The sequence below is a fragment of the Paenibacillus allorhizosphaerae genome, from assembly GCF_042659105.1.
Classification (GTDB): domain Bacteria; phylum Bacillota; class Bacilli; order Paenibacillales; family NBRC-103111; genus Paenibacillus_G; species Paenibacillus_G allorhizosphaerae.
This window is the reverse complement of the sequence record NZ_JBHSRV010000001.1, coordinates 1,614,151-1,671,821: the sequence shown is the minus strand read 5'-3', so window position 1 is coordinate 1,671,821 and position 57,671 is coordinate 1,614,151. Positions and strand designations below refer to the sequence as shown.

Annotated in this window: 44 protein-coding genes (2 of these 44 only partly in view); 28 read left to right on the top strand and 16 right to left on the bottom strand. The window is 54.5% G+C overall.

All coding sequences use genetic code 11. From position 1 onward, the window contains the following. Positions 1 to 473, bottom strand: the start of a protein-coding gene (locus ACFQI7_RS07320; protein WP_218098608.1) for a nitric oxide synthase oxygenase. It extends 616 nt beyond the left edge of the window; the window shows 473 of its 1,089 coding nt (coding positions 1–473); the start codon lies at positions 471 to 473; its stop codon lies off the left edge, out of view. Positions 474 to 776: 303 nt separating this feature from the next. Between ACFQI7_RS07320 and ACFQI7_RS07315 the strand changes: the two genes are divergently transcribed. Further along, complete coding sequence (locus ACFQI7_RS07315) at positions 777 to 2,540, top strand: methyl-accepting chemotaxis protein (protein ID WP_218098607.1); 1,764 nt, start codon at positions 777 to 779, stop codon at positions 2,538 to 2,540. Between the two features lie 70 nt (positions 2,541 to 2,610). Here the strand turns inward: ACFQI7_RS07315 and ACFQI7_RS07310 are convergent, their stop codons facing one another. After that, positions 2,611 to 3,459: an aldo/keto reductase gene (locus ACFQI7_RS07310; protein ID WP_218098606.1), complete on the bottom strand. Its 849-nt coding sequence runs from the start codon at positions 3,457 to 3,459 to the stop codon at positions 2,611 to 2,613. Positions 3,460 to 3,514: 55 nt separating this feature from the next. Beyond that, complete coding sequence (locus ACFQI7_RS07305) at positions 3,515 to 4,750, bottom strand: MFS transporter (RefSeq protein ID WP_218098605.1); 1,236 nt, start codon at positions 4,748 to 4,750, stop codon at positions 3,515 to 3,517. A gap of 151 nt (positions 4,751 to 4,901) precedes the next feature. Between ACFQI7_RS07305 and ACFQI7_RS07300 the strand changes: the two genes are divergently transcribed. Next, positions 4,902 to 5,267 carry a winged helix-turn-helix transcriptional regulator gene (locus ACFQI7_RS07300; protein ID WP_218098604.1) on the top strand — a complete coding sequence of 122 codons (366 nt, stop codon included), beginning with the start codon at positions 4,902 to 4,904 and terminating at the stop codon, positions 5,265 to 5,267. A 131-nt stretch (positions 5,268 to 5,398) separates the two neighbouring features. Here the strand turns inward: ACFQI7_RS07300 and ACFQI7_RS07295 are convergent, their stop codons facing one another. From ACFQI7_RS07295 to ACFQI7_RS07285, 3 genes are all read right to left on the bottom strand, one after another. Beyond that, positions 5,399 to 6,601 carry an MFS transporter gene (locus ACFQI7_RS07295; RefSeq protein ID WP_218098603.1) on the bottom strand — a complete coding sequence of 401 codons (1,203 nt, stop codon included), beginning with the start codon at positions 6,599 to 6,601 and terminating at the stop codon, positions 5,399 to 5,401. Between the two features lie 245 nt (positions 6,602 to 6,846). Next, positions 6,847 to 7,524, bottom strand: coding sequence for a class I SAM-dependent methyltransferase (locus ACFQI7_RS07290; RefSeq protein ID WP_218098602.1), 678 nt, complete (start codon positions 7,522 to 7,524; stop codon positions 6,847 to 6,849). A 179-nt stretch (positions 7,525 to 7,703) separates the two neighbouring features. Beyond that, the gene (locus ACFQI7_RS07285) at positions 7,704 to 9,803 is read right to left on the bottom strand and encodes a multicopper oxidase family protein (protein WP_230414861.1); all 2,100 of its coding nucleotides are present in this window, start codon (positions 9,801 to 9,803) and stop codon (positions 7,704 to 7,706) included. Positions 9,804 to 10,027: 224 nt separating this feature from the next. Between ACFQI7_RS07285 and ACFQI7_RS07280 the strand changes: the two genes are divergently transcribed. The 7 genes from ACFQI7_RS07280 to ACFQI7_RS07250 all read left to right on the top strand — a co-directional run bounded on the left by ACFQI7_RS07280 (position 10,028) and on the right by ACFQI7_RS07250 (position 19,113). Continuing rightward, positions 10,028 to 12,316, top strand: coding sequence for a helix-turn-helix domain-containing protein (locus ACFQI7_RS07280; RefSeq protein ID WP_218098601.1), 2,289 nt, complete (start codon positions 10,028 to 10,030; stop codon positions 12,314 to 12,316). Positions 12,317 to 12,569: 253 nt separating this feature from the next. Continuing rightward, a complete protein-coding gene (locus tag ACFQI7_RS07275) occupies positions 12,570 to 13,583 on the top strand; it encodes a tripartite tricarboxylate transporter substrate binding protein (RefSeq protein WP_218098600.1) in 1,014 nt (337 codons plus the stop codon). Positions 13,584 to 13,633: 50 nt separating this feature from the next. Continuing rightward, positions 13,634 to 14,095, top strand: coding sequence for a tripartite tricarboxylate transporter TctB family protein (locus tag ACFQI7_RS07270; RefSeq protein WP_218098599.1), 462 nt, complete (start codon positions 13,634 to 13,636; stop codon positions 14,093 to 14,095). A 9-nt stretch (positions 14,096 to 14,104) separates the two neighbouring features. Continuing rightward, the gene (locus ACFQI7_RS07265; protein ID WP_218098598.1) at positions 14,105 to 15,610 is read left to right on the top strand and encodes a tripartite tricarboxylate transporter permease; all 1,506 of its coding nucleotides are present in this window, start codon (positions 14,105 to 14,107) and stop codon (positions 15,608 to 15,610) included. 209 nt (positions 15,611 to 15,819) lie between these two features. Next, positions 15,820 to 16,887: an HD-GYP domain-containing protein gene (locus tag ACFQI7_RS07260; RefSeq protein ID WP_218098597.1), complete on the top strand. Its 1,068-nt coding sequence runs from the start codon at positions 15,820 to 15,822 to the stop codon at positions 16,885 to 16,887. 115 nt (positions 16,888 to 17,002) lie between these two features. Next, a complete protein-coding gene (locus tag ACFQI7_RS07255; RefSeq protein ID WP_377516733.1) occupies positions 17,003 to 18,724 on the top strand; it encodes an ATP-binding response regulator in 1,722 nt (573 codons plus the stop codon). A 20-nt stretch (positions 18,725 to 18,744) separates the two neighbouring features. Then, a complete protein-coding gene (locus tag ACFQI7_RS07250; RefSeq protein WP_218098595.1) occupies positions 18,745 to 19,113 on the top strand; it encodes a response regulator in 369 nt (122 codons plus the stop codon). Between the two features lie 100 nt (positions 19,114 to 19,213). Here the strand turns inward: ACFQI7_RS07250 and ACFQI7_RS07245 are convergent, their stop codons facing one another. Continuing rightward, complete coding sequence (locus tag ACFQI7_RS07245; protein ID WP_218098594.1) at positions 19,214 to 20,908, bottom strand: MFS transporter; 1,695 nt, start codon at positions 20,906 to 20,908, stop codon at positions 19,214 to 19,216. Positions 20,909 to 21,047: 139 nt separating this feature from the next. Here ACFQI7_RS07245 and ACFQI7_RS07240 point away from each other — a divergent pair, with 139 nt between their 5' ends. Together ACFQI7_RS07240 and ACFQI7_RS07235 are read left to right on the top strand one after the other, a co-directional pair. Further along, the gene (locus tag ACFQI7_RS07240; protein WP_230414858.1) at positions 21,048 to 21,665 is read left to right on the top strand and encodes a TetR/AcrR family transcriptional regulator; all 618 of its coding nucleotides are present in this window, start codon (positions 21,048 to 21,050) and stop codon (positions 21,663 to 21,665) included. A 91-nt stretch (positions 21,666 to 21,756) separates the two neighbouring features. Next, positions 21,757 to 22,920 (top strand): iron-containing alcohol dehydrogenase, encoded by a 1,164-nt coding sequence (locus tag ACFQI7_RS07235; RefSeq protein ID WP_218098593.1) that lies wholly within the window; start codon positions 21,757 to 21,759, stop codon positions 22,918 to 22,920. A 16-nt stretch (positions 22,921 to 22,936) separates the two neighbouring features. Here ACFQI7_RS07235 and ACFQI7_RS07230 read toward each other — a convergent pair whose 3' ends face one another. After that, on the bottom strand, positions 22,937 to 24,334 hold the full coding sequence (locus ACFQI7_RS07230) for an amidase (RefSeq protein ID WP_218098592.1): 1,398 nt from the start codon (positions 24,332 to 24,334) through the stop codon (positions 22,937 to 22,939). A 235-nt stretch (positions 24,335 to 24,569) separates the two neighbouring features. Between ACFQI7_RS07230 and hisA the strand changes: the two genes are divergently transcribed. Beyond that, a complete protein-coding gene (hisA, locus tag ACFQI7_RS07225) occupies positions 24,570 to 25,349 on the top strand; it encodes a phosphoribosylformimino-5-aminoimidazole carboxamide ribotide isomerase (RefSeq protein ID WP_218098591.1) in 780 nt (259 codons plus the stop codon). Positions 25,350 to 25,413: 64 nt separating this feature from the next. On the opposite strand, the gene ACFQI7_RS07220 is transcribed toward hisA, so the two are convergent. Further along, positions 25,414 to 26,076, bottom strand: coding sequence for an NAD(P)H-dependent oxidoreductase (locus tag ACFQI7_RS07220; RefSeq protein ID WP_218098590.1), 663 nt, complete (start codon positions 26,074 to 26,076; stop codon positions 25,414 to 25,416). A 246-nt stretch (positions 26,077 to 26,322) separates the two neighbouring features. Then, a complete protein-coding gene (locus ACFQI7_RS07215) occupies positions 26,323 to 27,417 on the bottom strand; it encodes an iron-containing alcohol dehydrogenase family protein (RefSeq protein WP_218098589.1) in 1,095 nt (364 codons plus the stop codon). A 148-nt stretch (positions 27,418 to 27,565) separates the two neighbouring features. On the opposite strand from ACFQI7_RS07215, the gene ACFQI7_RS07210 reads away from it, so the two are divergent. Continuing rightward, entirely contained in the window at positions 27,566 to 28,141 is a 576-nt protein-coding gene (locus ACFQI7_RS07210; RefSeq protein ID WP_218098588.1) for a GNAT family N-acetyltransferase, read from the top strand. Continuing rightward, positions 28,125 to 28,490 (top strand): winged helix-turn-helix transcriptional regulator, encoded by a 366-nt coding sequence (locus tag ACFQI7_RS07205; RefSeq protein ID WP_218098713.1) that lies wholly within the window; start codon positions 28,125 to 28,127, stop codon positions 28,488 to 28,490. The genes ACFQI7_RS07210 and ACFQI7_RS07205 overlap by 17 nt, the downstream gene beginning before the upstream one ends. Before the next feature lie 152 nt (positions 28,491 to 28,642). On the opposite strand, the gene ACFQI7_RS07200 is transcribed toward ACFQI7_RS07205, so the two are convergent. The 3 genes from ACFQI7_RS07200 to ACFQI7_RS07190 all read right to left on the bottom strand — a co-directional run bounded on the left by ACFQI7_RS07200 (position 28,643) and on the right by ACFQI7_RS07190 (position 31,410). Further along, entirely contained in the window at positions 28,643 to 29,932 is a 1,290-nt protein-coding gene (locus tag ACFQI7_RS07200) for a histidine--tRNA ligase (RefSeq protein WP_218098587.1), read from the bottom strand. Positions 29,933 to 30,181: 249 nt separating this feature from the next. Then, positions 30,182 to 30,742 (bottom strand): GNAT family N-acetyltransferase, encoded by a 561-nt coding sequence (locus ACFQI7_RS07195; protein ID WP_218098586.1) that lies wholly within the window; start codon positions 30,740 to 30,742, stop codon positions 30,182 to 30,184. Positions 30,743 to 30,786: 44 nt separating this feature from the next. Beyond that, positions 30,787 to 31,410 (bottom strand): DUF3298 and DUF4163 domain-containing protein, encoded by a 624-nt coding sequence (locus ACFQI7_RS07190; RefSeq protein WP_218098585.1) that lies wholly within the window; start codon positions 31,408 to 31,410, stop codon positions 30,787 to 30,789. Positions 31,411 to 31,904: 494 nt separating this feature from the next. Between ACFQI7_RS07190 and ACFQI7_RS07185 the strand changes: the two genes are divergently transcribed. Next, the gene (locus ACFQI7_RS07185) at positions 31,905 to 32,123 is read left to right on the top strand and encodes a hypothetical protein (RefSeq protein WP_218098584.1); all 219 of its coding nucleotides are present in this window, start codon (positions 31,905 to 31,907) and stop codon (positions 32,121 to 32,123) included. Positions 32,124 to 32,252: 129 nt separating this feature from the next. Here ACFQI7_RS07185 and ACFQI7_RS07180 read toward each other — a convergent pair whose 3' ends face one another. Then, entirely contained in the window at positions 32,253 to 34,133 is a 1,881-nt protein-coding gene (locus ACFQI7_RS07180; protein WP_218098583.1) for a heparinase II/III domain-containing protein, read from the bottom strand. A 233-nt stretch (positions 34,134 to 34,366) separates the two neighbouring features. Continuing rightward, positions 34,367 to 35,590, bottom strand: coding sequence for an ROK family transcriptional regulator (locus tag ACFQI7_RS07175; protein ID WP_218098582.1), 1,224 nt, complete (start codon positions 35,588 to 35,590; stop codon positions 34,367 to 34,369). 358 nt (positions 35,591 to 35,948) lie between these two features. Between ACFQI7_RS07175 and hepB (ACFQI7_RS07170) the strand changes: the two genes are divergently transcribed. The 12 genes from hepB (ACFQI7_RS07170) (at position 35,949) to ACFQI7_RS07115 (ending at position 56,224) form a co-directional block, all read left to right on the top strand. Continuing rightward, entirely contained in the window at positions 35,949 to 38,351 is a 2,403-nt protein-coding gene (gene hepB / locus ACFQI7_RS07170) for a heparin/heparin-sulfate lyase HepB (RefSeq protein WP_218098581.1), read from the top strand. After that, positions 38,338 to 39,822 (top strand): sulfatase family protein, encoded by a 1,485-nt coding sequence (locus ACFQI7_RS07165; protein WP_218098580.1) that lies wholly within the window; start codon positions 38,338 to 38,340, stop codon positions 39,820 to 39,822. The genes hepB (ACFQI7_RS07170) and ACFQI7_RS07165 overlap by 14 nt, the downstream gene beginning before the upstream one ends. A 16-nt stretch (positions 39,823 to 39,838) precedes the next feature. Continuing rightward, entirely contained in the window at positions 39,839 to 40,975 is a 1,137-nt protein-coding gene (locus ACFQI7_RS07160; protein WP_218098579.1) for a glycoside hydrolase family 88 protein, read from the top strand. 27 nt (positions 40,976 to 41,002) lie between these two features. Beyond that, entirely contained in the window at positions 41,003 to 43,033 is a 2,031-nt protein-coding gene (locus tag ACFQI7_RS07155) for a heparinase II/III domain-containing protein (RefSeq protein WP_218098578.1), read from the top strand. Positions 43,034 to 43,146: 113 nt separating this feature from the next. After that, positions 43,147 to 44,460 carry an ABC transporter substrate-binding protein gene (locus ACFQI7_RS07150; RefSeq protein WP_218098577.1) on the top strand — a complete coding sequence of 438 codons (1,314 nt, stop codon included), beginning with the start codon at positions 43,147 to 43,149 and terminating at the stop codon, positions 44,458 to 44,460. Positions 44,461 to 44,513: 53 nt separating this feature from the next. Continuing rightward, positions 44,514 to 46,775, top strand: a complete 2,262-nt coding sequence (gene hepB / locus ACFQI7_RS07145) for a heparin/heparin-sulfate lyase HepB (protein WP_218098576.1) — start codon at positions 44,514 to 44,516, stop codon at positions 46,773 to 46,775. A 5-nt stretch (positions 46,776 to 46,780) separates the two neighbouring features. Next, positions 46,781 to 48,679, top strand: a complete 1,899-nt coding sequence (locus ACFQI7_RS07140; protein ID WP_218098575.1) for a heparinase II/III domain-containing protein — start codon at positions 46,781 to 46,783, stop codon at positions 48,677 to 48,679. Between the two features lie 97 nt (positions 48,680 to 48,776). Continuing rightward, complete coding sequence (locus ACFQI7_RS07135; RefSeq protein WP_218098574.1) at positions 48,777 to 50,282, top strand: DUF3604 domain-containing protein; 1,506 nt, start codon at positions 48,777 to 48,779, stop codon at positions 50,280 to 50,282. A gap of 28 nt (positions 50,283 to 50,310) precedes the next feature. Beyond that, positions 50,311 to 51,714, top strand: coding sequence for a sulfatase family protein (locus tag ACFQI7_RS07130; protein WP_218098573.1), 1,404 nt, complete (start codon positions 50,311 to 50,313; stop codon positions 51,712 to 51,714). Positions 51,715 to 51,874: 160 nt separating this feature from the next. Then, positions 51,875 to 53,197 carry an ABC transporter substrate-binding protein gene (locus ACFQI7_RS07125; RefSeq protein WP_218098572.1) on the top strand — a complete coding sequence of 441 codons (1,323 nt, stop codon included), beginning with the start codon at positions 51,875 to 51,877 and terminating at the stop codon, positions 53,195 to 53,197. 338 nt (positions 53,198 to 53,535) lie between these two features. After that, positions 53,536 to 54,261 (top strand): endonuclease/exonuclease/phosphatase family protein, encoded by a 726-nt coding sequence (locus tag ACFQI7_RS07120; RefSeq protein WP_218098571.1) that lies wholly within the window; start codon positions 53,536 to 53,538, stop codon positions 54,259 to 54,261. 223 nt (positions 54,262 to 54,484) lie between these two features. Further along, complete coding sequence (locus tag ACFQI7_RS07115) at positions 54,485 to 56,224, top strand: polysaccharide lyase 6 family protein (protein ID WP_218098570.1); 1,740 nt, start codon at positions 54,485 to 54,487, stop codon at positions 56,222 to 56,224. 249 nt (positions 56,225 to 56,473) lie between these two features. Here ACFQI7_RS07115 and ACFQI7_RS07110 read toward each other — a convergent pair whose 3' ends face one another. Next, positions 56,474 to 56,884, bottom strand: a complete 411-nt coding sequence (locus ACFQI7_RS07110) for a VOC family protein (protein ID WP_218098569.1) — start codon at positions 56,882 to 56,884, stop codon at positions 56,474 to 56,476. Positions 56,885 to 57,087: 203 nt separating this feature from the next. Here ACFQI7_RS07110 and ACFQI7_RS07105 point away from each other — a divergent pair, with 203 nt between their 5' ends. Then, on the top strand, positions 57,088 to 57,671 hold the 5' portion of the coding sequence (locus tag ACFQI7_RS07105) for a transporter substrate-binding domain-containing protein (RefSeq protein ID WP_230414856.1). It continues 193 nt past the right edge of the window; the window shows 584 of its 777 coding nt (coding positions 1–584); it begins with the start codon at positions 57,088 to 57,090; the stop codon falls past the right edge of the window.

Genomic DNA, 57,671 nt, shown 5'->3' with positions numbered 1-57,671 from the left:
AGTTTCTCGCAAAATGTAGTGAAGGAGAGCGAGGCCGGATCTCCGATGATTAGTCCAGATGTGTCGTATCCTGCGTAACGAATAAGTTGATGATTCCATATGCGGATCTGCTGCGCTCCGTTTCTTTTGGGTTTGAACACGGTGATCATCGGTTTGATTTTGCTGCCATTGCAGGCCGTTTGAATATGGTTCAAAAGTGCTGCATAAATCTCATCTTCCTTCTCCAGATGGCGGGCATCCACAACTTCAAGTGTTTGCCAAAACAATCTTCCGATGCAGCGGTTGCTGTTTCGCCAAGCCAATTTGGCGCCATGAGACAGTTCTTCCGCCGTATGTTCGTAATACCCGTACCGGTCGATGTCCGTGGTAATTTGGATTAACCGTTCACTGATAGCGTCTTCTTTGCCAAGTTCCAGGTAGCAAGTTTCAATAAATGGTTTCGCTTTCTGGAAAAGCTCGTTTTTATAGTCCATAATACCCCTCTTCGGCGAGTTGGTTTCACTCGATTCATATCGATCATGCCCGGCTTCTATCATTTCATCATACCCAAAGTTCACTTGCCCTTGAGCCATATTCCGGAATTGTCGAAAAAAGTTCTAATGATTTTGACAGATTTGCTGAAAAAGCCAAAAGCACTAATTATTAAGAAAACTTTATGAAAATTTCAGGTAATTTTGGAATCTCATTTCGCAAATGGGAAGGGAATTAGAAAATAATGTCGAAAAGTATCGAATGTTAAAAAAAGGAACGAGAAAAGAAGGGGCTTGATTGCAGTTATGAGTTGGTTCGCTACGATAAAGAAACGATTGGCGCTGCGCATCGCCGCCGTCGTTATGGTGGTCATCCTGCTGTTGTCGGCAGGCTACATATGGCTGCAAACCAGCAATGCGAAAACGGCGGCCGCCGAAGTGATTACGAGCTACGGGACGCGCATGGCCGACAGCTACTCCAAGCAGTTGGACACTTCGCGGCTGGAACAATTTTTGAAAAATCCGCAAGAAAACGACTTGTATTGGTCGCTTCGTCAGGAGATGGACCGGTACCGCACGCAAATTGGAGCTCTTTACGTATATTTTGTCCGGATCGACGAAAGCAAACGTCCGCTTATTATGATTGACGGACAGCCGAAGGATTCGGATTCCGCTTCGCCGATCAATGAAGTGACCGATATTCCTCCGGATGCGGTCGAGTCGCTGCTGGCCGGGAAAACGGCGAGCTCGGAGCTGATCGACAATCCGCAATACGGCAAATATATTTCTTCCTACGCGCCTATCAAACGTTCGGACGGCACAGTGCTTGGGGTCATCGGCATCGACACGGAAGCGGGAGTCATTGGCAGCATTGCAAGCAGCGTCATTCGTGAAAGTGTTCCGTATTACGTTCTGATGATTATAATGACGCTGCTGGGGCTTGGTTTGATCGTTTGGGTGCTGCTCCGTGCCTTCGAACCGCTGCGGCGTATCGTGTCCGGTGCGGAGCTTATTGCGGTCGGCGAGTTCGCAGAAGCGAACAAAATTCTTATGGAACGCCCGGTGAAGTCGGAAGACGAGATCGGGGCGATGTATCAAGCGATCGTCCAAATGTCGGTCAGCCTCAATGCGATTGTCGGACGCATGGTGTCTAATATCGCTCAAATGTCCGATCAATTGGTCGTTTCCTCCGATCGCTTTGCGACCGATGCAGGACATTTGCTCGAGATGAACACTCGAGTCAATAAGGCTGCCAATGAGGTTGCAGACGGGGCGCGTACGCAGCGGACGAGCTCCGAAGAAAGCGCTCGTTCGATGGAGGAAATTACGGTCACGATTCAGCGCATATCCGAAGCCTCGTTAACCGTTTCCGACGCTTCCTTGAACGCGCTGGAAAACGCGGAAGCGGGTCAAAGAACAATTGAGCGGATGGACCGCCAAATTCAAACGATTTCGTCGGCTACGGAGGAAGCTGTCAAACGCGTCTCTACGCTGCGCGAGTATTCGCGCGAGATTGAAGGCGCATTGGCAGCCGTATCCGAGATTGCGAACCAGACGAAGCTGCTGGCGCTGAACGCTTCCATCGAAGCGGCGCGCGCCGGCGAACATGGCGCCGGGTTTGCCGTCGTTGCGGGCGAAGTCAGGAAGCTGGCGGAAGACGCCTTCGGCTCGACGCGGCAAATTGCCGCATTGCTGCATAACGTGCAGAGCGAATCGCTTCGAATCAGCGAGGCGATGGAGGTCGGGGCCGAAGAAGTCCGAACGGGAGCAAGCTTATCCGGCGAAGCACAGGCGTCGTTCGCGAATGTAGTGGAGATGTTCCGGTTAGTCACCGAACAGATTCAGGATATTTCCGCCGCGACGGAGCAAATGACAGCCGGCTCGGAGGAAGTGTCCGCTACGGTAATCGAAATTTCGGACATCGCCAAGGCTACCTCGGACCAAACGCTGCACATCGGGGAGCTTACCGACAAACAGCTCGATATCGTGCGATATTTCGCCGATTCCGCCGCGCAGCTCAGCGGGATGACCCACCAGCTGCGCGAGTCGGTACAACAGATTAAAGTGTAAGTGAGTGTAAACGAAAGACGCCGTTCCTTTCTCTACGGAAAGTGACGGCGTCTTTTTTGGGGCGTGCTCATCAGAAATCGAAGTTGTCCGGATCCGGGCCGACCCGCTCATTCCGGTTCAAAGCGTCGATACGTTCCATATCCTCGGTTGATAATTGGAAATCGAACACCGATGCATTTTCAATGATGCGCTGCGCTTTCGTTGATTTGGGAATCGTGATGACGCCATGCTGCAGATCCCAACGCAGGATGATTTGCGCTGCGGATTTTCCGTAGTTGGACGCGATTTCGCCGATCACCGGGTTATCGAGCAGCTGCCCTTGCATTAACGGCGACCAAGCTTCAAGCTGGATACCCTGCTCGTTGCAGAAGCGGCGAAGCTCCTGCTGGGTAAGGCGCGGATGGAACTCCACCTGGTTAATCAACGGTTTGATTTCCGCTTCCTGCATCAAGTCTTCCAGATGATGAATTTGAAAATTGCTCACGCCGATCGCTCTGACCCGGCCATCGCGATACAAGCGTTCCAGCGCGCGCCAAGCTTCTTTATATTTGCCTTTTACCGGCCAATGGATCAAATACAAGTCGAGGTAGTCCAGACCCAAATTTTGCAGACTGGCTTCATAGGCGGCGAGCGTCGCTTCATACCCCAAGTCGGCATTCCAAACTTTTGAAGTTACGAACAGCTCTTCCCTTGCTATAGGATTCTCAAGTAAAGCTTGCCGGATTCCTTCTCCGACGCTTTTCTCGTTTGCATAAATTGCGGCCGTATCGATGCTTCGGTACCCGTGCCGAACGGCGGATTTCACGGCGTCTACCAGCTCGGAGCCTTCTTCGACTTTAAATACGCCAAGCCCCAACCAAGGCATGGCCACGCCATTGTGCAGTGTGATCTTGTCTTGTACATGTTGTGCGGTATTCATCGTTGAATGTACCTCCAATATATTAGTTGATGAAACATGATTTATGCTGCTGTGTTTAACCGATCTTTGCGGTGCGGACAGGGGGATCGGGTAATGCCGAATGCAAGCTCGCTGCTTCTTTCTTCTCCAGAGCGCGGCTCCACCCGGTCAGGATGACGGCTCCCATAACCATCAATGCGCCGACCCATGTCGTATGAATGAGTCCGATGGAATCGGCCACGACGCCGCCGAAGTAAGCTCCGAGGGCTATGCCGAGGTTAAACGCGGCGATATTGACGGCGGAAGCGACGTCGACCGCTTTCGGGGCAAAACGTTCCGCCAACATGACCACGTACACTTGCAGGCCGGGTACGTTCATAAAGGCCAGGAGCCCCATGAAGAAGATCGTGATGAGGCCTGCTATTTTGAACGGGGCGGTAAACGTGAATAGAATAAGGACGACGGCTTGCGCGATGAACATATAGAATAAGGCTCGAACGGGCCGGCGGTTGGCAGCTTTTCCGCCGATTACATTACCGATGGCAATGGCAATCCCGTAAACGAGCAGGATGGCGGCTACGGTCTTTTCCTCAAATCCGCTTATGTCGTGAAGTAAAGGGGATAAATAAGTAAAGACGACAAACGTGCCGCCGTATCCCAAGGCGGTAATGGCGAATACAAGCAGCAACCGCCCGTTCGTCAGCAGCTTGACCTGATCGCGCAGCATGATTTTGGCGCCTTCGCGCAGGTGGGAAGGTACCAGCACAAGATTGGCGACGAGCGCTGCGATACCGACCGCGACGATTGCGATAAAGGCGACGCGCCAGCCCCATTGCTGGCCGACGTAGGTGCCAATGGGCACCCCGGTAACGGTAGCGATCGTGAGACCGGAGAACATGATCGATATCGCGCTTGCTCTGCGATGTTCGGGCACGAGATCGGCTGCGATCGTAGAACCGATCGACATGAAGAGGCCGTGCGAAAAGGCGGAGATGACGCGCGCCGCCAGCAGTACGCCGATGCTGCTCGCGGCGGCGGCCAAGCTGTTGCCCGCAATAAAGACGATCATGATCCACAGAAGCAACGTTTTCCTAGAAATCTTTGCGGTTAGGGACGTGAGGAGCGGGGCTCCGATCGTTACCCCAAGCGCGTATAAAGTAACGGTTAAACCGGATGTTGTAACGGATATATGCAGGTCTTCAGCGATCAGCGGGAGCAGCCCTACGCTGATGAACTCGGTTGTTCCAATCGCAAAGGCGCTTACGGCGAGCGCCAGAAGCGCGAGCGTACTTCTATTTTGATCTAGTGACATGCGTTCCACTCCTATTGTGGTATTGCCGGCCGGCAAATGCTATTATGGGTCAATGAGAATGAAATGAACAGTACGTACTTTGTAGTGCTATAGGTACTCAGAAGTACTGTAGATACTTAAAAGTGCCTATCTTATACGGGAGGGACAGGCTGTGGCCGAGAAGAAATACAACATCTCTGTAGAAGCGACCCTGGAGGTCATCGGAGGGAAATGGAAGTGCGTGATCCTTTGTTATTTGACGCATGGGAAAAAACGGACAAGTGATCTAAAGCGCGGCATGCCCGGAATTACCCAGAAAATGCTGACTCAGCAGCTAAGAGAATTGGAGCAGGACGGGATCGTCAACCGGATCAGCTATAATCAAGTTCCGCCGAAAGTGGAGTACGAACTGACGGAATACGGTTGGAGCCTAAAGCCGGCATTGGATGCGCTATGCGCTTGGGGAGAGAAGCATATTATTAAAGAATACGGCGATAAATTCGCCGTATTGGAAGATAATGTGCTGAATCAGACGTGAATGCAAAATGGATGGAAACAACAGCAGCTTATGCGATAACAAATAGACCCGGTTTGCTTGAGCGAGTTACAAGCGAATCGGGCCTTTTTGCGTTAGACGAGAGCGGTGCGAACCGGACATGCAGGCACGGTTCAGCCGGAAACTTTTTCGGTTTGGCGTCTGGTTTGCAGCAGCGGAAGCAAGAGCAGCGCGCCGAGCAACAGCAGAACGCCGCTTGCCGCGTATACGGGCAACAAAGATAAAGCATCTTTCAGATAGCCGGCCAGCGACATGCCGATCACCATCATCCCCATAAAGACCGGCGTAATGGCGCCGCCGACCCTGCCTACAAACGCGCCTTTGGTATGATTCAATAGAAGCGTTTGAATGCCGATGTGTACGCAAGGGTAAAATAGGCCGTTCAAAATTTGCAGCAGAAACGTAAGCGGTATGCTCGTCGACCATCCGACCCCGAGGGTGCTAAGTGAACTGACAACTAAGCCCATGGCAAGCAGCGTTTGCGGCTTTAACTTCCTCGCGATCGCCATGATGAGGCCCCCGCCGACGAGCATGGCAGCGCCGTTTGCCATGAGCAGCCACTGCAGGAATGCTTTGTCCTGGCCCAAATTCTCCATGACAATAAACACTGCCAGCGGCTGAACCAAGCCGGCCGCAAGCCCGGCTACGGAAAAGACGATGCCGAGCGTTCGAAGTGCGCTGCTGTTCCACACATAACGCAGCCCCGCTGTCAACTCCTTTGTAAAGTCCGGCGTTTCCTTCGAATTCGCTTCCTCCGCATCGCGTGGGAGGGACATTAGGATCAGTGCAGAGCCGAAAAAAACGATTCCCGTCACGATAAGCGAAACCTCAATTCCATATTGTTGATACACGAATGTGCCTATGACCGGGCCGATGACCATGAAGATGGCCATGAGCGACTGGGACATCGCCATGACACGCTGCAGCTGCTCCGCGGATACATGCCGCTTATACAATTTCATCGCCGAAGGCTGCGAGAATTGGGATAATACTGCGGAAACAAACGTGCCTGCAAGCAAGAAATACCAAGATCCAAACGCAAGAACGCCGAGGACGACAAATACGGATAAAGCTGATAACAAATCGCACCAGACCATCGTTCGTTTGGGCTGCCACCGGTCGGCGAACGTTCCTCCGATAATGGCAAAAATAAAAATAGGCGCGAATTCCGCAATGGAAATAAGCGAAACATAATTGGGATCATTATGGGTCAAGTCGGTCACATACAACAAAATAGCAAAATTTCTGACCCAAATTCCAAGCTGCAAGAGTACGCGCGATAACAAAATAGTACGAACATAACGATTGTTTAACATCTGTGTGGCATCCTTTCAATGTAGTAGGTTAATAAACAGATATATATTGATATTGTCTATTAATACTTAGACATAATAAAACAACATCTAAGTTTTATCAAGATATTTTTCAAACAAAAAGCGAAAACGTTTGGAAAACGGCGCGAGATAGGCGCAAAAAAACCTGCATCCAAGAACGCGTCTTAAGCGTTCCTTGATGCAGGTTTCGTACTGTCGTTTTCTATAAGCTTTATTTGAAATTAATTTTATTTCTTTCTGCCATAAAAGACGGCGAAATCCAAATACTTATACATGCAGTCCACCTCATCAAATCCGGCTTGCTCCATCCAAGCGATTTGATCCGAGACTTTGGCGTTGATGTCGAGCTTTCTTCTCTCGATCGATGCGTCGATTGCTTCCTTCGCGAGCCCGCTGTCGTGAATAGACGTCAGCCAGCGCTGTCTATAGTACCGATCCGTGTGCGGATGGTTGCCTTCGACCTGGTCGGCATTGACGAATACGCCGCCTTCGATCAGAAGCCGATATACCGCGGCGAACAGCTGCCGTTTGGCCGGATGAGTCAAGTGGTGGATCGATAACGATGAGATGACGATATCGTACTTCTCGGCGAACGGATACTCGGAATAATCACCGACGATATACCGGATGCTGTCGTTTTGAGCAAACCGCCGGCGCGCCCCCTCCAGCATTTGATCGCTCACATCCATAAGCGTCAGCTTGGCGTTCGGGTATTTTTGCAGAACCATGCCGGAGAACAGCCCGGTGCCTGCGCCTAAATCTAGGATACGCGGGGCCGTGTTATCGGTCTCGACCAGCGACAACGCCATGCCGTAAAAATCGTCAAAGCAAGGGATCAACTGTTTTCGCTGCCGGTCGTACTCGCCGGCAATGGCGTCGAATAGCTTTTTGACGGATTGGTTCATCGATCTTGCCTCCCATTCGAATGTTAGTTCCATTGTAATGGTATGGCGCTTATCCATGAAATATATAAATTGTATTAACTTTATACATATGTCCTATAGACATACGTGCCGGCACATGGTTTACTAGCTTATTAGCTGTCATTTTCCATCAGATGTCCGAATCTCGCGAACGTGTCGCTTTACTCCGGATGATTGCGGGTATCGCTGCCGACAGCGTACGGCGTACTTACCCCTTCGTACGTCAGATGCATTGTCATGCCTACCGCCGCGTGGGTCAGATTATGGCAATGATCCATCCAAATGCCGGGATTGTCCGCGCGGAACGCCACTTCATAGGAATCCCCCGGCAGCACATCGAGCGTATCCGACCACCATGTTCCTTGAACCGGCTTGCCGTTGCGGGACAGGACCAGCATATGGTGGCCGTGCAAATGCATCGGGTGATCGACCGCGCCCCGGTTCACGATTGTCGTCTTCACCAGCTCTCCTTCGCGAACCATAAACATCGGCGTATTCGGGAACACTTCGCCGTTAATCGTGTACAAGGTTTCAAATGTCCCGTTGAAAAATCCCAATTTGTTATCTAAAATCATCGTAAACTGCCGGTCGAATTTGCTGTCGGCATCGAACGGCGTCGCCATTTGTCCGCCGTAAGCCGCCGGGTCGAAGGATGCCAAGGCAGTCGGGATTTCAGGGATACTCCCCGCGCCGTCGGAGCTCATGAACAGGCCGATTTTGCTTTTCGCGCCGACGCCGAGATAAACGGGCGTGCTTGGCATGACGAACGTGATATCGTAACGTCCGCCTGTCGTCAGTTCGAGACGCGTGTTCTGCAGCGTGCCGGGCTGATGCAATTCCGTCCCGTCGATCGCCGCGACCTGGAACGGCGCGCCGATCAGCGTATATTGCTGCCGCGACCAATCGTCCGTATTGATGAGCCTCAGCCGCACGGGGGTTCCCGGCGCGATGTTCATCCGCTCGATTTTATCGGAAGAGCCGATGGCTAACGTATCGTTCCAGCGGTGCGTAATGATCGTCACGTCCATCACCTTCGGATCGGCGCCGACCAGCGGCTCGACGACCAGCGGTCCGAACAGTCCTTTTTGCACGGCTTCTTTCGACTGCTGATGCGAGTGATACCAGAACGTGCCGGTCTGCTCCGCGATGAAACGGTACGTATGCGATTCCCCCGGCATGACGGCGTCCTGCGTGGCTCCGGCTACGCCGTCTTCGGCGTTCGGCACATCGAGGCCATGCCAGTGAATGGTTGCGCCTTGGTCCACATCTTTATTGATCAGCGTCACTTCGACGAGATCGCCCTCCTTCATGCGAAGCTCGGGGCCGGGGATTTGACCGTTGAACGTCCAGGCGTCAACCGTCTTGCCCGAGCTGAGCTGCACCGTTTTCTTCTCCGCCGTCAAAGTGAATTTCTTATCCGGAATGCCCGTACGGGGCCCGGTCAATTGCGTGACGGATACCGATGCGGCGGCCGTGCTTCCGCTGCCGGAAGTTTGGTGATGGCTGTGATCGTGGGACAGCGCGGTGCCGCCGCCGTAATCGACGGTCCCGGACATCATATCCATCCGGGCGGGCAGAACGCTGTTTTGCCTCGCCCAGTCAAACAAACCGATGCCAGCGGCAACGATGATGCCCAGCACGACAACGCTGCCCAGTAGCGACAGCCAAGGACGCAAGCGCACTTCCTTATCGGCGCGGCTGACTTGCCGCTTGCGCAGCGTATGCCGGATCCAAAGCGCGATAACCGCCAGCAGGAACGCGGCGACCGGAATCAAATGGATCCACAGGAATGGAAAGGGCGGTGCGAAAGCAAAATAAAAGGAAACGAGGGCGCCCAAGGCCGTCGCCTGAAACGGAACGATCAGCCCCGGATCCGCGGCCAGTCCCCGCACGGCCGGCGCAAGCGGTGCTTCCGGCGCTTCCGGCGCTTGCTTTGTTTCCTTGCGCAGCCGCAGGAGCTTCGGCACCGCGAGGAACAGGACAAGCAATACGGGAATGACGATCAGCGGCGCATGCACATATGCGCGGTCGTACCAGAACACCGCGTCCAGCGTATAAACCATACGGCCGATGACCGTTGCGATCCCCGCCGCGACCACGGTAAGCCAAACGGCCCATAGCGCCTGTTTGCCCGCTTTGCGGTGCAGCTTTGCTCCTTGGGCGTTGTAAACAAGACGCGAAGCTTTCATTCCTGCGATGCAGGCTAAAAGAAACAAAAGAAGCAAGCATCCGAGCTCGGTCATCATCAATATCGAATACACAATGAAATTCCCCCTGGTTATTGAACTTTACGTTAACCAGTGTAGCTTTCGGACCGCTGCGGCAACACCGTCCCGGGAACGGATTGCATCTGGACCTGAGACGGGGAACATCGCTCGACCCTCGGTGTAATCAGGCCGGGTGGCGGCGCTTCGACTTACATTCACGGCTTTTTTTGTGGTATTCTATATTGCGGATTATAAGTCAGCATAGACCGGGTGACAGGATGAACAAGCTGTTTTGGGTGAAAGCCAAATTATTATTTTCGGACAAGCAGACGAAATTGATTGTCTACGTGACATTATTCGTCTCGGCGTTTATAACGTCCGTCGGATTATTTTTATACGACAATTACAAGGACATATTGGACAACGAGCTGAACCAGCCGCACAATGAGCTTCTGCAAATTAATCTGGACGTAACGAACCGGGCTTTCCGCGAAGCGGACGAGCATGCCGTGAAAGTATCGTTCCATACGAACACGCTCCGCTACATTCGGGCGAATCCGCAGATGAAGCAGGAAAGCGCCGCGCTGCTTTCATCCTATTTGAATACGATTGCATTCGATGAGGACGTCCATTCCGTTTACGTGCTGGATGTGCGAAACAAGCAGCTTGTTTCGAGCGGCACGGCGGGCAGTCTTGATTGGGCCAACTTTCCCGATCAATCGTGGCAGCCTTGGGTGGAACCGATGCGAACGAAGCCGCTGCTGATCAAAAGACGGACGCTCGGGACGGAGGACAATACCGTACCGACGGAGCTGATTTCCTTGCTGCGGCCGATTATTGCGGATGGGGAATTTCTCGGCATCGTCATGGTGAATGTGGATTACGACCGGTTTTTTTCCAAAATATATACCCAATTGAAAACGCCGCAATATATTTTCAGTCTGGAAGGCGATCTCATTTATCCGAAGCTGAAAACGGAAGTGCCTCTGGAAGAGCTGTATAAGGCAATCGATTGGTTGGGCGTCCGTCCGTTCGGCGAAGTCAAACTTGAGGGTCAGTCTTACCTCGGAAACCAGGCTTTTTCAGATATGACGGGGTGGCGCTGGGTTTCGTTCATTCCGCTCGAACAATTGCTGAAAAACGTTAAGATGATTCGCGATATTATCTTTTTGCTGTCGCTCGCCTCCATTATTGTAGGGACTGCAGCTATTTTCATCTATAATTTTGCCGCCTTTAAGCCGATCAAACGGATCCGTCAGCTGATTGCAGCCAAGGCCCCTGCATCGTCAGGCTCCGATCTTCATGACTTGGAAGCGGTCGTGCAGAAGCTGTTGAAAGAATTCGACTCTCGCTCCTCCGTCGCCGAACGGAGCTTGCCCGAGCTGCGCTCCAAATATGTGCAAGACGTGCTTGAAGGCCGGATCGGTTCCAAAGAGCTTCAGGAGAAATGGGAGGCGTACTTTGCGCAGTGGTCGCACGAACCGATCGTTGCCGCGGCCGTATCCATCAATCGTTATTTGGAATGGTCGGAAACGTACAATGAAGAAGACCAGCTGCTGCTGCAATACGCGCTTATGAATGTTATGTCGGAGCTGATGGAGCCGAAGTGGCGCGTCCATTGCGTGCCGCTGGATAAGGAAAACCTGATGCTGGCCATTCAATCAAAGGAAGTCGGCTTGCCGGGGCTGGAATCGTCGGTTCAGGAAGATTTGAATGCGATGACGCAGACGGTCATGAAATATTTGCGAATGAGCCTTTCCGTCGGCATCGGGCAAGCGGTCGAATCGGTATCGGGCCTGGCGTCCTCGTTCGAAGAGGCGAAGATCGCTTTGGCAAACCGGCTGTACGAAGGCTACGACAAGACGATTCGATACGGCGAAGTGAAAGAGAGAGACCGTCTTCGCGATGCGGATGCCGAAGTCTGGAAGAGCGAAATCATCGGAAGCCTGGATAGCGCCGACATCACCTTGTGCAGGCAAGTATTGGAGCGATGGGCCCAATGGATACGCGAGCATCCGGCGGCGCCCGATTCGGTGTATACCTTCGTCGACGGAATCATCGAAGACGGTACCCGCATCATGATGGCCCGAGGTATCAGGAAACCGGCCGAACTGGACAATTACACCGAGCATCGGCTGAAAATGATGGACTTGGACGACGTGCAAGAGCTGCTGATCTACACGGCCGAAGCTGTCGTAAGTGGAACACAAATTCATAAAAGCACGAAGGAATATCAGCTCGCCAGACGCATCATCGGCTTCATCGAGGAGCATTTGCACGAGCCGATCGGCTTGCAGGATATCGCCGAATTCGTAAATCTCAGCACTTCGTCCGTCAGCAGCTTGTTCAAAATGGAGACCGGCTTTACGATATACGAATATTTGACCAAAACGAGAATCGACCACGCCTGCAAACTGCTATCGACGACGGATTTGAAAATCGCGGACATTGCCGTTCAAGTCGGCTATCAGAACGAGAACAGTTTCATTCGCAGCTTCCGCAAGCTCAAGTCGGTTACGCCCGGAAAATACAGAGAAGCGAACAAACAAGGAGAATTTCCCAGTTAAGGGGGAATTCTCTTTTTTGGCTATCGTCCAATCGTCCAAATCGTATGCAGATCGGCCAAAAGTGCTGTAATTTGTCGGATCTGCGTATCGTTTAGCGGAACGAATGATTGTCTGCGATGCACGGGCAACCTATACTTGGGAAGCCAACAGGCAAACGGCATGAACAAAAGCTTTCGTCTCGAAGGTATTCGAAGAAGATGCATTCTTGTCTTGTCTGAATTCTTATACAAAAATTGAAATGGGGAGTATCACTATGAAACATCAAAAATGGCGTACATTACTCGCTGCTTCCATGGTACTTAGCGTAGCCGCTCTAACGGCCTGCGGGGCAAAAACCGATTCGGCAGCAGGCGGGGCGCAAAGCAAAAAAGCCGACTTTCCTAAGAAAGCGGTTACGTTGATCGTTCCATATGCGGCCGGAGGCGGCACCGACGCAACGGCTCGGGCGCTTGCAAAAGCCGCGGAGAAGCATCTGGGACAACCGATCACGGTCGTCAACAAAACGGGCGGAGGCGGTGCCGTCGGTATGACGGAAGGCGCCAACGCCAAAGCCGACGGTTACACTGTAACGATGGCTACCGTGGAATTGACGACGCTGCCGCATATGGGCTTGTCCCCGGTAACGTACGAAAATTTCAAGCCGGTTGCGCTCATCAACTACGATCCGGCCGCAATTACCGTACGGGCGGACAGCCAGTGGAAGACGATGAAGGAATTTCTCGATTACGCAAAGGCGCACCCGGGCGAGCTGAAGCTGGGCAACTCCGGTACGGGAGCGATCTGGCATCTGGGAGCCGTCACGTTGGAGAAAGGCGCAGGCGTCAAGTTTAACCACATTCCATTTGAAGGCGCGGGTCCTGCCATTACGGCATTGCTTGGAGGACATGTGGACGCCGTTCCGGTCAGTCCGGCGGAAGTGAAAGCACAAGTCGATTCCGGCAAACTGCGAACGCTGGCCATTAACGATACGAAGCCTTCCGATGCGCTTCCAGGCGTCAAGACGCTGAAAGAGGAGACCGGCTTGACCGTCACTGTCGCCGGTACATGGAGAGGTATCGCCGTACCGAAGGATACGCCGGACGACATTGTAAAAGTGTTGACGGACGCGTTCACCAAAGGCGCGGGAGAAGCGGATTTCAAAGATTATATGAAGAAAAACGGGCTGGGCATCGAAATTAAAGATTCCAAAGCGTTCGGCCAGCATTTGAAAGAAAACAACGAGCTGTTCGGCAAGCTCATTCCGGAGCTAGGCCTCGGCAAAAAATAGCGGCAATTGGGCTGAGTGTTCAGCCCTTTTTTCTAACGGGGAGGATTCGTATGTTTAACAAGGTAGGCGTAGGGTTGGGCGGCTTTCTGCTGCTCGTGTCGGGCGTCATCTTCTGGCAATCGTTCTCATTCGAGTATTACAGCGACCTCGGCCCGGGCCCCGGCTTGTTTCCGCGCTGGCTAAGCGCCTCGCTTATCGTGCTTTCGGCGCTTTATATCATCGGTTCGCTTCGCAGCGAGCCGGTCAAATGGAGCGAAGTGCTGCCCAAAGGCAAAGATTTGCGTAACGTACTGATGGTTCTCGTATCGGTCATTGTTTTTATGCTGCTGCTGGACCCGGCGGGTTTCATCGCAGCGGGCTCCGTTATGTTAATGCAGCTGTTGATGCGTACGTATGCGTGGTACAAAGCGGCGGCCATCTCTGTGGGAACATGTGTATTGTTGTATGTGGCATTCAGTTTAGGACTCGATGTTCCGCTGCCGACCGGCGATTTATGGGATTGGATGGGGTGATGACAGCATATGCCGGCCTTTGATGTAATTGCACAAGGATTTGCTACCGCTTTTACTTGGTATAACTTATTGTATTGTTTGCTCGGCGTAACGATCGGTATGCTTGTCGGCGTGTTGCCCGGACTCGGTCCGACGACAGGGGTGGCGGTTTTGCTGCCGATTACGTTCGGGATGGAGCCGGTTTCGGCCATCATCATGCTGTGCGGTATTTATTACGGCGCCATGTACGGCGGCACGATTACTTCCGTGCTGATTAACACGCCGGGAGAGGCGGCGTCCGTCATTACATGTCTCGACGGCAGTCCGATGGCCAAGCAGGGAAGGGCCGGGGCCGCGCTGGGCATTTCGGGGCTCGGCTCCTTCATTGGCGGGACGGTCTCGATCCTCGGCTTGATTTTTGTCGGGCCGCCGCTCGCGCAATGGGCGTTGCGGTTCGGACCTCCGGAATTTTTTGCCTTGATGGTGCTCGGCTTGTCGACCGTCATCGGGCTGATGGGCAAATCGGTCATTCGGGGACTCGTATCCGCGTTTCTGGGACTAAATTTGGCGATGGTCGGCATGGACCCGGTGTCCGGTTCCGTCCGATTTACGTTCGGCCAAATGAATTTGATGAACGGGATCGATTTTGTCATCGTAGCGATGGGTTTGTTCGGATTGTCGGAAATATTGCTCGGCATTGAGAACATGGCCACCGCGGAAAAGCCGCCTAAAGTCAAGGGCATGCTGCCGCGAAAAGAAGAATGGTCGCCCAGCATGAAAGCGATCGGGCGGGGGACGGTGCTCGGTTTTTTGATCGGACTTATTCCGGGCACGAACTCGGTCATTCCGGCGATGCTTTCCTACTCGGTGGAGAAAAAAATGGCCAAAGACCCGTCGCGCTTCGGCAAGGGAGCCATCGAGGGCGTTGCCGGCCCGGAGACGGCCAACAATGCGTATTGCGGCGGAGCGCTGATCCCGCTCTTCACGCTGGGGATTCCCAGCTCGCCTACGATTGCGATCATTCTCGGCGCCTTCATGATGCACGGCTTGACGCCGGGACCGATGCTGTTCGAGCAGAACCCGGTATTCGTCTGGGGCGTCATTGCCAGCATGTTCATCGGCAACTTCATGCTCCTGATCATGAATTTGCCGCTTGCTGGCTGGTGGGCGAAAATTGCGATGGTGCCTCCCAAGCTGCTGTATCCTGTCATTCTGATCATCTCGGCACTCGGCGCGTACACGGCCAACAACAATCTGTTCGACGTCGGGATCATGTTCGCGTTCGGCGTGCTCGGCTACTTGATGAAGAAGGCGGACATTCCGATGGCGCCGATCGTGCTGACGTTCGTGCTCGGCAAGATGCTGGAAAGCTCCTTGCTGCAATCGCTTAAACTGCTCGACGGATCGTTCCTGGGACTGTTCCAGCGGCCGATTTCGGGCACGTTGCTCAGCCTGGCGCTGATCATCATCGTGTTCGGATTAATTTCGGGGCTTCGCAAAAAACGCAGCGGGTTTGCCGCTGATGTAGAAATGTAAGCGACGATTCAAGCGCTTGGCTGCAGTTGATTCATATGGGGATAAGGGCCTCTGTGCTCCTTATCCTTTTTTTTGCTTTGGCTCGACAAATAGCGAGTTTTTTCCAAAACATAAATTGACAATAAAGATATCGAGTCGGTACAATCTGATTATGATCGAGATAGGACTAATGGTACACGCGTACGTTACGATGGGATGAGGCAGACACTATGGACGAGCAATGGATCAAAAGCGCAAAATTTCTGATCGTAGACGACCAGGAGTTCAATATTTCGCTGCTGGAGCGAATTTTGCGGCGCGCGGGTTTTACCGAGCTTCACAGTACGACGGATCCGGCGCGGCTGGCTGTTCTTTATAACGAAATTCAGCCGGATATTATTTTATTGGACCTGCATATGCCGGAGATGGACGGTTTCGCCGCATTGAAGCTTTTGCGGGAATGGAAGCAGGAAGACGATTACTTGCCCATCCTTGTGCTAACGGCGGATGTGACGCCGGAATCGAAGCAGAAAGCGCTTCACGAAGGCGCCAACGATTTTCTTACGAAACCGTTTGATCGAACCGAGGTCGTTTTACGAATTCATAATTTATTAAAGACGAGATTTCTCCATCTGCAGCTCCACAACCAAAACCATCAGCTGGAGGAACGCATCCTCGAGCGTACGAAAGAGCTGGAGCAGGCGAAATTCGAAATTTTGGAGCTGCTTGGGCGCACTTCCGAGTATCGCGACGACGAAACGGGGCAGCACACGCAGCGGGTAGGCAAAATTGCCGGGAAAATCGCATTGGCGTTAGGGCTGCCCGAACACGAAGCGGAGCTTATTCAGCTCGCTACGCCGCTGCACGATATCGGCAAAATCGGGATCCCTGACGGCATCCTGCTGAAGCCGGGCCGGTTCACCCCCGAAGAGTTCGAACAAATGAAATTACATACGAGCATCGGGGCGAACATCCTCGTGGGCAGTCAGTTTCCGGTACTGCAATTGGCGGGAACCATTGCCGGCACTCATCATGAAAAATGGAACGGAACCGGGTATCCGCAAGGATTGAAACAGGAAGAAATCCCGCTCGCCGGGCGCATTGTCGCCATTGCCGACTTTTTTGACGCGTTGACGCATGAACGGCCGTATAAGAAAGCTTGGACACAGGAAGAAGCGCTTGCGGAAATCAGAAAACAGCGGGGTGAGCATTTTGATCCCACGGTGGTAGACGTGTTTCTGGCGATTATCGAGAACGGCGATCATTCATCAGAAAAGAGAGAGAAGGAGCCGGTATGAAAGCGATCGTTAACGGCTGCATCGAGCATTACGGCGAAGACATCGACTTAAAGCGGGACCATATGCCGGGTGGATCGTCGGCCCGATTTATATTGACGGAGCGGCGGTGAAAGGATTGGATGAGCTCGAAGTACTGCGCGGACAGCTTGAGCGAGAAAAAAAGGCGCGCCAAGCCGCGGAGCAAATCGCCGAACAGAAAACGCGCGAATACTTATACGCCAACCGGGAGCTTCGGGATTTGAACGATCAATTGGAACAATTGGTGAAAGCGCGCACGCAGGAGCTTTCCCAGGCGCACGATGAAGCCGTGAAAGCGAATCAAATCAAAAGCCAGTTTTTGGCCAATATGAGCCACGAACTGCGCACCCCGCTGAATGCGATTATCGGATACAGCGAAATGCTGAAAGAGGAAGTCGAGGAAATCGGCGAACAAGGTTTTGCCGACGATCTGGAGAAGATCAATTCGGCGGGGAAGCATCTGCTGTCGCTGATTAACGATATTCTCGATCTGTCCAAGATTGAAGCGGGCAAAATGGATCTATATCTGGAAACATGCATTATTCCGAATACGATTAACGACATCTTGACTACGTTGAATCCGCTAATTGAAGCGGGCGGCAACACGATGGAAGTCGACGTTCCGGAAGGCGCCATGCGTACGGACGTAACCAAGCTCAGACAAATTTTGTTCAATTTGCTCAGCAACGCCTGCAAATTCACCAAAAAAGGGACGATACGGCTATCGGCCGCCTACGAATTGAACGGGGGAACGCGCGGCATCCGGTTTACCGTCGCCGACACGGGGATCGGCATGACCGCAGAACAAATGGAGCATTTGTTCGAGGCGTTCAAGCAGGCCGATTCTTCGACCACGCGAAAATTCGGCGGCACCGGTCTGGGACTGACAATCAGTCAGAAGCTGTGCCGAATGATGGGCGGGGATATTTCCGTCGACAGCGAATATGGCCAAGGCACGATGTTCACGGTGTGGCTGCCGGCCATGACGGATGAGGCAGCGGCTCCGGAGCCGGCAGCGGATCATGCCGCCGTGTACTTGAAGGGAACGCCGACCGTCCTTGTCATTGACGACGATGCGGCGGCGCTGCAGCTTATGCAGCGTATTCTCGGCAAGGAAGAATGGACGGTGGCACTTGCGAGGAGCGGCCAGGAAGGCATTCGCCTCGCTAGGGAGCTGCATCCCGCGGTGATCTGCCTCGACGTGCTGATGCCGGGCATGGACGGTTGGGCTGTGCTGACGGCGCTGAAGAACGATCCGGAGCTCACGGACATTCCGGTCGTGATGATTTCCATGATGGATGATAAAAGCTTAGGCTACGCGCTGGGCGCATCCGAGTTTTTGACCAAACCCGTGTACCGGGACCGTCTGCTCTCCATTTTGGATAAATATTTGCCCGAACCTGATTCCAATTCCGTGCTCGTCATCGAGGATGACGTGACGACGAGTCAAATGATGACGAAAATGCTGGAGAAAGACGGCTACCGGGTTACCCGGGCCGGCAACGGGCGCATCGCGCTACAGTGCGTGGCGCAATCGGTTCCGCATCTGATCCTGCTTGATTTGATGATGCCGCAGATGGACGGGTTCGAATTCGTCACGGAGCTTCGCAAGCGCGAGGAATGGCGCAGCATTCCGATCGTGGTCATGACGGCCAAGCATATTACGGATGAGGATCGGCTGCGGCTGAATGGCTACGTAAAAAATATCGTGCAAAAAGGAAGCTTCCAGCGTGAAGCGCTGCTGAATGAAATTCGCTGCCTGATCGCCGGGTTGAACCAGGGAGATACGGGGGCGACGAAAGACGAATCGACCACTTAAGGGAGAGGGGAGTGCGGAGAATGTATAAAATATTGTTAGTCGAAGACAACGAAATGAATCGGGATATGCTGTCTCGCCGGTTAATGCGCAAAGGCTATCAAGTCGTTATAGCCGTAGACGGGCAGCAGGGCATCGATATGGCTAGGTGCGAGTCTCCCGATCTGATTCTGATGGATTTGAGCTTGCCGGTGATCGACGGCTGGGACGCGACGCGCCAGCTGAAGCAGTCCCCCGAGACGAAATCCATACCGGTCATTGCGCTGACCGCCCATGCGATGACAAGCGACCGGGAGAAAGCGCTGGATGCCGGATGCGACGATTTCGATACGAAGCCGATCGAATGGAACCGTTTGCTCGAGAAAATACAACAATTTTTGAAAGAAAGCTGAGCGAAAGCATGAATGATGCAGCAGGGAACCCGAAAAGGGAACCCTGCTTTTCTTCGTTTCCCATTGCTGATGGGCGGCAATGTTGCTGTTCCCCGGCTACTCAAGAGCCCGGGACGGATGGCGCCGCAGGGCTGCGCTTCCTTCCAAGCGCCAGCACGGGAGGGAACATGACGGCGGCGAGCGCGGCAAGGATGAAGAGGCAGAGCAAATACGAATCCGCATAATTTTGCGCCGTTGCTTGACGGACGCCGTCCGCGTACAAATGGCTCGCCGGCGAAGCGTCGGCGGCAGCGATGCTGCAGTCGGCCGGTACGGCGGACGAATCGCTGCTTCGCGCAAGCAACGGGTAGCATGCACGGAGCGTCTCGAGCACAGCGCCCCTCTGTTCGGCGGACATTGACGCATACGCCGGCATGCGCTGCTGGAGCTGCTGCGCTACTTGTTTGCCGACGCTGTCGGCGTGATGGCCTGTCGCATTCAGCCAAACGATGCCGATCAGCCCCGTTCCGATCGCAAATGCCACCTGCATCCCGGTCGTCAGTATGCCGGAAGCCGAACCGATATGGCTGCTCCGGACTTTGGAGAGCACGATGTTCGTAAGCGGAGCGGCGATGAAGCCTTGACCGAGGCCGAGTACGGCCAATGCGGGAACCCATACGGAGCCGCCGGGCAATATCCCCGTCGCATGAACCGAGAGCGCCAGCGCAAGGAAGCCGGCGACCGTAAGCGTCGTTCCGAGCGTCAACACGTGCGGGCCGAGCCGGGCGGAGGCTCTGGATGAAAGCAGCGACGCGGCAAAATAGCCGAGGCCCATCGGCAGGATGACAAAGCCCGCTTGCAGTGCCGTCAAGCCGAGCCCGCTCTGCAAAAAGTAGGCGGTGACGAGGAAAAAAGCCGCTTGCGAGCACATGAGCAGGAAGACGATCATCATGCCTACCGTGAACATCCGTTGGCCGAACAGCTCCACGTTCATAAATGGGATATGACCGTGGCGAAGCAGGCGCTTCTCATACCAGGCGAATGCGGCGAGCATGGGAACCGAGAGGATAAGGCTTGCGATCAAGCCGATCGGCCAGCCTTCCTTTTGCCCTTGGACCAGTGGATATACGAGCATGAGCAGTCCGATAGCTACGAGCAGCGCGCCGGCCCAGTCCAGCTTGGCGCTTTCGTCTGCTTTGGATTCGCGAATGGAAGGAATCATGAACAGGAGCACAATGCCGACCGGCACGTTAAAGAAAAAGACGGTTCTCCAATCCAACCCCCCCGGATTGAGCTGGAGCAGCAGCCCGCCGATCACTTGGCCCGTCGACGCCGCGATCCCTTGAGCTGCGCCGTACATCCCGAAGATGGCCCCGCGTTTGTCCGGGGGATAGTTGACCTGGATGAGCGACAGCACCTGCGGCGAGATCAATGCGGCGCTCAAGCCTTGAATGATCCGGGCGACGATCAGCATCGTTACGCCGGAGGATATCCCGCACAGTACCGACGATACGGTGAATCCGGCTACGCCGAGCAGCAGCATTCGTTTGCGCCCGAACCGGTCGCCGAGGCGCCCGCCGATAATAAGCGAGATGGCAAAGGCGAGCGTGTAGCTCGCAATAACGAATTGGACGTCGGAAAACCCGGCGTGCAGCCCGCGTTGAATCGAAGGGGTCGCTACGTTGACGATGAAAATATTGGCTACCGACATGAACACGGACAGCAGCATGACCGCGAGCATCAAACGAGGCTTTCGGCCCGCATCCTCCGATACGGCGGGCTCATGAAGCACTGCGGACTTGGCATATGTGGACATCGTGCATTCTCCTTTGCACCCCGATAATATGTTCTGTAATCCGCTCCGGAACCGATTGACAGAGTGACGGGACGTTTTATAAAATTAGAGAGACCGTTCTGTCTCATTTCCAGAATTATGATACAGACAGATCTGTCTCGTGTCAATACGCATTTTCAAAAATATGGAATGGGTTGATGAGATGGTGGAAGGCGTAAAGAAGGAATCGGCCAAAGAACGCATTTTGCGCGTAGCGGCGGATTTATTTTACCGGGAAGGCATACGGGCCGTAGGCATTGACCGGATCATAATGGAGTCCGGCGTGGCCAAGGCCAGCTTTTACCGCAACTTTGCAACGAAAGATGAGCTGATCGTCGCCTATTTGGAATACCGCCATTCGCTTAGCATAGCTAACGTGGAGCATGCGAAGCGCAAGCATCCGGATTCGCCGATAGATCAATTGAACGCGCTGGTCGAAGGCTTGGCGGAACGTATGGGGAAATATGAGAACCGGGGCTGTCCGTTTCTAAATACGGCGGTCGAATTTCCCGATACGGATCATCCGGGTTACAAGAAAGCGGTAGCGTGCCGTGAGGAACTGTGGAACATTATTGAGGCGATTGCACAGCAGGCCGGAGCGCGAGATCCGGTGGAGCTTGTCGCGCATATACGCATGCTGAGCAGCGGCGCGATTATGATCTCTTATATGAACCGAACGAGCCAATCGGAATCGTTTCTCGGCGCAGCGCGGCTGTTGATCGAGAGGCAGTTCGCTTAAATCGGCTTTTTGGTTCATACATGGATCGCCACAAAAAGGGAATCCTGTTAATTATGCCCGTCAAATCAATCGGATCGCACGGAGGGAATTCATGAACACGTTTGCCTATTACAATCCGACCCGGCTTTTTTTCGGAAAAGACACACTGGATCATCTTCTCACGCATATCCCTTCCTACGGCAAGAAAGTGCTGCTTGTCTATGGGGGAGGCAGCATTAAGCGAAATGGAATTTATGATCGTGTCATCAGCCTGCTCACTCGTCAGAACGCCGAAGTGCACGAATTAAGCGGCGTCGAACCGAACCCGCGCCTTTCAACGGTGCATAAGGGAGTTCAGCTTTGTCAAAAACAGGGCATACAGTTTATTCTCGCCGTTGGCGGAGGAAGCGTCATCGACTGCGTGAAGGCGATCGCCATCGGAGCGAAATATGACGGCGATGTGTGGGATATTATTACTCGCAAGGCGACGGCTCAGGATGCGCTGCCGTTTGGAACGGTGCTTACTTTGGCGGCTACCGGATCGGAGATGAACTCCGGCTCCGTCATTACGAACTGGGAGACGCAGGAGAAGTATGGCTGGGGAAGTCCGCTCGTTTTTCCGAAGTTCTCCATTCTGAATCCGGAATTCACGTTCTCGGTTCCGAAAGACCAGACGGTATACGGTATGGTCGATATTATGTCGCATGTGTTCGAGCAATATTTTCACCATACCGGCAACTCGCCCGTACAGGACGGATTTTGCGAAACGATCTTGCGCGTCGTCATCGCCACCGCACCGAAACTGGTCGACAACCTCGAACAATTCGAGGCACGCGAAACCATTCTGTACAGCGGCACGATGGCCTTGAACGGAACACTGGCGATGGGCGTCCGCGGCGACTGGGCGACGCATAATATTGAGCACGCGGTGAGCGCCGTTTACGACATTCCCCATGGCGGCGGGTTGGCGATTTTGTTCCCTAACTGGATGGAGCATGTGCTGGATTCCGGCGTGTCCCGGTTTAAACAGTTCGCGATTAACGTCTTCGGCATCGATCCTGCCGGAAAAAGCGACCGGGAGACGGCGCTGGAAGGAATTCGGGCACTGAGGTCTTTCTGGTCTTCCATCGGCGCTCCAAGCCGCCTTGCGGACTATGGGATCGGCGACGATAAGCTGGAGCTTATGGCTGACAAGGCGATGGTGTACGGGCCTTTCGGGAACTTCAAGTCGCTTCAACGCGAAGACGTGCTCGCTATATACCGTAAGTCGCTTTAATGGGTGAAAGATAATGCTATTCAAAGCCGGGCGGCGGCAGCACGGGAAACGCTTGCTCCAGAACACGCGCGTACTGCAGCAGTTTGGCTTCTTGCAAGGGGGCGGCGATCAGCTGAATGCCGATAGGCAGCCCGCCGCTCGAGAGGCCGCATGGAACGGAAAGGGCAGGGAAGCCGACAAGGTTGAAAATATTCGTAAAGCGATTGAAATTGCCGTGTCTGGGGACGGACTTGCTGCCTGCGCTCATATTCGATTGACCGAGAAGCGGCGTCGTTACCGGCATCGTCGGCGTGATCATCACATCGATGTGCTCAAACGTTTGCTCCATCGAGCGCCGAAGTCGTTTGCGAACTTGATCCGACGATACGTAATCGAGGCCGGAGTATTTGCGTCCGCTTTCCATCCGCCGCCGCACGTCCTCGCTGTACGGCGATTGACTGTCATTCAGCCACTTGTCATGAAAAAGCAGCGATTCCGACTTCGCGATGACATTCATCGCATACGAACCTTCCTGCAGCTCCGGAATCGGACCGCACTCGCGTAGGGCTGCGCCGGATTGTTGGAGCACATCTACCGCTTGCAACAGCCGGGCTATGATTTCCGGTTCGGTATCCCGTAAAAAGGAATCTGGTCCGATGGCAATCGAGCCGCCGTTCACAGGCTCGTCCAGGCATCTCATATAATCCTGAGCATTCGTCTGTACACTGTTCGGATCGCGCGGGTCGTAGCCGCTCAGCACATTCATCATCAGCGCAAGGTCGCGGACGGATCGTGCCATCGGACCTACGTGGTCCAGCGTAGGCGCCATTGGGAGAACGCCGTACATGCTCACCACGCCGTATGTCGGTTTTAACCCGTACACGCCGCAGCATGCGGAAGGAACCCGAACCGAACCCCCGGTATCGGAGCCAACCGTAACCGGCGTTAAGTCCGCGGCTACGGCGGCCGCGCATCCTCCGCTCGAGCCTCCCGCGGACCGCGTGACGTCCCAAGGGTTCAGGCATGCGCCATAGTGCGGGTTTTCCGATGTGGCGCCCCACCCGAATTCGTACATATTGAGCTTGCCTAGCAGCAGAGCGCCTGCCTGTTCGAGCCGCTGCCACAAGGCTGCGTGTTCGTCCGGGACGAACCCTTCCAAAATTTTGGAGCCGGCGGTTGCCCGGGTTCCGGCGGTACAGATGAGGTCTTTGATCGCTATCGGAATTCCGTGCAACATACCGGGCTCGTGGCCACGGGTCCATTGCCCGTCGGCTTTGCGGGCCGCCTCCCGTGCAGTTTCTTCGCAAACTGTTATAAAAGAGCGGAGCGTTGGGTCAAGGGCTCGGATGCGTTGCAAATATGATTCGAGCAATTCTGTACAAGACAATTCGCGGCGTCTCAATCGGCCGATCAACTCCGTAGCATCAATACGCATGTTTTTAGAAAGCCCCCATCCACTTTTTTTAATCATTGTAATATGGTAATAGATGGGGATCAAAACAATTAATAGATCAAACCGATCTGAACTTACGATTCATATATTCCATTATTTTCCAAGAGAATGATTACCTATACGGTATAAATTATTCAAAACAAACATTTGCTTTAAAGCGGCTATGCCCTATACTGAGTACATACGAAATTTTACTAAAGTAAAGGGATGGGGAACGTTGAAATTCAGACCTTGTATCGATCTGCACCAGGGGAAAGTGAAACAAATCGTCGGGGAGACGCTGAGCGACAACGACCAGGCCGTCGTCGAGAATTTTGTATCGGAACACAGTCCTGCTTATTATGCGTCTACGTTCAAGCGGGACGGGCTGTTAGGCGGGCATGTCATTATGCTGGGAGGCGGCAACGAGGCTGCCGCACTGGAAGCGCTGCAGGCCTATCCGGGCGGCCTTCATATCGGCGGCGGAATTACGGCGGATAATGCGACGTATTATTTGGACCGAGGTGCGTCGCATGTTATCGTGACTTCCTACATCTTTCGCGATGGCGAACTGAACATGGATCATCTGGAACGTATCGTTTCCACCGTCGGAAAAGAAAAGCTTGTGATCGACTTAAGCTGCAAGGAAAAAGACGGTAAGTGGTACGTCGTTACCAACCAATGGAAAACGTTCAGTAATTTTGAATTAAACAAACAAAATATCGAGATGCTTGAAACCTATTGCGACGAGCTGTTGATTCACGCCGTCGACGTGGAAGGAAAGCGCACGGGCATCCATGAACAGCTCGTTAAGCATTTGGCGGAGTGGGTGTCCATTCCTACGACGTATGCCGGCGGGGCGCGGTCCATTGAAGATCTGGAATTGTTTGACCGGATTACGCAAGGCAAGCTCGACATAACGGTTGGGAGCGCTCTTGATATTTTCGGAGGAAAGCTGCCTTATCGGCAAGTTGTCGAATATTGTAACGGGAAACAGGAAAAATTGCCGGGGAAATAATCCGGCTGAACTAGAAAAGCAGGACGCCCGGCAGCTGCTTTTAAAAGGCGTCCTGTTTATTGCATTAAATGATCCACTCCACGACTTGATCGATGGATTGTCTTGTTTTGCCCCGCGGTTCCCTTACCCGGTATCCGAATGCCACCATGCAGGAGACGCCGAAGCGTTCTCCGTCCAGCAGCCCCTCGTTCTTCAATACGGCTTCCACTTTCTCTTTATCAAATCCTTCGATCGGGCAAGAGTCGATGCCGATTTGTGCCGCAGCGGTCATCATGTTGCCCAAAGCAATGTACGTTTGACGGCTGGCCCATTCGAACATCGCTCTTTCATTGTCCAGCAGCTTGAAATCCGCAGCCAAAAATTGATGGTACAGGTTGCTCCTCTGTTTCATAACCTCGGAAGGAAGGTGCTGCACCTCATCCATGATATGAACGATATGGGGGGAGTCGGCCAGCATATCCGCCTTGGTACGGGAAAGCATGATGACAAAATGGCTTGCCGTCGGCAGCTGTTTTTGTGCTCCCCAGGTTACGGGCAGCAGCTTTTGTCGGATCTCCGCATTTTGCACGATGAGAAACTTCCAAGGCTCGAAACCGAAGGAACTGGGGGATAAACGTCCGGTTTCGAGAATAAATTCAAAGTCCTCCTGCGCAATTTTGCGATGAGGATCGAACTCCTTGCACGCATGTCTGAAACGGTAAGCATCCAATATGTGTTGTTTATTCATTTTGCGGGTCACTCCTAACCGATATATGATCATTTTTGTTTCTATACGCATTATAATTTGTATATTTACTTTAGAAAAGTACGCACATTTATGATACGTAGTGTCAAAATGAATACCGTGCATGACGCTCGAGCTCGCATCGATCGATGCCTTCCTTCGCCATACGAACAACAACGATTCCTTGGATCTATAAATACGGATATACAAAAAAGAGAGGCGACGCCTCTCTTATCATTTGGTTGTTGCCTAAACCCCGGATAAACGCTCAACCTGTCGGATCGCGTCCACAACCATATCGACCGTCACCGGGAACGGCATATTCCCCATAGTGCTTTCCGGCAGCAGTGAGATGCGAGCGATTTCATTCAGATCTTGCTCCGTCAGCTCCCGCTGAATGCCGATTTGCTCCAGACGGTACGGAATGCCTGTGCTTTTATAGAAATCCAGCACTTCGTGCAGGTCGCTTTGCGGACGGTTCTCCAGGACAAGCTGCACGAGAATGCCATAGGCGACTTTCTCGCCGTGATACGCTTCATGAGTATCCGGAATGACGGTGAGGCCGTTATGAATCGCATGGGCAGCGGCGGAACGGCAGTTATCTTCACCGAGACCTCCGACAAGACCGCTGAACAGGATGTTGGCGTCAATGACTTGCTGCAGCGCTTCGCTGGAGATGCCCTGCCGAGCGTCTTCCATCGCCTGCGCGCTGTACTCAAGCAATGTGTCGTAGCATAGCTTCGCAGCCTGCAGGCCGCCGATGGTTGGCAGATTATGTTTTTTTCCGGTAGCGGACATGGGCGCTTCAATCCATTTGGCGAGTGTATCCGCAATGCCGGCGGCCAAATACCGGACCGGCGCTTTCGCAATAATGTCCGTATCGACAAGGCAGAGCAGCGTACCCCGGTAGAACACCTGGAAGTGGAGATATACCCCCTCTTCGGAATACATAACCGACAAGTTCGCGACAGCCGCGCAAGTAGCCGCCAGCGTCGGCACGGCCACGAACGGTTTGCCCATCGCATTCGCGAGCGCTTTGGCCGTATCCATCACCTTGCCGCCGCCTACGCCGCAGATCAGATCCGTATCCGGCGCGACCAGCGCCTGCAATCGCGCGATTTCTTCGTAGGAGCACTCCCCGCGGTATTTATGCACTTCGTAGCGAAGCCCCGCTTCATCGAGACTGGCTGTCATTCGCTCCCCGCAGCTGCTCCACGATTTTTCACCGGTAATGATAAATACCGATTGTCCGTATTTGCCCATCCATTCTCCCGCTTTGTGTAAAATGCCCGGTTCGTGGATGTAAGCGTTTGGCGAGCCTAATACAAAATGAACCCCGTTCATGATCGTTCCCCCTTGGCTGATGTGGTGTCTAATCTATTATTATGGTAGATCTCGCGGATAAGGTCAATGATGATGCTGAAGAGGTGCAGGTCTGATACAATACATTTCATAGAGAAAGTAGAATCATAGGGAACAGGAGCGGGATCCGATGTATATCCAGGTGAACGATGTCATTGTTTTGAAATTACTCCAAGCGGACAACGCTGAAAGCTTGTTTGCCCTTACGGATGCTTCCAGGCCGTATCTTCGGGAATGGCTCCCTTGGGTCGACGGTACGGTCAACGTAGGGAATACCCGGGAATTCATCGAATTTTGTGAGCAGCAGCACGCTTCTAATAACGGCTTCAACACCGGAATATGGTATAAGGGAGAGCTGGCCGGCTGTATCGGATACCATGCGATCAATTGGGGCAACAAGAAAACAAGCATCGGCTACTGGCTAGGCCAGCGGTATCAAGGCAACGGCATCATGAGCAGCAGCTGCAAAAAAATGGTGGACTACGCCTTTCACGAGCTTGGCCTCAACAGGGTCGAAATCCGATGCGGTACGGGAAACGCAAAGAGCAGAGCCATTCCGGAACGATTAGGCTTCGTGAATGAAGGTGTCATACGGCAGGCCGAATGGATCTATGACCGTTTTATCGACCATGTCGTATATGGAATGCTTAAACAAGACTGGAGCGGAGGAGCTGGCGGCCATGGCGGATATGAAACCGGAAACTGAACAACAGCCGGCAGGGGAGGGATGCCCCGTCGAATTTACGCTGGAGATCATCGGCGGAAAATGGAAAGGCATCGTGCTGTATCATCTGATCGGCGGCACGAAACGGTTCAACGAATTTCGCCGCATTTGTCCGAGCGTTACCCAGCGCATGCTTACGCTGCAGCTAAGGGAGCTGGAAACGGACGGTTTGATTCACCGGGAAGTGTACCATCAGGTTCCGCCCAAAGTAGAATACTCGTTAACGCCGCTCGGGCAAACGTTGGTGCCTCTCATCCTGCAAATGAAAGCGTGGGGCGAGACGCACAGGAAGGACATCAACGCGAAAAAAACGGCGGCCGAGCAAAGCTGAACGCTCGCCACCGGGCCGCATCGTCGATATAGATGAGGCGTTCTGCATCAAAGCCGTGCAGCGGCAAAGAAACGGCGGCGACGAGCCGCTCCATTTCGCCGCTGCGTCGATCCTAACGCTGGCTTCCGACGTAGGCCGATCCGCCGCTCGTGTTAGTCCGGCTGCCACGCGGCTCGAATAACGTCGGCCGCTTCTTCGGCGGACATGTCCCGTTCCGTAGATTGCGCCATATCCTTTAGGCGCACTTGACCGGTAGCCGCTTCCTCATCGCCGATCAAGATCACGAAGCGGACGCCCTTAGATGAAGCGGCGGCGAGCAACTTCTTCAGCTTCCGGCCGCTCCAGTCGATACGGGTGCGAATCCCGGCTGTTCGCAGCGTTGAAGCGGCAAGGAGCGAAGCTTCGGTCGCATTCCCGATCGGCATAATGACGACGGCATCGTCGGCGATAGCGACTCCACGTTCCTTCAGCAGCTCCATGATCGACTCGATCCCGAAGGAGAGGCCGACGGCCGGGTAGCGGATATCGTCTCGATCTACCAGCTTGCCGATGATCGAATCATACCGGCCGCCGCCGCCAAGACTGGAAGTGAGCGTTTCGGTTTTATCGAAAATTTCGTAGACCGTACCGGTGTAAAACGATAGGCCGCGGGATAAAAACGGATCGAAGGCGCACCATCGGCCGAGTCCGGTTTTGTCGAGAAGAGACTGGAGTGCATTGACCTCTTTCGTGCCCTGACTGTCCAATATACCGTATGCTTCCACTAACTCATGACAGGATGTTTGTTCGCGCTGAATGAGTTCCATCACGGCGCTGGACACATCCGTAGGTATACCTTTCTCCAACAGCTCGTTTTCGACGCCAGCAGCGCCGATCTTTGCCAATTTGTCCAGCGTCAGCATAACCGACAACTGCGTCTCGGCTGGAACGCCGATCCGCGATAGCAGCTCACCGAGAAACTTGCGATTGTTCCACCGGATCACAATATCGATATCGAGCGCGCCGAAAGCATCTACCGCGAGCTGCATCAGCTCCGCTTCAGCCTCAGGACCTTCGATGCCGACCGCATCGGCGTCGCATTGAATGAATTCGCGCAAGCGTCCGCGCTTCACCGGACCGTCGCGAAACACTTTTCCGATTTCGTACCGCTTGAACGGCAGCTCCAGACCGGGATTCATCGCCGTCACTTTGGCGAACGGAATCGTCAGATCGTACCGCAGCGCAAGGCTTCGATTCCCTTGATCCTGCAGCCGATACATCTCTTTCAATATTTCATCCCCGCCTGCATATTTGGACGCCAGCAGCGTCTGTTCGTTAAGCACCGGCGTTTCCATCGCATCGTAATCGTACAGCGTGAACAGACGTTCGAGCACGTTTTGCACTTTTTTTCGAATCGCCTGCTCCATCCCCCAATAATCGAACGTCCCCTTTACATTTTGCATACATGTCCATCCCTTTCATTGGATTGAAAAAACAAAAAACGCGCCGGACCTCTTGGTCCTGCGCGTTCGGTATGCCGCAGGGAGGCCAACGCGATTAGCGTTAGCCCACCCTGTCCAATGTACAGGTGTGCTAACGCCGCTTGTGATGATGAAGTTGTACGAACATGCGCTTCGTCATATCGTTCGTCCCCTTCGATAAGTAAAGTAAACCAATTATAGCGAAAGGAATCGCGAAGCGCAACTCCTCTTTTAAAGAGGCTTGATCATGTGGACGTACGTTTTCTTGTTAATGATCGTTTGCTTATCCGCGGTATAGCCCAGCTTGCCATATAAGGAGCGGGCCCGTTCGTTATACTCCTCGACATTCAAAGCGATTTTACCGTATCCGAGCTGCCGACCATGCGCTTCGGCCGCCCGAATCAGCTCTGTGCCGAACCCGCGGCCGCCCCACTCGGAGGACACGGCAAGCGCGTCGATATAATATTCGTCCTCGTCGGCTTCTTTATCGATCGTTATGGACGGATCGTTGCGGACGAGGCGAAGCCGGTCGACAATCGGTTTGTCGATCGTTTCGGCATGCGAGCCGTGATAGCACAAAATCATGCCGGCCGCTTCGCCCTCTGCTTCTTTCACCAGGACATTCGTATAACTGAATCGATTGCCCTCGCGTTCGAAAAAATACGTTAAGCCATCCACTACTTCTTGTTCCGTAGCGGCGCCCGTCAGCTGGTACCCGATATCTTTGATAGCGTCAAACAATAGTCGTACGACTGCGGAAGCGTCCGCCGGTTGTGCCGGTCGTATACTCATAATTCCTCCTGTTGGTTTGATGGACGGACCTGCCTTTCCAGCGATCAAACGATATCGGCCGAAAGCGTATCGAGAGGACCCTCGGGAGCGGCGATCGGCAGCAGCGGATATATCGAAATCGGGAACATCGGGAAGCCGACATAGTACGGGGTAATCTCGTACAGTTGGAAGTAGACGATAATCGATTTGTCGGCCAAATAGTAATCCTGATTCGGTTTTATCGCTGTAAAGCCGTTCAGCAGCGGAAGCTCCCTTTGTTTGATCTGTGCCTGGATTTGCCCGGAAAGCACGCTCACATAATCGGAGCCGGGCTTGAACAGGTCTGATAGATTGTACAGCTTGCCGGTAGCTACGTCAAACGTTAGCGATTTGACGATCGTAAAGCCGTGGGCCATATGCTCGGAATAAGCGTAATTGCTAAGGAGCAGGCTCAGGATTCCCCGCTCGTTCGTCTTGATTTCGTAATGTCCCGTCATTTGCATGTGGGTGCCGGTTTGAACCTTTTGCTGCGCTTGCTGTAAATAATATACCATATTCAAAATCGTACGATTCACGTGTTGCTGTACGCCGCGATCTGGGAGTCCGGCGACTTGCGGGTAGTCAATGGTTGTACCGGCCGGAGAAGAAATGGCGCCGGTATGAATGGTTACCGGGAGCTGAAATGCCATGGGTGACCCACCTTCCTGATTCGGTTTTTGTTACATTAGCCTATTCATCCCGGAGGTTTCGGTTACGCATGCATGGGGAGCCGCATAAAATACGATGGTGCCTCGTTTACGAAAAAGGGACTGAACCTAACGGAAGAGGGCGAATACGGATGATTTTCAACCAAAAGCACGGGAGGATTGTTTTTCGGAAAGGAAAGTCTAAGCATCGGAAAATCAATCGGAATAAATGGAATTTTGGGAGCACGCGTATAAAGCGCTCGACTTGGGGGAGTTTGCGAAACGGAGGATTTGAAAAGGCGACGCCCATCCAAGCGGACTACTGGTCCGTTTCGAGCAACGATATCTACTTTGAAAACGACAACCCCTTTTTCGGAAGACGATATGCCGTCATCGCGCTTTCCAGAGGGGAGTTTGCCGTCCTGTCTCAAGTAACGCTGCCTTTGCGAGACTCGAGTTACAAACTCACGTTTTGGTTAAAACGGGTGGCGGCACCGATGAATGGAACAATCACCATCTCATTGATAGGGTCAAGCTTGCTCCCGGTCACGTATAAGGCGAGCCTTGCTCCATATGGGCAGTGGCGAAAGTTTGTCGTTACGATTGGCAGGAGGGCTGTGGATCCGGGCAGACAGCACACGCTGTCTATCCGTTTCGACGCGATTTCATCCAACCTGCTGCTGCATATGGACAACGTTTCATTGTTGCCGGCGTAACCCTATGGAGTTAATTGAGCTTTGTGCGAAGCGAATAAAAACGGCCGTATCCCTAAAGCAATGCGGGGATACGGCCGTTTGAATACGATCATCGTAAAGGGTTCCGGAAAATGGAAGCTTTACTTTAATTTATTGCTGACTCATCGTAAGCTTCCATTCCGCTTCCCGAACAGCGTCCTTCGGTCGCAGCTGCACCCGGTACACGTGCTCGCCCCAGACGCCGCGGAGGCGCCGGTCCTCGACCGCGATCCGTTCGCTCGCCGCCGTCAGCTGTGCGGCGTCAAACGCGACGCGCAGCCGGACGCCGGCTCCGTCATCGAGCAGGAAGTGCCCTCCGCCTTCGCTGAATAGCGGCTCGCGAAGCGTCATCAAGCTGAGCGTCAGCTCGGAGGTAGGTTCGTTCAAGACGAACCGGTCGACGATTTCGATCGAAGCGGGCGATTTGCTGCCGCGGTTTAAACGGCACGTGCGGTACCAGCTCCGGATGCCGGCTTCAGCCGGGTAGGCCTCAGCGATATTCATCGAGATTTCGGCCCGGTCGTCATCGGCCAAGCAGGCCACCTCGGACGCACGATACGCTTTTCCCGCCGCTTGTTGAACGCCGCGCACAGTCGGAAGGCCGTGATACGCCGATTGCATCGTCCAAATTTCGTATCGGCGCGAGCTGAACGTTTTGGATATATAGGTCTCTACCCCGATGTCAATGATCATCGGCTTTCCGGAAGCGTATACGATAAAATGTCCTACGTCGTTATGGTTGTGGCTTTCGGCGTTGTGTCCGCCTTTGGCGGCGATGTACAGCCCCTGGTCGGTGCCTCCGCGTTCTCTCGCCGCGAACATCTGTATGCCGTCCAGCCATACGTCCCGCAAGTAATGCGGTACGCCGTCATGCTGCATCAGCTCGTCGTAGACGTCGAGACCGGGCAGCAGCCGCAGCAGCGACAGAAAGTTAGGCTTCGACCCGCCGTGCTGCCGGAAGGCGTACGCTCCGAGCGCACACATGGCTTCGTCACCGATGCGCCCTCCGAAACGGTAAACGAGATCGTCGCTAATGCGAAGACGGGCGTCGCCGTCGGCAAAGTTGACGTAATCATTGCCGCTAATATGGGCCCGGCTAATATAACGGCCGATTTCTCTTACCAGCGGCTCGTCGTAGAAGGAGATTTGTCCGTCCGACGCAACATACAGCAGCTCCAGACAATCGAAGAGCGAACCTCCGGCGCGTCCCCAATAGCCGGGCCCTTCATCGCAACCGCCGTCGGGATAGTACACGGAAGTAAACGCTTCCAAGCTGCAGAGCGATTTGGCGATTGCCTGCGCGCGCCGACCGGGGTTATCCTCAAGGAGCAGGAAGGAGCCGATAACGTTGGACAGTATCCAAGGATTCCAGTTGTTGACCCCGCGCGAGCCGAATCCCATCCACCAGAAATCCGTTCGTTCCATAAACGGGGTGAACATGCGCCGCTCCATTTCGCGTCGGATACGTTTGCGAATCATCGGGCACTCCGCATCGAGCGGTTCCTTGAGTATATAATCGGCGCAGGCGACTAGGGCGGCGGTTTCGGCGGCGAACAAGTCGATGACCTGATCATCCACGTCGGGAAGGGCATAGCCGGCGCTTGCTTTGGACAAGGACATGTGGGCGGGGAGGACCCAGTACGATTCCTCGCACAGCGTCCATAAGCCGTTTATGATTTGCTCCATAAAACGTCCTGCGCCTTCCACGCATTCCGCAAGCACCAGCTCGCCGAGCGCTCTCCTTCGCTCGAAATAAACGTCTTCGTAGCGGGAGCGGTTGCCGTTCTTCACAAAATCCATGTACCTCGTTGCCGGCAGAGCCGGCCATGCGAAATCGAGTCTTGCTTCTCCCCGCTGAGCGAACATTCGCCGAAGCGGCTCCGCCAGCTTGCTCCAGTAGGCGCGGTCGGATGCGGTTGCAAAAGGCCGGTAACGATCGTTAGGCAGCAGCACTTTTTCCAATACTTTTTCCGGATACCGTTCATGAAACATGAATTGATTCACCCTTTCTCCGAAATGGCCAGCGTGTTCCCATGCCCATTGTAGCTCGAATGAAGCGGGAATGGAATTGTATTTTTTCCTGATTATGGATCGGGGATTGGAACATGCACATGAACGAAAAAGGCGGTACTCTAGAGTCATGCGGAAGGAGACGGCTTCTGAAAAAATCGACGAAGAAGCCTCCATCATCACCGATAAGGTGAGACAATGGAGGCTTTCCCGATCTACTTGGCGATGCTGGCTTGCCCCGAAAAATGCGTGAACGACATGTGCCGGTCAAGCGCCATATTGGCCGCGCCGAGCGCACCGCCGATTTCTTTGAATTGGCCGATCTGTACGACCGTGGAGGCCGACAGCTGCCCCATCGCGCGTTGGCGCATGACTTTCACGGCGGTTTGGACATACAGCGGGCAATCCTTTGGGATAGTGCCGCCCAGTATAATCGCTTCCGGGTTCAGCAGGTTGATCAAATTCGCCATCGTAATGCCGAGGTAGGTGGCTGCGCCGGAGACGACTTGACCGGCCAGCTCGTCTCCCTGCTCGGCTGCGCGGCAGATGTCTTCGACTTTCAGCATTTGCAGATCGAGGCCGGGCTGCAGATGGAGCGACGAGATCGCGCCAATGCGCAGCAGCCTGCGCGCTTCCAGTTCCATGGCGGGTGCGGCCGACATCATTTGCAGGCATCCGCTATTGCCGCAAGGGCATAACGGACCGTCGATCGCAACCGTCGTATGCCCGATCTCGCCGGCGCCGCCGAGCGCTCCGTGAATAAGCTCGCGGTTGACATAGATTCCCGCGCCGATACCGGAATCGACGCCGATGTAGATCATGTGCCGGTAATCTTTGCCGGCGCCATACCGGCATTCCGATAAGCCGCGGGCACGGCTGCGGTTGAGCACGACCGTCGGCCAGCCGAGCGCCTTCTCGAGCATGGTTCCGAGCTCCACCTGCTGCCAGCCCAGCACGGCCGAACTGAGCAGCCGCCCGTTATGCGTATCGACAATGCCTGGGATACCAATCCCGAGCAAGGGGATCGGGCTTTTGTCCAGTTTTTCTATAAAGTTCGGGATTTCGCTTGCCAGCGCTTGAACGGCGGCTTCCGGCGTAAGCGGGCTGAAAGACAGCCGTTTCGTCTCCACGGTGTTGCCAAGCAGGTCGAACGCGCCGAGAATCCAGCTTTGATTGTTCAGGTCGGCGCCCAGAATAATATGAGAGTTCGGGACGAGCTCCAGATTCGTTGCCGGTCTGCCGCCGGTGGATTGACGAAGCTCGGTTTCTCTAACAAGTCCAAACTCGATGAGTTCATTAATCGTAACCGAGATGGTCGCCCGGCTTAAATCGGTCAATTGAGTCAGCTCGATGCGGGACAACGGACCGTGAACCCTAAGCATCTGGAGGATGGCGGTTTTGCTGCCTTTCTGATCCCAGACTTTGCGGATATTCTCCATAGTTTTCCCTCGCAATTCATTTCGGACTTTCGTAAAGCATCTACTCTAACATATCAAAAATATGAAAAGATAGCAACGCCACAGCGGATGTTAATGTACAAAACTAACAAAACTAATCCAATAAAGTATGATTTTTTTAACCAAACAAGATTTTATGTCGTTTATTAGTTTAGTTATTGACATAAGTTTTAAGGGTGACGTATGATGAAAGGGAAGGCGGCGGACTAATGCGCTGTGAGGCAAAGCGAGACCAGACGGTTTGTGCGGCTATCGTGTTTTTTTATACATAAGCATATGGAAGTCGAGCCGGCAACGGCAAGCAATACATAACGATAAGGTACGAATGGAGGACGGAGGAATGTTTCCCAAACCGCCGATTACACCGCCGCCGGAGCATCCGCGGTTGTTTCTGCGCAAAGAGCATTTGCCCGGGCTGCGGGACAAGAGGACGAGACCGGAATTGAAGCAGGCATGGGGACGGCTTACGGATTACAGCCGATTCGGGATCGAGGAAGCGAACGCCGAACATAGTCCGGGCGACGTGTACGTGATTGAAGCGAACGCGCTGTTGTATTTGTTAGATGAAGATACGGAAGCCGGACTCAAAGCCAAGACATTGGCGCTGTCAAGCGTTACCAAAGATTTTAACCCTAATTATCAGGACATTTCCCGAGAGATCGGACGTCTCATGCTGGCCGGCGCGATCGTGTACGATTGGTGCTATGAGCTGGTTTCGGATGAGGAGAGAGCGTTCTTCATCCGCCATTTCAAACGGCTGGCCGGACTACTTGAATGCGGATACCCGCCCGTCAAAGAAGGTGCTTTTGTCGGCCACAGCTGCGAATGGATGATCCAGCGGGATATGCTCGGCACGGGCATCGCCATTTACGACGAAGATCCGGAGATGTACGATTTGGCGGCAGGCCGCTTTTTCGATCAAATGGTACCGGCGCGCAACTTCTTTTACCCGTCCGGCTGGCATCATCAAGGAGACGGCTACGGCGGCGTACGGTTTCAGGGGGAGATGTTCCCGACGTGGATGTATGGCCGAATGGGCTTCGGCAACGTATACGACGATTCGCAGCGCGAGGTCGGCTATCAGTGGATCTATACGCGGCGCCCGGACGGCAAGTTGCTTCGCGACGGGGATTCGACGCCGGTCATGCCGAAGCAGACGAAGTATACGCGGCTTCATTTTATATACTTGATGCTCGGCGGTTATTTCAAAGATCCCTACTATATATATCAGATGCAAAAGGATGAGGGGCGGTTTCAAGATAAAGACGTGCTCTTCGCCTTTCTGTTCGCCGATCCGGATGTGGAAGCGAGACCGCTTGACGAGCTGCCGCTCACCCGCTATTTCGGCGCTCCGACGGGCGTGATGGTGGCGCGAACGGGGTGGGAGGACGGCATCGACTCCGGCACGGTCGTTGCGGAGATGAAAGTAGGCATGTACCAGTACAACAATCATCAGCATCTGGATGCCGGAGCGTTCCAGCTCTATTACAAAGGAAACCTGGCGATCGATTCGGGTTCTTACAAAGGTTCGTCGGGCAAATACCATTCGCCGCATAACAAGTATTATTTCAAACGAACGATTGCCCACAATACGATGCTGTTGTATGATCCGGGCGAGCTGAAGCAGTATCCTTACGTGAAGGACGGAGGTCTCGTCTGGCCGAATGTGAACGACGGAGGGCAGCGCTGGCCGAACGAAGGGCGTCCACCGCTAACGCTGGACGATCTGCTGACCAAAGATTTCAAGCGCGGGGACGTGCTCGCCCATGCGTTCGGTCCCGATCCTGCGCAGCCGGATTACTCGTACTTGAAAGGCGACATCACCGCGGCCTATTCCAATAAAATGAAGCAGTTTCAGCGCTCATTCCTGTTCCTGAGTTTCAAGAATGCTGCGCATCCGGCGGCGCTCATTGTATTCGACCGCGTCGTATCCGCGAATGCGGAATTCCGGAAATATTGGCTGCTTCACAGCATTGAAGAACCGCATATCGAAGGCAGCCGGACGATCGTTTCCCGAAGCGAGGACGGGTACAACGGGCAGCTCGTCAACGACACGCTGCTGCCGGAGCCGGGGAACCAACAGATCGCGAAGATCGGCGGTCCGGGCCGGGAATACTGGGTGTTCGGAACGAACTATGTCAATGATTTCCCAGGTACGAAGGAACAAGGCGAATGGCGTATCGAAGTGAGCCCGCGCGAACCGGCGGAGCTGGATTTTTTCCTGAACGTGATGCAAGTCAAGGACACGGACGGATCGGCGGCGCTTCGTACGGAGAAGGTGGACACCGGAACGTTGACGGGCGTAAAAATACGCGACTGGGTCGCACTGTTCGCTATGAGCGGCCAGCGACTGCGGGAAAATACGGTCGTTCCGGCAGTGTCCGAGGCACCTGTGGACAGCGGCGGCTCCGATTGGAACTACCTCGTTGCCGATCTTGCGGCAGGCATCTGGACGATAGAGTGGCATGAAACCGTTATCGATGGCGACGCTTCGGGCAGTGAACAGGGGCTGCGCGAATCTGTCCGGGCTGAAATCGCCCGGCAGAAAGGGCATGTGGCCGGTCCGAGTGCCGATGGACAGCAGAAGCAGCGGCATGTGGCCACGGTGGAAGTGACCGAGGAAAGCGGGCTGCTGCACTGGCGTTGGCAGGCGTCGACCGGCGCATTCGTCTTGAAGTTTGGCGGAGGACGTACGAATAAAGCAAACGAGTCCGGGGAGGTACGAAACGATGAGCAGTCGTAAAAGCAATCTGGTCGTCATTATGGCCGATCAACTGAGATGGGATGCGCTTGGCGAGCATACGCCGAACATCAACGCGCTGAAGGCGGAGAGCGTCGTATTTGAACGCGCTTACTGCGCGTCGCCGCTTTGCGTTCCGGCCCGCGGATCGTTTTTTACTGGAAAATATCCGAACGTAACCGGCTCGCTGATCAATCCGTGGACGGAGCAGGAGAAGCAGCACGGAATCGTTCGCCCCGAACACGCGAATTTGTATGAGCTGCTGGAAAACGAGTGGGACAGCTGGCATACCGGCAAGCAGCATTTGTTCACCGATCCGAAATTGGAGCACAGCGAAGACAGCCGTACCCATTGGCTTCAGCTGGAGCAGCGGTATGAGGCGTTCATGAAGGCAAACGGCAAGAAGAAGCCGGGCGGGCCCGCCTTTCAAGGCCTCGTACCCGAGCTTGCGTACGGCAAAATTACGAGGAAGCGCAAATATTCGATTCCGACGGTGGGACGGTTTGACGAGGCGCTCGACTACTTTTACGACGGTTTTATTTTGAACGATTCGCTCGAAGCGATCCGCGGGCGGGATCGTGCGAAGCCGTTTGCGCTGAATGCGATGTTCCTGGCCCCGCACCCGCCGCTGCACATCCCGGAACCTTGGTATTCGATGATTCAAGACGTGAAGCTGCCGGACAACGTCGGCGTATGGGGCGATAATCAGTCGCCGCTGCAGCTGTACAATTTGACGGGCATGCTCGGCTCGTCGTATACGCGGGAAGAATGGCAGCGGATTTGGAAAGTGTATATAGGCCTTGTCGCGCTGCTCGACCACTGTGTAGGGAAGCTCGTCGCCGAGTTGAAAAACGAAGGGCTCTACGACGATACGCTGATCGTGTTCTGCAGCGACCACGGCGAAATGCTAGGCTCCCACAAGCTATGGCAAAAGATGTGCATGTACGAGGAGTCGGTAAAAACGCCGCTGTTCCTGAAATTCCCGTCCGGCTTCGAGCCGGCGGTTCGAAGTTCGGACGCGCCGGTAAGCAGCGTCGACGTGATGCCGACGCTCTGTGACGCGCTTGGGCTGCAAACGCCGGATGGCGTTTCGGGCGAATCGCTCATGCCGTTCATTCGCGGGGAGAAGGCGGGGCCGGTGCGCGAACGCGTCTTCATCCAATTTGACGGCAACGGGGCGCGCAGCAATTTCCAACGGTGCGTCATCGAAGGGAACTACAAGCTGATCGTCGATATTTTCAAAGATGAAATATTCGTCGAGCTGTACCATCTTGCGGACGACCCGCAGGAAATGAACAATCTAGCTTTTCGCGCGGAAGAAAACGGCAGCCGCATCGAAAGCATGCTGGCGGGCTTGAGGGAGCATATGCGGGCAACGAATGATTTGCTCACCTTGCCGGCCAATGTATTTAGGCAATTTTTGACCGACTACGGTCCGTTTCAGGACAAACAAGGAAGCTTGCCATCAAACTAACCGGAGGAGAATACGAATGACGGCGGATACATACGAAACGTGGATTGACGAAGCATGGGAGAAAACGGTAGCAAAGATCGAGCAGATGAGCCGGACGATCGGCAGCGGATTTCCTCATGTATCGAAGGATGGGAAATACGACGGGACGGAGCCGCAGGCGTGGACCTCGGGATTTTGGCCGGGACTGTTGTGGCTCGCTTACCGGGAAACGAACAACGAACCATTCAGACGACTTGCCGAAGAATGCGAAGCCAAAATGGACGTATGCATCGACGAGTATACGAGGCTCCATCATGATGTCGGTTTTATGTGGTCTCTCTCCTCGGTTGCGAACTACAAGCTGACCGGCAGCGCCGAGTCAAAGCTGCGCGCCTTGAAAGTGGCCGCCTGGCTGGCCAGCCGGTTTAATCTCAAAGGCGGCTATATCCGGGCATGGAACAACAGCAACTGGAAAGCGGACGGCGGCAACGCCGGCTGGGCGATTATCGACTGCACGATGAACTTGAGCCTGCTATTCTGGGTGTCCGCCGAAATCGGCGACCCGCGGTTCAAGCATATAGCAGCGGAGCACGCGAATACGGTGCTGCGCGAATTTCTTCGCGAGGACGGATCGTGCTGCCACATCGCGGCGTTCGATCCGGAAACCGGGCAGCGCGTCGGCACACTGGGCGGTCAGGGCTTTGCGCCGGAATCCGCGTGGGCGAGAGGTACGGCTTGGGCGCTGTACGGTCTTGCGCTGTGCTACCACTATACAAAGGATGACGCTTATTTGCAGGGCAGCAAACGGTCGGCGCATTTTTTTCTGGCAAATTTGCCGGAAGACCATGTCCCTTACTGGGATTTCCGCCTGCCGACGCAGGAAGGCGCGCCGAGAGATTCTTCGGCGGCGGCGATCGCCGCTAGCGGTCTGCTGCTGCTCGCGGAGTCGGTGCCTGCGGAGCAGAGCCGGCTATACGCGTCGGCGGCGAAGCGGATCTTGAAATCGCTCGCCGATCATTATGCGGTATGGGATCAGCAGGATGAAGCGATTTTGCTTCATGGTACCGGCCATTATCCGGCGGGCAAAAATATCGATGTCGGCTTGATCTACGGCGATTACTACTTCGTTGAAGCGCTCGCGAAGCTGCGCGGTCAAAGCGAAATGTTTTGGTAAACGCATCGTTCACAGGGGGAGAACCTAATGCGGTCACATACTCGAATACGCTCGGCGTTCGTATGGATGCTGCTGCTCTGTATCGTCGTGCTGCCGGCCTGTACCGGCAGCGGCGACCCTGCTCCCCGGACGCAGCTGGGGGCGACCGATCAGACAGCGCTTCAGGCGCCGCTGCCGCTGCAGGCGTTCGCGCCGTACAACGGGCCGCCACCAACGGCGGACAGCATCATCGCCGATCTGCAAAAAAATAACCCGAACCGGCAGCATCCGCGTCTCTTCGCCACGGCCGATACGTTTGCGAAGCTGAAGGAGGGCGTAAAGAGCGATCCGCTGTTGAAGAAATGGTACGGCGATCTGCGGAAGACGGCGGACAAAACGTTAACGAAGCCGGTCGGCGCGTACGAGACACCCGACGGCCGGCGCATGCTTTCCGCCAGAGACGCTAGGCCGATCATCGAGCAAAACGCGATGATGTACCGGCTTAGCGGGGAAGAGAAATACGCGAAGCGGGCCGTTCAGGAAATGCTTGCGATGGCCTCGTTTCCCGATTGGAACGACAAGAAAGAATTTCTCAATACTGCCGAAATTACCGCCGGGATGGGGATTGGCTACGATTGGCTGTACGAAGTACTGACGCAGGAGCAAAAAGACACCGTACGCAAGGCGATGGTGGAAAAAGGGCTGCAGAAGGCGGTTGATGCCCATAACAACAAAGTATGGTGGAGCGTCCGGACCGATCCGGTCAATAACTGGAGCGCCGTTTGCAACGGCGGCATCATCGTCGGTGCGCTCGCGATCGGCGATGAGGATGCGGTTAGGGCGCTCGCGGGCGACATCATCGTCCGTTCGATGAAGTCCGTGCAGAACATCATCCTGAGCCATTGGGGGCCGGACGGCGGCTGGAGCGAAGGGCCGGGCTACTGGCGTTACATGATGGAGTATACCGTCAGCTACATGGCGGCGCTCCAGACCGCGGTCGGCACGACTTACGGCCATGTGCAAACGCCGGCCTTGGCCAAGACGGCCTACTTCCCGGTATACATTACCGGGCCGCAAGGGACGTACAATTTTGCCGACAACGACAGCGGCAAAATGAAAATTCCCGAGCTGTTCTGGCTCGCCAAAGCGATTAACGATCCAAAGCTGGCCGGTCAGCGGCTGGCGATGATGGAAGATGCGAAGCAGGCGGGTGGCGTGTACGACCTGCTCTGGTACGATCCGAAGTTTCGCGAATCGGACATGACGCTTCCGACGGACGTATATTATCGCGAAGCGGAGCTCGTTACGCTGCGAAGCAAGTGGTACGACCCGGCGGGCGTATTCGCCGGATTCAAGGCCGGCACCTCCGTTGCGAGCCACTCGCATTCCGATATCGGCTCCTTCGTCTTCCAGGCCGGCGGCGAGCAATGGGCGATCGACGTGGGCAAGGACGACTACAACCTGAAGGGATACTCGAACTACGATAAAGAGCGTTACACGTATTACCGGCTGAAGCCGGAAGGGCATAATACGCTCGTGATCAATCCCGACGCGCAATTTGAGCAGGATCAGACTTCCATGAACAAGATCGTAAATTACGCATCGACGCCGCAGAAGGCGTTTGCGATTGCCGACATGAAGCCCGCCTACGCCCGAAATGCGGAGGCTGCAAAACGGGGCGTCATGCTCGCCGACCGCAAACGGCTGATCATTCAGGATGAGGTTCAGTCGAAAAAGCCATCCACGGTCTGGTGGTTCATGCACACGAAAGCGACCGTTCAGGTGGCGGAGGACGGAAAGTCGGCGCTGCTTACGCAAAACGGCAAGCGGTTGTGGGTGACGCTGACGCTGCCGAAAGATTCTCCGCTCAAAGCATCTTTCCAGGTAATGGAGGCGAAGCCGCTGCCGGAGTCCCCGAATCCTGCGGGGCAAACGGCGAATACCGGCATCCGCAAGCTGGCGGTCAAGCTGGACGGCGTAACGGATGTGCGCATGGCGGTGGAGCTGGTGCCGCTGGCGGGCGGCGAAGCCGTACCTGCCGCAGGCCAAGGCTACGTACCTTTGTCCGATTGGAAGTGACGAGCGCTACGACGGGCGGCAATCGGGCAGTATTAGTACCTAGTGCGATGCGGGTCTCTTGGATGCAATGAAATCGGCCCGCGAAACATGTTGAAACTGCGGGAGGGGTTACGATGTTAAAAACAAGCGCAGCGCTATCGTGTTCGCTTTGTCTGGCGGTTGCTTTGGCCGGCTGTACAAAAGATGAAAAAAGCGAAGGACCCGGAACGGCTGCGAGCCATGAACCGGTCAAACTGATCGTGTACAGCTACAGCGCCGGCATTCAGGATTCGGAGTTCCAAAAGTTTTTTGTAGAGCCGATCCGAAACAAATATCCGAACATCTCGATGCAACTCGTATCGCGCAACGGCGACAAGAATACGCCGGAGCAAGTGATCGCCTCCGGCGAGCTGCCCGATCTAATTCTGACAAGCAACGTCTATATCGGCATGTTCAACAAGCTGGGACTCGGCATGGACCTCAGCGGGCTGGCGAAGAAGCATAACCTCAGCTTTGACAAATTCGATCCCGCCGGCATGGCCGCCATCAAGCAGTTCGGGGATAAAGGCGAAGTATATGCGGTTCCTTTCTCGATGAACTACGGCATGATGGTGTACAACAAGGACATTTTCAACAAATTCGGCGTTCCGTTTCCGACGGACGGCATGACCTGGGATCAAACGATCGAGCTGGCCAAAAAACTGACGCGCAAAGAAGACGGCATCCAATATATCGGCGTCGATCCGGACTACCCGGAAAACTTGACGAGGCAATATTCGCTGCCGTATGTCGACGAGAAGGAGGAAAGGCCGCTCATCAATACGCAGGGCTACAAGACGGCTTTTTCCAAGCTGAAAGCCATTTACGAAATTCCCGGATTTATCGGCGAGAAAAACAAGTTCATGTACGCGTCGAACGGATTTTTCAAAGATCGGATTCTGGCGATGTACCCCGTCTGGGGCGACGGCGTCGTCGGCACGCTCGAGGATACGGCAAGCCAAGGCAATCCCGTCAATTGGGATATGGTGACGTATCCCAGCTTCGAGGACCGTCCCGGCATCGGCAAACCGGTGGACCTGCACCTGATGATGCTTTCGCCGAAGAGCAAGCATCAGGAAGAAGCATTCCAGGTCATCGCGGCGCTCGTATCCGACGAAGCGCAAATCGCGATGAACAAGACGGGCCGCATGACTTCCTTGAACAACGACAGCGTCAAGAAAACGTATGCGTCCGAGCTGAAAAGCTTCCAGGGCAAAAACGTGCAAGCCGTGTTCAAGACGAAGCCGGCGCCGATTGTGAAGCCGACGGATTACGACCTGCCGTTCAAGCAGCTGATCCGCGACGGAGCGAAAGATATGGCGCAAAACAACAAGGATGTCAACACCGTGCTTCGCGAAGTCCAGGATAAAGCGGAGAAAGCGATGCTGGAGGTCAAAAAGTCGAAATAACCGACACAACCCAATGAGACCAATCTACCTTATCCGAAAAGGAGGCCGGCGCCATGTATCCGCAGCCGCCGCATATTCCTCCGCAGGAGCATCCGCGCCTGCTGATCCGAAGCGAAGACGTACCTGCGCTAAGGGAAAAAAGAGCAAAGCCGGAAATGAAGCAAGTATGGGAGCGGCTCACCCGGTTCAGTCAAGTCGACATCTGCGATGCCTATTCCTGCGAAAGTCCGGGCGACGTATATCTCATCGAAGCGAATGCGCTGATGTATGTCTTGGACGGCGACCAAGAAGCCGGCTTTCGCGCGAAGCAGCTTGCGATGCGCAGCCTTACGAAACCGTTCAATTCGAGCTATCAGGACATTTCCCGGTCGATCGGCCGGCTGATGCTCGCTGCCGCCGTCGTCTACGATTGGTGCCGCGAGCTGATAAGCGATGAAGAACGCCGGTTTATGATCGGCCACTTCAAACGGCTCGCTCTTCTATTAGAATGCGGTTACCCCCCGAATAAAGAAGGTTCGATCGTCGGCCATACGAGCGAATGGATGCTGATGCGCGATTTGCTCGGCACCGGCATTGCGATTTATGACGAAGACCCGGAAATCTATAACCTGGCAGCGGGACGATTTTATGCTGAGATGGTGCCTCCGCGCAATTTCTTTTATCCTTCGGGTTGGCATCACCAGGGGGATAATTACGGCTCGTACCGGTATCAGGCGGAGCTGTACGCCACATGGATCATGGACCGGATGGGGGCGGGAAATCCGTTCGACGCCTCGCAGGAGAACGTGGGCTATCAATGGATTTACACCCGTAGGCCGGACGGCAAGCTGCTGCGCGACGGCGACAGCGACAACCCGCTCTATGCCGAGCACGAATATATCCGCCTGTTCCCGCTCGTTTATTTGATGGCGGGGAGTTATTATGGCAATCCGTATTTTATCGATCAGCAGTTTCGCGAATTTCAGACGATCCCGGACATGTATGTGTTTCACGCTTTTTTGTTCTACAACGCCGATATCGCGCCGAGACCGGTGCAAGAGCTGCCGCTCACACGCTTTTTCGGCTCGCCGATGGGGATCATGATCGCCAGAACGGGCTGGGATGAAGCGATGGACCGAAGCTCAGGAACCGTCGTTGCCGAGATGCGCGTAGGCGAGTACCAGTACAACAACCATCAGCATTTGGACGCCGGCGCATTCCAGCTGTATTACAAAGGGTATTTGGCGATCGATTCCGGCATTTATAAAGGGTCTTCCGGCAAATACCATTCGCCGCACAACAAGTATTACTTCAAACGGTCGATCGCGCACAATACGGTGCTGGTGTACGATCCGGACGAGTTGAACCGGTATCCGCACGTCAAAGACGGCGGACTTGTGTGGCCCAATGTGAACGACGGAGGGCAGCGCTGGCCGAACGAGGGACGGCCTCCGCTCAGCCTGGAAGAGCTGCTCGGCAAAGATTTCAAGCGGGGCGAGGTGCTGGCTCACGCTTTCGGCCCGGACCCGGTGCAGCCGAATTACTCTTACCTGAAAGGCGATATCACAGCCGCTTACTCGGATAAAATGAAGCAGTTCCAGCGTTCGTTTCTGTTCCTAAATTTCAAGGAAGCGGAGCATCCGGCGGCGATGATCGTATTTGACCGCGTCGTATCGACCAAAGCCGAATTCCGCAAGTATTGGCTGCTGCACAGCGTAGAGGAGCCGCAAATCACGGAAGAAACGGGTCGGACAGTCATCTCGCGCAGCGAGGACGGGTACAGCGGGCAACTGGTCAACGACACGCTGCTGCCGGAAGCCGGCAATCGGGAAATCGTTGCCGTTGGCGGTCCGGGCAAAGAATATTGGGTGTTCGGCACCAACTTCGTCAATGATTTTCCAAGCACGAAGGAGCAGGGCGCATGGCGCATTGAAGTGAGTCCGCACGAGCCGGCCGAGCACGATTGTTTTTTGAACGTGATGCAGGTAAAGGAAGTCGACGGCCCGCCGGCGCTCGTTACGAAGAGGGTGGAAACCGATGCCTTGGTCGGCGCGAGGATCAAAGACTGGGTCGTGCTTTTCAGCAAAAGCGGCGAACGGCTGCAGGAGACATTGACGGTGCCCGTATTCGGCTTGGCCGATGGCGTTTACCATAACGAAACGACCCAGTGCCTCATTGCCGATCTGGCCGCCGGCGGGTGGATTGTGGAAACGGATGGGCGGCGCGAGAGGCATAAGGTCACGGAAGCAGGCGGCGTGCTTCATTTGACCGGCGTAACCGGAGAAGTGCGCCTGATCCCGGGCAGCGGGGCGCAAGCTAGTGAAGAGGGGAAATGACAACGATGAGAAGTCTAAGCGAATGGTTTTCTAAGGAGCAGCTATCGGATCAAGTATTGTCCTGGACCGAGTACCGTCCTTATCCGGATGCTAGCCGGCGAAGCGAGTGGGAAGGACTGCCCGCCGAGCTGCGGCAGTCGGTCGTAGCGGAGGGCGAGAAATATATCGATTATGCATGGCCGGCGTTAACCGCTTCGATGTTCATGGAGTTTTTGCAAAACGGCAACCGAACAAGATACGACGGCGCTTACCATTTGCGCAGGCGGGCCGTGACCAGTCTGGCCTTGGCCGAGTGTGTGGAGAACAAAGGTCGTTTCGTGAAAGATCTGATTAACGGCATATGGCTGATCAGCGAGGAATCGAGCTGGGTCATCTCCGCGCACAACCGTATGTTTCAAGAGCGGCATCCCGATTTGCCGGACGTCCTCAGCCAACCGGGAATCGACCTCTTTGCTGCCGAAACCGGCAATTTATTCGCTTGGCTCGCTTATTTGCTCCGGCCGGTGCTGGATCGGGTCAACCCGCTCATCTGCGAGCGTATTCGCAGCGAGCTGCGCCGCCGCATACTCGACCCTTACTTGCATCGGGACGATTGCTGGTGGATGGGTTTCCGGGAGCGGGATAAACGGCTGAACAACTGGACGCCGTGGTGCACTTCCAACTGCTTGAGCGCCTTCCTGCTCGCGGAAGAGGATATCGAGCGAAGAGTGCAGGCCGTTCGGAAAGCGCTGCGCAGCCTCGACCGGTTTCTGTCCATGCACCCGGCCGACGGCGGCTGCGACGAAGGACCGGGCTATTGGAACAAAGCGGGCGGCTCGCTGTTCGACTGCCTGGAGCTGCTGTATGCGGCCACAAGCGGGAAGTTCAACGTCTACGCGGAGCCGCTCGTTCAAAACATCGGACGCTACATTTACAAAGTACATATTCAAGAACGGTATTTTCTCAACTTTGCCGACGGGCCGCACCGGATTACGGTCGAGGAGGATGTCGTGTACCGCTACGGCGAGCGGATCGGCGACGATAATATGATGGCGCTCGGCACGTCCGTGCACCGCATGCTCGGCAGCGAAGGCTGGAAGAACATGAAGTTCCTTTCCTTCCTGCGCGTCCTGCCCGCGCTGTTCGATTACCGCCGGATCGACGACGATTCGAAGCCGCTGACGTTTCGGCGCGACATGTACATGGACGGCATCCAGGTCATGGCGGCGCGCGAGACCGAGGCGTCGGACCGGGGGCTGTACGCCGCCATGAAGGGCGGCCATAACCTGGAGAGCCATAACCATAACGACATAGGCCATTTCGTCGTTTATGCGGACGGCATGCCGGTGCTGATCGACGTCGGGGTGGAGGAATACAGCGCCAAGACGTTCAGCGCGCAGCGCTACGAGATTTGGACGATGCAGTCCGGTTATCACAGCCTGCCGACGATTAACGGCCATATGCAGCGGGACGGCAGCGAGTTTCGCGCCTCGGAAGCACGGTATGAACCGGGCGATGACGGAACGCAGCTCACGCTGAATATTGCCGGCGCGTATCCGCCGGAAGCGGGCATCGTGTCATGGACCCGCAGCTGCCGTCTGGTTCGCTCGCCGCAAGCCGTTGTCGAGCTAGAGGAACGGTACGCGTTTGCAGACCGGGCGAATGGCCGGTTTGCGCTGAACTTTATGACCTGCTGCGAGCCTCAGGTCGATACCGGCGGCAGCCGGATCATGCTGCGGCGCAGCGAAGGGCCGACGCTGCAAATGGAATACGATGCAGCGGCGTTTGCGCCCGCGATCGAAACGATCCCGCTCGAAGATAAGAAGCTCCGCAATTCGTGGGGCGAACGCTTGTACCGGATCGTCCTGCAGCCGAAATCGGTTCAGCCGGAGGGCCGGCATACGATCCGCTTTCGCCAGGTATAGCCTTATCCGGCACGCTGTCCCTGTTTTTAGACAAACATATGGATTCCAAATTTATACTGCTTTCTACCATCGACCATACAAATAGGAGAGGATCAACATGCCATTATATTGGGGAGATTTGCATAATCATTGCGGCATCAGCTACGGATTTGGGGGACTGGAGAACGCATTGCAGGCGGCCAAAGGCCAGCTCGACTTTTGCGCGATCATCGGTCACGCGTCCTGGTACGATATCCCGGCCCGTACGGAAGGGCTCGAATATTTGGTCGATTTCCATAAAGAAGGCTTCGCCAAGCTGCGGAACCATTGGGATTATGTGCTTGAAACGGTAAAAAGCTTCAACGTGCCCGGCGAGTTCGTCACGTTCCAAGGGTACGAGGCGCATTCGAGCAAGTACGGCGATCACCATTTTTTGTCGCCGGATGACGATTTCCCGCTTGTCGAAGGGGAATCGCCTGCGGCGATTGTAGAGAAGCTCGCGCCTCGGCGGGTCATCGCCGTGCCGCATCATGTCGGCTACACGCCGGGCTACCGCGGCGGCAACTGGGACAGATTTAGCGCGGCCATCAGCCCGATCGTCGAAGTGTATTCGAAGCACGGCAGCGGCATGTCCGATCAAAGCCCGTTCCCGTACTATCACGACATGGGGCCGAGAGACTCGCGCAGCAGCGTATACGCCGCACTCGCGCGCAAGCTGAGATTCGGCTTCGTCGGATCGACCGATCACCATGCCGGTTATCCCGGTTCGTACGGAGACGGCCGCCTGGCGGTGTTGGCCGACGCCAAGACGCGCGAATCGATATGGGAGGCGATCCTTGCCCGCAGAACGTACGCGGTTACCGGTGACAAGATCGAATGCAAGTTCACAATGAACGGGCTGCCGATGGGCAGCGAAACGACCGCATCCCAGCGCCGGTTCGAATTGAACGTTACCGCATGCGACCAGATCGACAAGATCGTCGTCTATAAAAACTTGCGTCCGTGGAAGGTCGTGAACGGTGAGCTGCTTGCAGGACAAAGTTCCGGTGTCTCCCAAACGGCAGGCAAGTACAAGGTGAAGGTGGAACTGGGCTGGGGGAACAATAAAGCCGGGTTCGAATGGGACGCCATCGCCGAAGTGCGGGGCGGCAAGCTGGCAGCGGTGGAAACGTGCTTCCGCGGCCGCAGCATTCTCGCTCCGACGCCCGAGCTGAGAGACGACCCAACGATGAATGCGCTCGGCAACCGGATCGTCAGCCAGTCGGATCAAGCGGTGGCATGGTCCTGCATGTCGTTCAAAAATCCGACGACGCTGCATCCTCATACAGCGGCGGTTATTCTCGAAGTGGAGGGCGATGTAGGTACCGAGCTGCATATCAAAGCGAACGGTGCGGAGATCAAGACGACCGTGGGCGAGCTGCTCGGCGGCAATCGTACCGTGCATTTGCAGCCGTACAATTCCGAAGCGATCATGGTGCATCGCGCGATTCCGCAGCAGGCGTATACCGTAAGCGAAGTCTGGACGGATACGCTGGCCGAATCGGAGTGCGACGTATATCACGCGGAAATCAAGCAGGTCAACGGCCAATGCGCCTGGATATCCCCTATTTACGTGCTTGCCTGACCGGCAAGCGGCAAAGGAGCGACGGACAATGAACCGACCGAACATCGTATTCATTATGAGCGACGACCATGCGGCGCACGCGATGAGCTGCTACGGCAGCCGGATCAATCAGACGCCGAATCTCGACCGGATTGCTGACGAAGGAATGCGGTATGACAACTGCTTCTGCACCAATTCGATTTGCGCGCCGAGCCGTGCAACGATATTGACCGGCTTGTACAATCACCTGAACGGCGTACTAACGCTGGGAGACCGTTTCGACGGCTCCCAGCAAACGGTGTCCAAACTGCTGCAACAGGCGGGTTACCAGACGGCGATCGTCGGCAAGTGGCATCTCGGCCACGGCGGCGTCAGCGACCCGACCGGCTTCGATTACTGGAACGTACTGCCCGGCCAAGGGGATTACCGTAATCCGAAATTTATCGAGATGGGCCAAGAGAAACAATACGAGGGCTACGTGACTGACATTATTACCGATCAGTCCATCGATTGGATTCGGAAGCGGGATAAGGAGCGGCCGTTCTTCCTGATGTGCCATCATAAAGCGCCGCACCGTCCGTGGATTCCGGACGAGAAGCACGCGCATTTATACGAAGACGTCGAGATTCCCGAGCCGCCGACGTTCAACGACGATTATAGCAACCGCGCAGCGGCTGCCGAGGCGGCGATCATGCGAATCGACCGCGATTTGAAAAAACGAGATTTGAAACTCGACCCGCCCGAAGGGCTTTCCGAGCGGGAGCTGAGAAGCTGGAAATACCAGCGCTACATCAAAGATTATTTACGCTGTGTAGCTTCGATCGACGACAATGTCGGACGGCTGCTGGATACGCTCGAAGCCGAAGGAGTGGCTGACGATACGATCGTCGTCTACACGTCGGATCAAGGCTTTTTCCTCGGCGATCACGGCTGGTTCGACAAGCGGTTCATGTATGAGGAATCGCTTCGCATGCCGTTCATCGTCCGCTATCCGAAGGAAATTAAGGCGGGAACAGTGCAGGATGCGATGGCGCTTAACGTCGATTTCGCTCCGACGTTCCTCGATTATGCCGGCATCGCCGTTCCGGAAGAGATGCAGGGCGGCAGCTTGCGGCCGCTCATGAAAGGAGAGCTGCCTGACGGCTGGCGGACTTCGATGTACTACCGGTACTGGATGCATTTGAGCGAGCACGGAGTTTATGCCCACTACGGCTTGCGCACGCACAATTACAAGCTGATCTATTATTACGCCGACGCGCTCGGAGCGACCGATGCGATCGACGATCCGAAGCCGCCGGAATGGGAGCTGTTCGATCTGCAACGCGATCCGTACGAGATGAACAACGTGTACGCCGATCCGGCTTATGCGGATACGGTGAAGCGGTTGACGGAAGAGCTGTATAAGCTGCAGCGCGAGGTGAAGGACGCGCCGTACGTGGAGACGGTCCGGTAATCGTTTTAGCCCAAGCATGCAAATAGAGAGACGGGGAACGGAACGGACTGCTGTAACATAACTTCTTGAACGATGGCCGCCGGTTGATTGAAGCGAGCTTTCGTGATGCAGAACCGATCAATCCATATAGAGACTTCGAATGATTAAGGGGGACATATGTATGAAATCGTGGATTCGCTTGTCAGGAACTATCGCTATCGCAGCGTCGTTATCGGGAAGCTTGCTTGCCGGATGCAGTACGGGAAAGCAGCAGGGGGCGGCCGAAACGGGCAAAAAACAGCCGATTGAGCTCGTCTTCTATCAAACCGGCAACGCCGACTGGAAAGAAGAAGATTTCATGAAAAACTATGGCGATTACATCAAACAAAAGTTTCCTTACATTACGCCGAAGTTTGTTCCGGTGCCGGCCTCCAAGTCGATGGAGGGGCTCATTTCCGGGGGGCAGCAGTTCGATATTTTGATTTTTTCCATTGGCCACACGCATTTGAACTTGCTCCGCAACGATTTCCAGTATGATTTGACGGATTTGATCAAAAAGAAGAACGTCGATTTGAACCGGTTCGAGCCTTTCACGATCCAGCAGCAAAAAGAGATTGCGGGCGGCGGCATCTACGGGCTGCCGTTGTCCAACACTTCGCCGGTCATTATGTACAACAAGGACATCTTTGATAAATTCGGCGTCCCTTACCCGAAGGATGGCATGACGTGGGATGAAATTTACAATTTGGCCAAGCAGGTTACCCGCAACGACAACGGAACGCAATATTACGGATTCCTCGCGTCGCCGGAGCATTTTTTGAAGACCAATCAATTTTCGGCGCCGTTTATCGATCCGAAGACGCTTAAGCCCGCTTTCGACAACCCGAAAATGATGACGTTCCTGGATAACCTCAAACGGTTTTATCAGCTCATTCCGCCGCCGGACGGCAAGCCGCTTGCGGGAGGGTTCTTCGCATCCACGGCGCAGTCCAATATGTTCGCCAAAGATAAGACGCTGGCCATGTGGTCTCATTTTTCGAACGCGGCCCTTAATTTCCCTGAAGACCTGAATTGGGATTATGCGGCTATGCCTTATTTCAAAGAGCTTGGAGCCGGCGGTCCGCAAGCGTACCCGGGCTATATTTATATTAGCAAAACAAGCAAGTACAAGGACGACGCGATGGACGTGCTGCAAGCGCTGACATCGGACGAATTTCAGACGATCCGCTCCAAGACGGGAGTGGAGTCTGCGCTGAAAAATCCCGATATCAAAAAAACGTTCGCGCAAGACTTGCCGAAATACAAAGGCAAAAACATTAACGCGATCTTCCCGCAAACGTATGCGGCGCCCGCACCGCTCACCGAATATAACGACTTGGCCTGGAAACGGCTTAACACTGCGGTCGGCGATATCGGCCGGGGCCAAAAAGATATCGTCACGGCGGTCAGGGAAGCGTCGGAACTGCTTGCCAAAGACATCGAGGCCGAAAAGCCGAAGAAGTAAACTGCCTTATCGAGCCGGTGCCGGTATGGCGCAAGCGTAAGCGGCGTTACCATTACAGCTGCCGGTTATTGTTGAGTGCCATCCCGTGACGCGCATGTGCGCTTAGGAGAGGCGCGTGAATAACCGTGACGGCCTTCAAGCCTGCGGATTTGTTTCTTCACGAACAAATTCCCAGGCTTTTTTTGCTGCCAATATATCTAAAAAACGCTGTGCCAGCCGGCCACTTTTGTAATTGAAAGGGAAATACCCGTCTGCTAATATAATAGGGACAACACGAGAGACGGCCCGCTGGAACGACAAAGTTCTCATAACTACCAGATGGAGGGAAATACGCTGCAATGAGTTCGACGCTGAAATTGATGTCCTACAATATTCATTACGGCACGGATACGTTCAACAAGCGCAACCTGGAACGAATCGCCGAGACCATCCGAGCCGCCGATCCCGATATCGCAGGGCTGCAGGAGGTCGACAAGCATTGGTCGGACCGCAGCGCTTTTATGGATTTGGGCCATAGCCTCGCGGAGACGCTTGACATGCAGCTCGTATTCGCGCCGAATTTGGACCGCGATCCCCGTGCTCCAGGGGAGCCGAGACGGCAGTACGGCACGGCCGTGCTAAGCAAGTATCCGATTATCCGGTCGCGCAATTATTCGCTCAGCAGCTTCGGCGGGGAACAAAGAGGAATGCTGGAGACGGAAATCGGCCCCCCGGACCGGCGGCTCATGTTCTATAACATTCATATGGGACTGACTTCGGAGCAAAGAATGAAGCAGGCGGAGGAAGTGCTTGACATCATGAAGGGCAGCGCGCTTCCGCTCGTGCTTGTCGGTGACTTCAATGCCCGTCCGGACAGTGATGAAATCGGCCGTTTCAAGCGGAGCGGCTTGTCCGACACGTTCTCCGGCGTCGCCGATGTGAATACCTTTCCGTCGATCACGCCCGAAGTCCGGATCGATTATATCTTTTATAACGACCAATTGGAGCTCGTTGAGCGGGAAGTCGTCGCATCCGACGCCTCGGACCATCGTCCCGTTGTCGGTACATACCGGTTCAAATCGTAAGCCGGCGTCACCTTTCGACGAATTTCCGACAAGCCGCCGCATTGACACGGCATTATACCTAAAATATAATCAGCTTACCAATTGTAGTATTTCATTCTTTCCAACCGGCTGTAGTGCCCGCATCGAGGGTTTCTGCAGTTTTTTAATATGCAAGAATGGTTAAGTTCTTTAAACCGCGAAGGCGCAGTAGAGATGGGTGTCGCATGAAAGAGGAGGGTTATGTTTGATCCGGACGATTGTACTGTATATTTTTGTAGCGGTCGGGTATTTGTTTTTTGCTATGCCGGCGAGCGCCGAGCAATATGTTGTAAGCGATTCCGCGGAGCTAGATAAAGCAATCAAGGCAGCGCTCCCCGGGGATACGATCGTTATGAAAAACGGGACATGGAAAGATACGTTGATCCGGCTGAACGGAAATAGCGGCGAGCCCGGCAAAGAGATCACACTGCGGGCGGAAACCGGCGGAAAAGTGATATTGACGGGAACGTCGCGTCTTCGAATCGGCAAAGATTACTGGGTGGTGGACGGGCTGCGCTTTCAAGACGGCGGCTTTCCGAATACGTCCTACGGCGGCATCGTCGAATTCCGCGACGGGGCAGGCAAGCATGCCAACTATTCGCGGTTGACCAATACCCAAATGATCGGCTACAACCCGCCGAACAAGGATACCGATTACAAATGGGTTTCACTTTTCGGAACGCACAACAGGGTGGATCATTCCCACTTCGAAGGGAAAAATCACGCAGGAGCGCTGCTTGTCGTATGGAGATACGGGGACACGGACAAAGACCGCGATTACCATCAAATCGACAATAACTATTTCGGGAAAATTCCCGTCTTCGGCAAAAACGGCGCGGAGGCGATCCGCATCGGCACGAGCGAGTATTCCCGGGGACCTTCCAATACGGTAGTGGAATCGAATTTGTTCGAGGAAGCGAACGGGGAAGCGGAGATCATCTCGGTCAAATCGTGGGAAAATATAATCCGTTATAACACACTGCGCAATTCGCAGGGCGGCATTGTGCTCCGGCATGGAGACAACAGCCAAGTATACGGAAATTATATATTCGGCGGAAACTTGTGCAATACGGTCGGCATTCGCATTATCGGCTATGGGCATAAAGTGTACAACAACTACATTTCCGGCATTGGCTGCAGCTATAAGCCGCTCAGCGCCGCGATCATCCTAATGAACGGAGACCCGAAGTATAACGAAGACCCAAGCCACGGTGAACTGGTGCTCCATACCTACAAGCAGGCGAGGTATGCGGAGATCGTGCACAACACACTGGTCAACAATAAAAACAATGTGCACATCGGCGTCGGGTCGGATGGCTATAACGTTCCCCCCGACAGCATTACGATCGCGAACAATGTCATCTACGGCACAACAGCTCCTCTGGTCAATCTGTTGACCAAACCGACGAATATGACCTATAAAGGCAATGTAATGTTCGGAGCGGAATTAGGCATAACCCCCGTGCCTGAAGGGATAACGATGCAAGACCCGGCTGTCGCCATGAGCAGCGACGGACTGTTCCGGCCGTCGGCCGCAAGTCCCGTCAAGGATAAGGCGCAAGGATCTTTTCCGTACGTCGATAAGGATATGGACGGGCAAAGCCGGGACAGCTCGAAGGACGTCGGCGCGGATGAGCTGTCGGCATCGAAGCCGGAACGGGCGCCGTTATCCCGCGGGCAGGTCGGGCCGTCCTGGCTGGAGGCTCCGCCGGCCGCCGCGCCGGCTGCAGCGGTCTCGACGGCTGCTGGAACGTCGGCAAGAGATGCAGCTGCGAAGAGCAAGGCGTTAGCTGCAGGAACAGCGGAGGCGGTGCCTGCATCGACGGAAGCAAGCGCACGCAACGGCGAGTACTATATGTACATGGGCGCGGCGGGTTTGATTCTCTTGGGCGTCCTCGTATGGGGGATAAACAGAGGGCGAAGAAGAAAAGGCCGTGGGGCATAAGAGATGTGCGCGACGGTGAACCAAAGCGCCAATCGCAATACCATTGGGTGCCAGCTATGCAGGTATGCATCCAATCGCTGCGCAGTCGTAATCATATGACCGGCGGTTTACCGCAAATTGCACGATGAAGCATTGCTTTCAAAAGGAGAGTCGTACGGATAGGATCATCGACACAAAACAAAACAGCTGCTTCGACAGCTGTTTTGTTTTGTGTCGACTCATGTTTTACATGGAGCGGGTTGCGCCGGTTTAGGGGTTGACCGGTTTCGCCTCGGTGGTGATCATCCAGTTAATGCCGAATTTGTCCTCGATTTGTCCGAACAGCGAGCCCCAAAATTCCGGCTTCAACGGGTGTTTTACATTGCCGCCTTCCGCTAAATTATCGAATGCCTTACGCGCTTCGGCCTCCGTAGCGAATTCGAGACTCAAATTAATACTGTTCCCTTGTACTGCCGGTTCTACAAAGCAATCGCACATGTAGAATTGAAGTCCTGCCGCCACCATGCTAAGATGCATCACTTTGTCCTTGAGCGCTTCGCTTGCATTGGGGAGCTGTCCATGCGTCATCACGGACAAGATCTCCCCGCCGAGCGCTTTCACATAAAACTCCGCTTGAGCCCGGGAATCCTCCGAAAAAAGATAAGGTGTCAATTTAGCCATCCTTCAACATCCTCCCATAGTTTGATTGCTTCTGATTTCAACTATAGCAAACGGCCAAGGCTGAAATTTCTTACCGATTGCTATGTTATCTCGCCGAGCCGACAACGATGTAAATTGGATGATCGGAATGATCGTGGTCTGCATAACGGCTCAATTATTTACAAATAATACCGTTGTTTCCAAACGAGGAGGTTATGAAAGCGATGAGTTTTGGAGTTCGGGGCAAGTTGCTCATTGGCCTGTCCGTTCTAATGGCATTTTTTATCGTAACGGAAGGCTGTACGGCGGCGAATAAGACGCTGAAAGTGGGCATTGAAAGCAATTTCCGTCCGTTCACCTATTCTGAAGGGGGAGAAAACAAAGGCTTCGAGGTCGAGTTATGGAAAGCGATCTCCAAAGAAGCAAATCTGAAATACGAATTGGTACCAATGCAACAAAGCGAGCTGAACAAGGCCGTACAATCGGGCAAGGTCGATTTGGCCGTTGCGGGGATGACGGTTAATAAAGCGCGCAAAGACAATTTCGTGTTTTCCGACCCGTATTTTCAAACGGGCCTGGTCATTCTTACGAATTCAGATAACGGCCAGATCAAGAGCAAAGACGATTTGGCGGGTAAAGTCGTCGCGACCAAGATCGGATCGACCGCATATACGTATGCCAGCGGCTTGACCGGCATTAAGGAAGTGCGCGGTTATCCGGATATTTCCGAGGCATACGACAAATTGAAAAACAAATCGGTGGATGCGGTCATTTTCGACGAGCGCAACGTGCACGATTTCCAGCAAAA

Coding starts and splice junctions, on each gene's coding strand:
- ACFQI7_RS07315 (WP_218098607.1), top strand. CDS start 777: ATGAGTTGGTTCGCTACGATAAAGAAACGATTGGCGCTGCGCATCGCC.
- ACFQI7_RS07310 (WP_218098606.1), bottom strand. CDS start 3,459: ATGAATACCGCACAACATGTACAAGACAAGATCACACTGCACAATGGC.
- ACFQI7_RS07305 (WP_218098605.1), bottom strand. CDS start 4,750: ATGTCACTAGATCAAAATAGAAGTACGCTCGCGCTTCTGGCGCTCGCC.
- ACFQI7_RS07295 (WP_218098603.1), bottom strand. CDS start 6,601: ATGTTAAACAATCGTTATGTTCGTACTATTTTGTTATCGCGCGTACTC.
- ACFQI7_RS07290 (WP_218098602.1), bottom strand. CDS start 7,524: ATGAACCAATCCGTCAAAAAGCTATTCGACGCCATTGCCGGCGAGTAC.
- ACFQI7_RS07280 (WP_218098601.1), top strand. CDS start 10,028: ATGAACAAGCTGTTTTGGGTGAAAGCCAAATTATTATTTTCGGACAAG.
- ACFQI7_RS07275 (WP_218098600.1), top strand. CDS start 12,570: ATGAAACATCAAAAATGGCGTACATTACTCGCTGCTTCCATGGTACTT.
- ACFQI7_RS07270 (WP_218098599.1), top strand. CDS start 13,634: ATGTTTAACAAGGTAGGCGTAGGGTTGGGCGGCTTTCTGCTGCTCGTG.
- ACFQI7_RS07265 (WP_218098598.1), top strand. CDS start 14,105: ATGCCGGCCTTTGATGTAATTGCACAAGGATTTGCTACCGCTTTTACT.
- ACFQI7_RS07260 (WP_218098597.1), top strand. CDS start 15,820: ATGGACGAGCAATGGATCAAAAGCGCAAAATTTCTGATCGTAGACGAC.
- ACFQI7_RS07250 (WP_218098595.1), top strand. CDS start 18,745: ATGTATAAAATATTGTTAGTCGAAGACAACGAAATGAATCGGGATATG.
- ACFQI7_RS07245 (WP_218098594.1), bottom strand. CDS start 20,908: ATGTCCACATATGCCAAGTCCGCAGTGCTTCATGAGCCCGCCGTATCG.
- ACFQI7_RS07235 (WP_218098593.1), top strand. CDS start 21,757: ATGAACACGTTTGCCTATTACAATCCGACCCGGCTTTTTTTCGGAAAA.
- ACFQI7_RS07230 (WP_218098592.1), bottom strand. CDS start 24,334: ATGCGTATTGATGCTACGGAGTTGATCGGCCGATTGAGACGCCGCGAA.
- ACFQI7_RS07220 (WP_218098590.1), bottom strand. CDS start 26,076: ATGAATAAACAACACATATTGGATGCTTACCGTTTCAGACATGCGTGC.
- ACFQI7_RS07215 (WP_218098589.1), bottom strand. CDS start 27,417: ATGAACGGGGTTCATTTTGTATTAGGCTCGCCAAACGCTTACATCCAC.
- ACFQI7_RS07210 (WP_218098588.1), top strand. CDS start 27,566: ATGTATATCCAGGTGAACGATGTCATTGTTTTGAAATTACTCCAAGCG.
- ACFQI7_RS07205 (WP_218098713.1), top strand. CDS start 28,125: ATGAAACCGGAAACTGAACAACAGCCGGCAGGGGAGGGATGCCCCGTC.
- ACFQI7_RS07200 (WP_218098587.1), bottom strand. CDS start 29,932: ATGCAAAATGTAAAGGGGACGTTCGATTATTGGGGGATGGAGCAGGCG.
- ACFQI7_RS07195 (WP_218098586.1), bottom strand. CDS start 30,742: ATGAGTATACGACCGGCACAACCGGCGGACGCTTCCGCAGTCGTACGA.
- ACFQI7_RS07190 (WP_218098585.1), bottom strand. CDS start 31,410: ATGGCATTTCAGCTCCCGGTAACCATTCATACCGGCGCCATTTCTTCT.
- ACFQI7_RS07185 (WP_218098584.1), top strand. CDS start 31,905: ATGAATGGAACAATCACCATCTCATTGATAGGGTCAAGCTTGCTCCCG.
- ACFQI7_RS07180 (WP_218098583.1), bottom strand. CDS start 34,133: ATGTTTCATGAACGGTATCCGGAAAAAGTATTGGAAAAAGTGCTGCTG.
- ACFQI7_RS07175 (WP_218098582.1), bottom strand. CDS start 35,590: ATGGAGAATATCCGCAAAGTCTGGGATCAGAAAGGCAGCAAAACCGCC.
- hepB (WP_218098581.1), top strand. CDS start 35,949: ATGTTTCCCAAACCGCCGATTACACCGCCGCCGGAGCATCCGCGGTTG.
- ACFQI7_RS07165 (WP_218098580.1), top strand. CDS start 38,338: ATGAGCAGTCGTAAAAGCAATCTGGTCGTCATTATGGCCGATCAACTG.
- ACFQI7_RS07160 (WP_218098579.1), top strand. CDS start 39,839: ATGACGGCGGATACATACGAAACGTGGATTGACGAAGCATGGGAGAAA.
- ACFQI7_RS07155 (WP_218098578.1), top strand. CDS start 41,003: ATGCGGTCACATACTCGAATACGCTCGGCGTTCGTATGGATGCTGCTG.
- ACFQI7_RS07150 (WP_218098577.1), top strand. CDS start 43,147: ATGTTAAAAACAAGCGCAGCGCTATCGTGTTCGCTTTGTCTGGCGGTT.
- hepB (WP_218098576.1), top strand. CDS start 44,514: ATGTATCCGCAGCCGCCGCATATTCCTCCGCAGGAGCATCCGCGCCTG.
- ACFQI7_RS07140 (WP_218098575.1), top strand. CDS start 46,781: ATGAGAAGTCTAAGCGAATGGTTTTCTAAGGAGCAGCTATCGGATCAA.
- ACFQI7_RS07135 (WP_218098574.1), top strand. CDS start 48,777: ATGCCATTATATTGGGGAGATTTGCATAATCATTGCGGCATCAGCTAC.
- ACFQI7_RS07130 (WP_218098573.1), top strand. CDS start 50,311: ATGAACCGACCGAACATCGTATTCATTATGAGCGACGACCATGCGGCG.
- ACFQI7_RS07125 (WP_218098572.1), top strand. CDS start 51,875: ATGAAATCGTGGATTCGCTTGTCAGGAACTATCGCTATCGCAGCGTCG.
- ACFQI7_RS07120 (WP_218098571.1), top strand. CDS start 53,536: ATGAGTTCGACGCTGAAATTGATGTCCTACAATATTCATTACGGCACG.
- ACFQI7_RS07110 (WP_218098569.1), bottom strand. CDS start 56,884: ATGGCTAAATTGACACCTTATCTTTTTTCGGAGGATTCCCGGGCTCAA.